The organism is Kitasatospora sp. NPDC036934, assembly GCF_055608425.1.
Genome location: NZ_JBVJQR010000004.1, coordinates 56,694 through 114,364 on the forward strand (window position 1 = coordinate 56,694; position 57,671 = coordinate 114,364).

General features: G+C 73.1%; 48 protein-coding genes, 3 tRNA genes and 1 pseudogene (2 of these 52 cut by a window edge). 40 read left to right on the forward strand and 12 right to left on the reverse strand.

Going from position 1 to position 57,671, the window contains the following annotated elements:
* Both ACZ7BZ_RS07655 and ACZ7BZ_RS07660 read left to right on the forward strand, forming a co-directional pair.
* A protein-coding gene (locus ACZ7BZ_RS07655; protein WP_470357584.1) for a valine--tRNA ligase crosses the window boundary here: on the forward strand, positions 1-373 show its end. Its footprint begins 2,267 nt before the window's first position; 373 of the gene's 2,640 nt are visible here — the last part of the coding sequence; its start codon lies beyond the left edge, outside the window; its stop codon occupies positions 371-373.
* Positions 374-686: 313 nt separating this feature from the next.
* Complete coding sequence (locus tag ACZ7BZ_RS07660) at positions 687-1,211, forward strand: hypothetical protein (protein ID WP_470357585.1); 525 nt, start codon at positions 687-689, stop codon at positions 1,209-1,211.
* A 236-nt stretch (positions 1,212-1,447) separates the two neighbouring features.
* Here ACZ7BZ_RS07660 and ACZ7BZ_RS07665 read toward each other — a convergent pair.
* Positions 1,448-1,636: pseudogene (locus tag ACZ7BZ_RS07665) on the reverse strand (glycosyltransferase family 2 protein); the annotation flags it as partial.
* 311 nt (positions 1,637-1,947) lie between these two features.
* Between ACZ7BZ_RS07665 and folC the strand changes: the two are divergent.
* The 8 genes from folC (at position 1,948) to rodA (ending at position 10,833) form a co-directional block, all read left to right on the forward strand.
* Positions 1,948-3,339, forward strand: coding sequence for a bifunctional tetrahydrofolate synthase/dihydrofolate synthase (gene folC, locus ACZ7BZ_RS07670; protein WP_470357586.1), 1,392 nt, complete (start codon positions 1,948-1,950; stop codon positions 3,337-3,339).
* Position 3,340: 1 nt separating this feature from the next.
* Positions 3,341-3,685: a DUF4233 domain-containing protein gene (locus ACZ7BZ_RS07675; RefSeq protein WP_470357587.1), complete on the forward strand. Its 345-nt coding sequence runs from the start codon at positions 3,341-3,343 to the stop codon at positions 3,683-3,685.
* An 89-nt stretch (positions 3,686-3,774) separates the two neighbouring features.
* Positions 3,775-4,188: a nucleoside-diphosphate kinase gene (ndk, locus tag ACZ7BZ_RS07680; protein ID WP_470357588.1), complete on the forward strand. Its 414-nt coding sequence runs from the start codon at positions 3,775-3,777 to the stop codon at positions 4,186-4,188.
* A 329-nt stretch (positions 4,189-4,517) separates the two neighbouring features.
* On the forward strand, positions 4,518-5,543 hold the full coding sequence (locus ACZ7BZ_RS07685; RefSeq protein ID WP_317621116.1) for a rod shape-determining protein: 1,026 nt from the start codon (positions 4,518-4,520) through the stop codon (positions 5,541-5,543).
* Positions 5,544-5,641: 98 nt separating this feature from the next.
* A complete protein-coding gene (gene mreC, locus ACZ7BZ_RS07690; RefSeq protein WP_465741977.1) occupies positions 5,642-6,571 on the forward strand; it encodes a rod shape-determining protein MreC in 930 nt (309 codons plus the stop codon).
* 3 nt (positions 6,572-6,574) lie between these two features.
* Entirely contained in the window at positions 6,575-7,216 is a 642-nt protein-coding gene (gene mreD, locus ACZ7BZ_RS07695; RefSeq protein ID WP_470357589.1) for a rod shape-determining protein MreD, read from the forward strand.
* A 63-nt stretch (positions 7,217-7,279) separates the two neighbouring features.
* A complete protein-coding gene (gene mrdA, locus ACZ7BZ_RS07700; protein ID WP_470357590.1) occupies positions 7,280-9,637 on the forward strand; it encodes a penicillin-binding protein 2 in 2,358 nt (785 codons plus the stop codon).
* Complete coding sequence (gene rodA / locus ACZ7BZ_RS07705) at positions 9,634-10,833, forward strand: rod shape-determining protein RodA (protein WP_380461838.1); 1,200 nt, start codon at positions 9,634-9,636, stop codon at positions 10,831-10,833. The genes mrdA and rodA overlap by 4 nt, the downstream gene beginning before the upstream one ends.
* Before the next feature lie 95 nt (positions 10,834-10,928).
* Here rodA and ACZ7BZ_RS07710 read toward each other — a convergent pair whose 3' ends face one another.
* Entirely contained in the window at positions 10,929-12,236 is a 1,308-nt protein-coding gene (locus ACZ7BZ_RS07710) for a M14 family zinc carboxypeptidase (protein WP_470357591.1), read from the reverse strand.
* A 449-nt stretch (positions 12,237-12,685) separates the two neighbouring features.
* On the opposite strand from ACZ7BZ_RS07710, the gene ACZ7BZ_RS07715 reads away from it, so the two are divergent.
* From ACZ7BZ_RS07715 to obgE, 6 genes are all read left to right on the forward strand, one after another.
* Positions 12,686-14,614 (forward strand): TIGR03960 family B12-binding radical SAM protein, encoded by a 1,929-nt coding sequence (locus ACZ7BZ_RS07715; protein ID WP_470357592.1) that lies wholly within the window; start codon positions 12,686-12,688, stop codon positions 14,612-14,614.
* A gap of 222 nt (positions 14,615-14,836) precedes the next feature.
* Complete coding sequence (locus ACZ7BZ_RS07720; RefSeq protein ID WP_470357593.1) at positions 14,837-15,598, forward strand: TIGR03936 family radical SAM-associated protein; 762 nt, start codon at positions 14,837-14,839, stop codon at positions 15,596-15,598.
* A gap of 435 nt (positions 15,599-16,033) precedes the next feature.
* Positions 16,034-19,552: an Rne/Rng family ribonuclease gene (locus ACZ7BZ_RS07725; protein ID WP_470357594.1), complete on the forward strand. Its 3,519-nt coding sequence runs from the start codon at positions 16,034-16,036 to the stop codon at positions 19,550-19,552.
* A 231-nt stretch (positions 19,553-19,783) separates the two neighbouring features.
* Complete coding sequence (gene rplU, locus ACZ7BZ_RS07730; protein WP_030233759.1) at positions 19,784-20,101, forward strand: 50S ribosomal protein L21; 318 nt, start codon at positions 19,784-19,786, stop codon at positions 20,099-20,101.
* A 14-nt stretch (positions 20,102-20,115) separates the two neighbouring features.
* Entirely contained in the window at positions 20,116-20,373 is a 258-nt protein-coding gene (rpmA, locus tag ACZ7BZ_RS07735) for a 50S ribosomal protein L27 (protein WP_030233756.1), read from the forward strand.
* A gap of 120 nt (positions 20,374-20,493) precedes the next feature.
* The gene (gene obgE / locus ACZ7BZ_RS07740; protein WP_380461843.1) at positions 20,494-21,969 is read left to right on the forward strand and encodes a GTPase ObgE; all 1,476 of its coding nucleotides are present in this window, start codon (positions 20,494-20,496) and stop codon (positions 21,967-21,969) included.
* A 79-nt stretch (positions 21,970-22,048) separates the two neighbouring features.
* Here the strand turns inward: obgE and ACZ7BZ_RS07745 are convergent, their stop codons facing one another.
* Positions 22,049-22,783 carry a hypothetical protein gene (locus ACZ7BZ_RS07745; protein WP_470357595.1) on the reverse strand — a complete coding sequence of 245 codons (735 nt, stop codon included), beginning with the start codon at positions 22,781-22,783 and terminating at the stop codon, positions 22,049-22,051.
* A gap of 312 nt (positions 22,784-23,095) precedes the next feature.
* On the opposite strand from ACZ7BZ_RS07745, the gene proB reads away from it, so the two are divergent.
* The 5 genes from proB to ACZ7BZ_RS07770 all read left to right on the forward strand — a co-directional run bounded on the left by proB (position 23,096) and on the right by ACZ7BZ_RS07770 (position 28,191).
* A complete protein-coding gene (gene proB / locus ACZ7BZ_RS07750; protein ID WP_380462045.1) occupies positions 23,096-24,232 on the forward strand; it encodes a glutamate 5-kinase in 1,137 nt (378 codons plus the stop codon).
* Between the two features lie 164 nt (positions 24,233-24,396).
* Entirely contained in the window at positions 24,397-24,921 is a 525-nt protein-coding gene (locus tag ACZ7BZ_RS07755) for a hypothetical protein (RefSeq protein ID WP_380462044.1), read from the forward strand.
* A gap of 74 nt (positions 24,922-24,995) precedes the next feature.
* Complete coding sequence (locus tag ACZ7BZ_RS07760) at positions 24,996-26,279, forward strand: glutamate-5-semialdehyde dehydrogenase (RefSeq protein ID WP_470357596.1); 1,284 nt, start codon at positions 24,996-24,998, stop codon at positions 26,277-26,279.
* A 171-nt stretch (positions 26,280-26,450) separates the two neighbouring features.
* Positions 26,451-27,032: an SCO2584 family spore wall biosynthesis protein gene (locus tag ACZ7BZ_RS07765; protein WP_470357597.1), complete on the forward strand. Its 582-nt coding sequence runs from the start codon at positions 26,451-26,453 to the stop codon at positions 27,030-27,032.
* Positions 27,033-27,129: 97 nt separating this feature from the next.
* On the forward strand, positions 27,130-28,191 hold the full coding sequence (locus tag ACZ7BZ_RS07770) for an SCO2583 family membrane protein (RefSeq protein ID WP_470357598.1): 1,062 nt from the start codon (positions 27,130-27,132) through the stop codon (positions 28,189-28,191).
* A 135-nt stretch (positions 28,192-28,326) separates the two neighbouring features.
* Here ACZ7BZ_RS07770 and ACZ7BZ_RS07775 read toward each other — a convergent pair whose 3' ends face one another.
* Positions 28,327-29,412 carry a M48 family metallopeptidase gene (locus ACZ7BZ_RS07775; protein WP_470357599.1) on the reverse strand — a complete coding sequence of 362 codons (1,086 nt, stop codon included), beginning with the start codon at positions 29,410-29,412 and terminating at the stop codon, positions 28,327-28,329.
* Between the two features lie 299 nt (positions 29,413-29,711).
* Between ACZ7BZ_RS07775 and ACZ7BZ_RS07780 the strand changes: the two genes are divergently transcribed.
* The 8 genes from ACZ7BZ_RS07780 to ACZ7BZ_RS07815 all read left to right on the forward strand — a co-directional run bounded on the left by ACZ7BZ_RS07780 (position 29,712) and on the right by ACZ7BZ_RS07815 (position 34,405).
* A complete protein-coding gene (locus ACZ7BZ_RS07780) occupies positions 29,712-29,858 on the forward strand; it encodes a hypothetical protein (protein WP_380462039.1) in 147 nt (48 codons plus the stop codon).
* Between the two features lie 153 nt (positions 29,859-30,011).
* Positions 30,012-30,167 (forward strand): hypothetical protein, encoded by a 156-nt coding sequence (locus tag ACZ7BZ_RS07785; RefSeq protein ID WP_380462037.1) that lies wholly within the window; start codon positions 30,012-30,014, stop codon positions 30,165-30,167.
* A 124-nt stretch (positions 30,168-30,291) separates the two neighbouring features.
* Positions 30,292-30,927 (forward strand): nicotinate-nucleotide adenylyltransferase, encoded by a 636-nt coding sequence (gene nadD, locus ACZ7BZ_RS07790; RefSeq protein WP_188306316.1) that lies wholly within the window; start codon positions 30,292-30,294, stop codon positions 30,925-30,927.
* A 13-nt stretch (positions 30,928-30,940) separates the two neighbouring features.
* The gene (locus ACZ7BZ_RS07795; RefSeq protein WP_470357600.1) at positions 30,941-32,794 is read left to right on the forward strand and encodes an LCP family protein; all 1,854 of its coding nucleotides are present in this window, start codon (positions 30,941-30,943) and stop codon (positions 32,792-32,794) included.
* Between the two features lie 137 nt (positions 32,795-32,931).
* On the forward strand, positions 32,932-33,390 hold the full coding sequence (rsfS, locus tag ACZ7BZ_RS07800) for a ribosome silencing factor (protein ID WP_188306799.1): 459 nt from the start codon (positions 32,932-32,934) through the stop codon (positions 33,388-33,390).
* Complete coding sequence (locus tag ACZ7BZ_RS07805) at positions 33,387-34,034, forward strand: histidine phosphatase family protein (protein WP_380462046.1); 648 nt, start codon at positions 33,387-33,389, stop codon at positions 34,032-34,034. Before rsfS ends, ACZ7BZ_RS07805 begins: the two co-directional genes overlap by 4 nt.
* A gap of 169 nt (positions 34,035-34,203) precedes the next feature.
* Positions 34,204-34,276: transfer RNA gene (locus tag ACZ7BZ_RS07810), tRNA-Ala, on the forward strand.
* 56 nt (positions 34,277-34,332) lie between these two features.
* Positions 34,333-34,405: transfer RNA gene (locus tag ACZ7BZ_RS07815), tRNA-Ala, on the forward strand.
* 89 nt (positions 34,406-34,494) lie between these two features.
* Here ACZ7BZ_RS07815 and ACZ7BZ_RS07820 read toward each other — a convergent pair.
* Positions 34,495-35,394, reverse strand: a complete 900-nt coding sequence (locus ACZ7BZ_RS07820) for a helix-turn-helix transcriptional regulator (protein WP_470357601.1) — start codon at positions 35,392-35,394, stop codon at positions 34,495-34,497.
* A gap of 103 nt (positions 35,395-35,497) precedes the next feature.
* On the opposite strand from ACZ7BZ_RS07820, the gene ACZ7BZ_RS07825 reads away from it, so the two are divergent.
* The 8 genes from ACZ7BZ_RS07825 (at position 35,498) to ACZ7BZ_RS07860 (ending at position 47,756) form a co-directional block, all read left to right on the forward strand.
* Positions 35,498-36,937 (forward strand): MFS transporter, encoded by a 1,440-nt coding sequence (locus ACZ7BZ_RS07825; RefSeq protein ID WP_470357602.1) that lies wholly within the window; start codon positions 35,498-35,500, stop codon positions 36,935-36,937.
* 249 nt (positions 36,938-37,186) lie between these two features.
* Positions 37,187-37,259: transfer RNA gene (locus ACZ7BZ_RS07830), tRNA-Ala, on the forward strand.
* A gap of 97 nt (positions 37,260-37,356) precedes the next feature.
* Complete coding sequence (locus ACZ7BZ_RS07835) at positions 37,357-38,652, forward strand: hypothetical protein (protein ID WP_470357603.1); 1,296 nt, start codon at positions 37,357-37,359, stop codon at positions 38,650-38,652.
* A 418-nt stretch (positions 38,653-39,070) separates the two neighbouring features.
* Complete coding sequence (gene leuS / locus ACZ7BZ_RS07840; RefSeq protein WP_470357604.1) at positions 39,071-41,959, forward strand: leucine--tRNA ligase; 2,889 nt, start codon at positions 39,071-39,073, stop codon at positions 41,957-41,959.
* Between the two features lie 339 nt (positions 41,960-42,298).
* Complete coding sequence (locus ACZ7BZ_RS07845) at positions 42,299-43,063, forward strand: hypothetical protein (protein ID WP_470357605.1); 765 nt, start codon at positions 42,299-42,301, stop codon at positions 43,061-43,063.
* A gap of 102 nt (positions 43,064-43,165) precedes the next feature.
* Positions 43,166-44,011: a DegV family protein gene (locus ACZ7BZ_RS07850; RefSeq protein WP_470357606.1), complete on the forward strand. Its 846-nt coding sequence runs from the start codon at positions 43,166-43,168 to the stop codon at positions 44,009-44,011.
* Positions 44,012-44,184: 173 nt separating this feature from the next.
* Positions 44,185-45,111: a helix-hairpin-helix domain-containing protein gene (locus ACZ7BZ_RS07855; RefSeq protein ID WP_470357607.1), complete on the forward strand. Its 927-nt coding sequence runs from the start codon at positions 44,185-44,187 to the stop codon at positions 45,109-45,111.
* Between the two features lie 47 nt (positions 45,112-45,158).
* Entirely contained in the window at positions 45,159-47,756 is a 2,598-nt protein-coding gene (locus ACZ7BZ_RS07860; RefSeq protein ID WP_470357608.1) for a ComEC/Rec2 family competence protein, read from the forward strand.
* Positions 47,757-47,997: 241 nt separating this feature from the next.
* Here the strand turns inward: ACZ7BZ_RS07860 and ACZ7BZ_RS07865 are convergent, their stop codons facing one another.
* On the reverse strand, positions 47,998-49,269 hold the full coding sequence (locus tag ACZ7BZ_RS07865) for an MFS transporter (RefSeq protein ID WP_470357609.1): 1,272 nt from the start codon (positions 49,267-49,269) through the stop codon (positions 47,998-48,000).
* A gap of 139 nt (positions 49,270-49,408) precedes the next feature.
* Between ACZ7BZ_RS07865 and ACZ7BZ_RS07870 the strand changes: the two genes are divergently transcribed.
* Positions 49,409-50,344, forward strand: coding sequence for a LysR family transcriptional regulator (locus ACZ7BZ_RS07870; protein WP_470357610.1), 936 nt, complete (start codon positions 49,409-49,411; stop codon positions 50,342-50,344).
* Between the two features lie 120 nt (positions 50,345-50,464).
* Here the strand turns inward: ACZ7BZ_RS07870 and ACZ7BZ_RS07875 are convergent, their stop codons facing one another.
* Positions 50,465-50,758 (reverse strand): hypothetical protein, encoded by a 294-nt coding sequence (locus ACZ7BZ_RS07875; RefSeq protein ID WP_470357611.1) that lies wholly within the window; start codon positions 50,756-50,758, stop codon positions 50,465-50,467.
* Positions 50,759-50,974: 216 nt separating this feature from the next.
* Between ACZ7BZ_RS07875 and holA the strand changes: the two genes are divergently transcribed.
* Positions 50,975-51,973, forward strand: a complete 999-nt coding sequence (holA, locus tag ACZ7BZ_RS07880; RefSeq protein WP_465741925.1) for a DNA polymerase III subunit delta — start codon at positions 50,975-50,977, stop codon at positions 51,971-51,973.
* A gap of 49 nt (positions 51,974-52,022) precedes the next feature.
* On the opposite strand, the gene ACZ7BZ_RS07885 is transcribed toward holA, so the two are convergent.
* From ACZ7BZ_RS07885 to ACZ7BZ_RS07895, 3 genes are all read right to left on the reverse strand, one after another.
* Positions 52,023-52,673 carry a hypothetical protein gene (locus ACZ7BZ_RS07885; RefSeq protein WP_470357612.1) on the reverse strand — a complete coding sequence of 217 codons (651 nt, stop codon included), beginning with the start codon at positions 52,671-52,673 and terminating at the stop codon, positions 52,023-52,025.
* A gap of 524 nt (positions 52,674-53,197) precedes the next feature.
* Positions 53,198-53,467, reverse strand: a complete 270-nt coding sequence (gene rpsT, locus ACZ7BZ_RS07890; protein ID WP_045938443.1) for a 30S ribosomal protein S20 — start codon at positions 53,465-53,467, stop codon at positions 53,198-53,200.
* A gap of 223 nt (positions 53,468-53,690) precedes the next feature.
* Positions 53,691-53,996 carry an antibiotic biosynthesis monooxygenase family protein gene (locus ACZ7BZ_RS07895; RefSeq protein ID WP_470357613.1) on the reverse strand — a complete coding sequence of 102 codons (306 nt, stop codon included), beginning with the start codon at positions 53,994-53,996 and terminating at the stop codon, positions 53,691-53,693.
* Between the two features lie 190 nt (positions 53,997-54,186).
* Here ACZ7BZ_RS07895 and lepA point away from each other — a divergent pair, with 190 nt between their 5' ends.
* Positions 54,187-56,055: a translation elongation factor 4 gene (lepA, locus tag ACZ7BZ_RS07900; protein WP_380455497.1), complete on the forward strand. Its 1,869-nt coding sequence runs from the start codon at positions 54,187-54,189 to the stop codon at positions 56,053-56,055.
* Positions 56,056-56,116: 61 nt separating this feature from the next.
* Here lepA and ACZ7BZ_RS07905 read toward each other — a convergent pair whose 3' ends face one another.
* Positions 56,117-57,199 carry an NAD(P)/FAD-dependent oxidoreductase gene (locus ACZ7BZ_RS07905; RefSeq protein ID WP_470357614.1) on the reverse strand — a complete coding sequence of 361 codons (1,083 nt, stop codon included), beginning with the start codon at positions 57,197-57,199 and terminating at the stop codon, positions 56,117-56,119.
* Positions 57,200-57,287: 88 nt separating this feature from the next.
* Positions 57,288-57,671: the end of an RNA polymerase sigma factor SigJ gene (gene sigJ, locus ACZ7BZ_RS07910; RefSeq protein WP_470357615.1), read on the reverse strand. It continues 531 nt past the right edge of the window; 384 of the gene's 915 nt are visible here — the last part of the coding sequence; its start codon lies off the right edge, out of view; its stop codon occupies positions 57,288-57,290.

Consider the following 57,671-nt stretch of genomic DNA (forward strand, 5'->3'; position numbering starts at 1 on the left):
GCAGCGCGTCCCGGCCCGGCTGGAGCTGGCCGGCACCGTGCTGGCCGTCCACGAGGACGCCATCCGCTCGCTGCTGCGGCTGACCCTCCCGGACGACGGCTTCGCGGCCACCGCCTCGCTGCCGGTGGCCGGTGCCACCGTCGCGCTGGACCTCTCCGGCACCATCGACGTCGCGGCGGAGCGCAAGCGCCTCGCCAAGGACCTCGCGGCGGCCGAGAAGGAGAAGGCCCAGACCACCGCCAAGCTCGGCAACGAGGCCTTCCTGGCCAAGGCGCCGGACGAGGTGGTCGCCAAGATCCGGGGCCGCCAGGAGGCCGCCGAGGCCGACATCGCCCGGATCACCGCCCAGCTCGCGGCGCTGCCGCAGGGCTGAACCCGGATCGCCCCCCGAGGGGCCGCACCCCGCGACGCGCGGAGTGCGGCCCCTCGGGGTTTTCCGGCCCGCCGGTTCCTTCGACCCCTTCGGCTAATACGGCAGCCGCTACGCCTAATAGAGCAGCAACATTGCTCCCTTCCGGCGAATATTCATCCTGGACCGGGTGAGGTCTTATTCCGAGCGAATTGATTCCGGTCTTGCCCGCGCGCGTTCGCGGAAGTTTCCAGGTCGGATGTGTACGGTGTGCACGGAGTTTCCGAAGGTGTTTCTGCTGAGCGTTCCTGCTGAGCGACAGACGGGAGGGCATGGCGTGGTGGTGACCGAGGAGTTGGCCCAGGAACTGCCTGCCGAGGCGGTCGAGGAGGCCAAGGCCAGGGCGGCGACGCTGCTGCTCGCCTTCCGGCACGGGAACCAGCTCGCGTTCGACCACGAGCTGGACCTGCTGTTCGCGGAGAACGCCGAGCGGGAGGTGACCACCCTGCTCGCCTGGATCGCCGCCGAGGCCGTCCGCAAGGCCTACGCCGCCGAGGTCGGCGACCGGGTGCTGCGGGCGATGGCCCGGCGGGCCCCGGAGGACACCGCGGCGGTCGAGGTGGACGAGGAGACCGCGAACGCGGCCCAGCTGATCGAGGCGGTCGCGGACGGCCGGGTGGCCGAGGTCCGCGGCCTGGTCGCCGCGACGGCGGACACCACCTACCTGCTCGGGGGTCTGCTGCAGGGCATGGCGATGATGCTGCCGCTGCTGCCCGAGGGCGAACTGGCCGAGATCACCGCCGAGTTGCGTCGGCGGCACGGTGGCGCCGTGCACGTCCCGGAGGCCCGGGCCGGGGTCTGACGCCTCCGCCCAGGGTCCCGGTGGACCAGCGACGGCATGGCGCGCAGGTGCCTGGGCGGCCGTCGCGAGGGCGCTGCCGCCGACGGGCCGGGCGGTCGCGTCGGCCAGTGCGGCGGTCGGCGCGGCGATCCGGGCCGAGGCGCGGCCGTCGCCGTACGGGCTCGGGGTGGCGGCGCGCAGGTCGGCGACGTTGTCCTCGGTGGCGGCGCAGAGCAGGTCGGAGACGTGGTCGACCATCACCCGGTTGTGTTCCTCGGGCAGCGCAGGCACTGCATGTCGCCCTGGGCCCAGCGGGTGCGCCGGGTGAGGAAGCGGCGCAGCGAGATCAGGCCTTCCTGGGAGACCTGGGTCTCGGTGACGTGGGTGAGCCGCCGGCCGGCCAGCCGCAGGTCGAGGCCGGACTCGTAGTCCTCCAGCAGGGCGCGCTCGGGCCAGGGGCGGGCCGGCCCGGCCCTCCTCGGCGGTGAGGGTGTTGAGGACGGTCAGCCGGTCGCGCTTGAAGGCGCGATGGAAGCTCCTTGTGATCGAAGGCTGCTGGCTCTTATTGGTTGTGAATCATTGCTTCATTGCCACCAGAACTCGCAGAATCGATAGCTAGGGGGGAGACTTCGGAACCAGGGCAAAGATGGGGCAAAGTGGTCGTTCCCACCCCGCCGCCCGCCGTGCCGCGATCACCGCCGGCGCCGCCGCCCTCGCCCTGTGAGGGCGGGCCGCCACCGCTCCGTAGACTGTGGTCGTGAGCGACAAGGCCGACCCGAACCCGTACACCCTCCGCCCCGCCGACGGCAGCACCGGCGACGCCCTGCGCGACGTCGAAGTGGAACTCTCCAAGCGCTGGCCGGAGAACAAGCTGGAGCCCTCGCTCGACCGGATCGAGGCGCTGATGGACATCCTGGGCCAGCCCCAGCGGTCCTTCCCGTCCATCCACATCACCGGCACCAACGGCAAGACCTCCACCGCCCGGATGATCGAGCAACTGCTCAGCGCCTTCGAGCTGCGCACCGGCCGCTACACCAGCCCGCACGTGGAGTCCGTCACCGAGCGGATCACCCTGGACGGCGCCCCGATCAGCCCGGAGCGGTTCGTCGAGGTCTACCGCGACATCGAGCCCTACGTGCAGATGGTCGACGCCGCGCAGCCCGTCCAGATGTCCTTCTTCGAGGTGCTGACCGGCATGGCCTACGCGGCCTTCGCCGACACCCCGGTGGACGTCGCGGTGGTCGAGGTCGGCATGGGCGGCTCCTGGGACGCCACCAACGTCATCGACTCCGTGGTGTCGGTGATCACCCCGATCGGACTGGACCACACCGACAAGCTCGGCGAGACCACCGGCGAGATCGCGGTCGAGAAGTCCGGGATCATCAAGTCCGGCGCCGTCGCCGTGGTCGCCCAGCAGCAGCTGGACGCCGCCCAGGTCATCCTGCGCCGGGCCGTCGAGGTGGACGCCACGGTCGCCCGCGAGGGCATGGAGTTCGGCGTGATCCGCCGTGAGCTCGCCGTCGGCGGCCAGCTGGTGACGCTGCGCGGGCTCGGCGGCGAGGAGTACGAGGACGTCTTCATCCCGCTGCACGGCGAACACCAGGCGCACAACGCGGCGCTGGCGCTGGCCGCGGTCGAGGCCTTCTTCGGCGTCGGCGGCGCCCGCGGCGGACAGCTGGACGTGGACAAGATCCGCCAGGCCTTCTCCGGCGTCTCCTCGCCGGGCCGGCTGGAGGTCGTCCGCCGCAGCCCCACGATCGTCCTGGACGCCGCGCACAACCCGCACGGCGCCCGGGCCACAGTCGCCGCGCTCTCCGAGTCCTTCGGCTTCACCCGCCTGGTCGGCGTGGTCGGGACCTCGGGCGACAAGGACGTGGCCGGCGTGCTGGAGGCCTTCGAGCCGATCCTGGCCGAGGTCGTCATCACCCAGAACTCCACCCACCGCGCGATGGACGTGGACGAGCTCGCGGCCCTCGCCGTCGAGGTCTTCGGCGAAGACCGGGTGCAGGTCGAGCCCCGGCTCGACGACGCCATCGCCGCGGCCGTCACCCTGGCAGAGGAGGAGGGCGACCTCGGCGGCGCCGGGGTGCTGGTCACCGGTTCGGTCATCACGGTGGGCGAGGCCCGCCTGCTGCTCGGGAGGAAGTGACATGAGGACGCTCTGCTCCTCGACGCTGATCGGCGAGGCGCTGCTGATCATGTTCGCGGCGCTGGTCGCGATGCAGCTGTCCAGCGTCTCGACGGCCACCGTGTGGATCGTCAGCGGGATCGCGATGGCGCTGTGCATCGCGCTCTGCGGCATGATCAACCGCCCCGGCGCGGTGCAGATCGGCTGGGCACTGCAGATCGGCCTGATCGCCAGCGGCTTCGTGCTGCCGACCATGTTCGGCCTCGGCGTGGTCTTCGCCGGCCTGTGGTGGTGCTCGGTGCACTACGGCCGCAAGGTCGACGAGTTCAAGGCCGCCCGCGCGGCCGCCGAGGCCCAGGCCACCTGACCCTCGGGCGGGGGTGGCCGACCGGTCGTTCACGCAAGGTAACCTCTGCCCCATACCGCATGCCGTACCAAATCCCCAGGAGACGCACCGTGTCCCAGCGCACTCTCGTCCTGCTCAAGCCCGACGCCGTCCGCCGCGGCCTGGCTGGCGAGATCATCAGCCGCATCGAGCGCAAGGCCGGCTGGCGGCTGGCCGCGGTCGAGCTGCGCACCTTCGACCGGGCGACCCTGGAGACGCACTACGCCGAGCACGTCGGCCGCCCGTTCTACGAGCCGCTGCTGGAGTTCATGACCTCCGGCCCGTCGATCGCGATGATCGTCGAGGGCGAGGAGGTCGTGAAGGGCATCCGGATGCTGGCCGGCGCCACCAACCCGCTGGAGGCCGGCTCCGGCACCATCCGCGGCGACTACGCGACCATCACCCGCGAGAACCTGATCCACGCCTCCGACTCCCCGGAGTCCGCCGAGCGTGAGATCAAGATCTTCTTCCCCGCGAACGTCTGATCCCGCAGCCGGATCGTCAGGGCGACGCCCCCGGCAGGACGTTCGTACCGCCCCGGTCGGGACCATTGGCCCGGCCGGGGCATTCTTATCGTGAAATAGGGAACTGGGGACGCCGACACGGCGTCCCAATGCTCGGAGAAGCGAACACGCTCCGGACAATGGACGGTATGCCCCGCGTCGATGTCCGTACCGAGCGGCGTGACTACGATGGACGCGACTCAAGGGCCCGGTACGGCAGCTCAGCTGGTCTCCGCCCAAGCGTGGGCGCGCATCCGTCCACCCCAAGAACTCCGAGCCCGGGAAGGCACCCACACCCCATGGCGAGCAACCTGTCGTTCATCGGCCGAGACTTGGCGATCGACCTCGGAACAGCCAACACGCTGGTGTACGTCAGGGGCAAGGGGATCGTTCTCAACGAGCCGTCCGTCGTCGCGGTCAACACCAACACCGGCGGCATCCTCGCGGTCGGCGCCGAGGCCAAGAAGATGATCGGCCGCACACCGGGCAACATCGTCGCCATCCGCCCGCTCAAGGACGGCGTGATCGCCGACTTCGAGATCACCGAGCGGATGCTGCGCTACTTCATCCTGAAGATCCACCGCCGCCGCTACCTCGCCCGCCCGCGCGTCGTGGTCTGCGTGCCCTCCGGCATCACCGGCGTCGAGCGCCGCGCCGTGATCGAGGCCTCCTCGCAGGCGGGCGCCCGCCAGGTGCACATCATCGAGGAGCCGATGGCCGCCGCGATCGGCGCCGGCCTGCCCGTCCACGAGGCCACCGGCAACATGGTCGTCGACATCGGCGGCGGCACCACCGAGGTCGCCGTCATCTCCCTCGGCGGCATCGTCACCGCCCAGTCCATCCGGGTCGCCGGCGACGAGCTGGACAACGCGATCGTCCAGCACATCAAGAAGGAGTACTCCCTCCTCCTCGGCGAACGCAGCGCCGAGCAGATCAAGATGAGCATCGGCAGCGCCTTCGGCATGGAGGGCGAGAAGGACGAGCACGCCGAGATCCGCGGCCGCGACCTGGTCAGCGGTCTGCCCAAGACCGTGGTCATCTCCGCCGCCGAGGTCCGCGCCGCCATCGACGAGCCGGTCAACTCGATCATCGACGCGGTCAAGACCACCCTCGACCAGTGCCCGCCCGAGCTGGCCGGCGACGTCATGGACCGCGGCATCGTGCTCACCGGCGGCGGCGCCCTGCTGCGCGGCCTGGACGAGCGGCTGCGCCGTGAGACCGGCATGCCGATCCACATCGCCGAGAACCCGCTCGACTCCGTCGCACTCGGCTCCGGCAAGTGCGTCGAGGAGTTCGAGGCGCTCCAGCAGGTACTGGACGCCTCACCGCGCCGTTAGCACCACGACGACACATTCCGACACTCAACTGAACGGGCCGCCGCCCGGGCCCCACAGCCCCGGGCGGCCGCCAGGTACGAAGGGGCAGTACCAGCACCGTGAGGGACACACGAGAGAGTCGGCTGCTGCTCATCCTGCTGGTGGCCGTCGCCTTCGCGCTGATCACCGTGGACATCAAGGGCGGTGAGGACTCCCCGCTCGGACCGGCCCGGCACGCGGCCGCCAGCGCCCTGGGCCCGGTCGAACGCGGCGCCGCCACTGTGGTGGACCCGGTCGCCAACACCGTCCGCGCCTTCCGCGACGCAGCCACCGACAACGGCCGCACCGACCAACTCGCCCGCGAGAACACCGAACTGCGGCAGAAGCTCGCCTCCTCCGACATGGCCACCGGACGCACCAAGCAGTTGGACGACCTGCTGCGGACCGCCGGCGCCGGCGGCTACACCGTCAAGGCCGCCCAGGTCATCGCGATCGGCCCGGCCCAGGGCTTCTCCTGGACCATCACCATCGACGCCGGCAGCGACGACGGCCTCACCCGCGACATGACGGTGATCAACGGCCAGGGCCTGGTCGGCCGGATCACCACCGTCGCCCCGACCACCGCCACCGTGCTGCTCGCCTCCGACCCCGGCTTCTCGGCCGGCACCCGGCTGGAGGGCAGCGGCGAGATCGGCTTCGCCTCCGGCGGCGGCGACAGCCCGATGAAGGTCTCCCTGCTCAACGGCAAGGCCCAGGTCAAGGCCGGCGACCGGCTGGTCACCTTCGGCTCGCAGAGCGGCCGCCCCTTCGTGCCCGGCGTCCCGGTCGGCAAGGTCACCGAGGTCCAGGCCAACGCCGGCCAGCTGACCAAGACCGTCCTGGTCGAGCCGTTCGTCCAGTTCACCCGGCTGGACCTGGTCGGCGTGGTCGTCGTGCCGCCGCGCACCGACCCGCGCGACGCCGTGCTGCCGCCCGCCCCCACCCCGGGGCAGAGCCAGGCCCCGGCCGCGTCCGCCGCCCCGCCCGCCAAGCCCACTGGGGGGAACTGAGCCATGCGCCTCGCCCGCATCCCCGTCTCCGCCGTCCTGATCCTGTTCGGCCTGATCCTCCAGGTCAGCGTGTTCGGACGGCTCCAGCTGCCGGGAGCCACCCCGGACATACTGCTGCTCGTCGTGGTAGGCCTGGCCATGGTCTACGGGCCGACCGGCGGCTGCCTGGTCGGCTTCTCGGCCGGTCTGCTGGCCGACCTCGCGCCGCCCTCCGACCACGCCATCGGCCGCTACGCGCTGGTGCTCTGCCTGATGGGCTACGCCGCCGGGCTGCTGCGCCCCGAGCACGGCCGCCAGCGCTCCGTCTCCAGCGCGCTGCTGGTCGTCGGCGCCGCGGCGATCGCCTCCACCCTGCTGTACGCGATGGTCGGCGCCCTGGTCGGCGACACCGCGGCCCGGCACGTCGGCCTCGTCGGACTGGTGATCAGCGCGCTGCTGTACGACCTGCTGCTGGCCCCCTTCGTGGTGCCGCTGGTGATGCTGCTCGGCCGCCGCTTCGGCCGCGACCCGGTGACGGCCGCCAGCGACGACGACGAGGGCGGCCCCGGCCTGGGCTCGCTGGCCCGCTACCGCACCACGCGTGAGGTCTCGAGCGGGCCGTCCTACAAGAAGCGGCGCATGCCCGGCTTCGCCCGGCGTCCGTAACCGTCCGGTCCAGGCCCGCCCCCGGACCTCCTGACCCTCCCGCACCCCTGGAGCGCACGAGACGTGAGCAACATCCCCGAGACCGGCCGTACCCGGCGGGTGACGATCCGTCTGGTGGTGCTGCAGATCCTGGTGCTGTCGCTGCTCGCCACCCTCGGCGGACGGCTGTGGTACCTGCAGATCCGCAACGCCAAGGAGTACACCGCCAAGGCGACCGGCAACCACATCCGCGAGGTGGTCGATCCGGCCGTCCGCGGCGAGATCCTGGACGCCTCCGGGCGGATCCTGGCCGGCAACGAGACCCGGCTGGTGGTCTCCGTCAGCCGTACCTCGCTGCTCCAGCAGAAGGACGGCGGCAAGGGCGTCCTCGGCCGGCTGGCCGACGTGCTGGGCATGCCCGCCAAGGACGTGCAGGAGAAGGTCCGGCTCTGCGACGCCAAGACCCCGCAGCCCTGCTGGAACGGCTCTCCCTACCAGCCGATCCCGGTCACCAAGGAGGCGACCACCCAGCAGGCGATGCAGATAATGGAGCGCCGCGAGGACTTCCCCGGGGTCACCGCGCAGCCCACCGCCGTACGCCGCTACACCGGCGCCGAGGGCGCCAACATGGCCCAGGTGCTCGGCTACCTCTCGCCGGTCACCGACGACGAGGTCAGCAAGACCGCCGACAAGACCGGCCTGGACCGCTACCTGCCGGCCGACCAGATCGGCCGGGCCGGCCTGGAGTCGGTGTACGACCGCGACCTGCGCGGCACCGCCGGCATCACCAAGCTGGAGGTCGACAACCTCGGCCGGGTGATCGGCACCGCCGGCACCGTCGCCCCGCAGACCGGCAACAACCTGGTGACCAGCATCGACGCCCGGGTCCAGAAGGTCGTCGAGGACAACCTGGCGCAGGCCATGGCCGACGCCCGGAACACCTTCGACAAGGTCACCAACCGCAACTACGAGGCCGACTCCGGCGCCGCCGTCGTGATGGACGTGCACACCGGGCGGATCGTCGCCATGGCCAGCGCCCCGACCTACGACCCCAACCTGTGGGTGGGCGGCATCAGCGGCAAGGACTACCAGTCGCTGACCAGCAAGGACTCCAACTTCCCGCTGCTGAACCGGGCCATACAGGGTCAGTCCGCCCCCGGCTCGACCTTCAAGGTCGTCTCCACCACCGCCGCCGTGCAGGCCGGCTACTCGCTGGACGGCAACTACCCCTGCCCCAAGAGCCTGACCATCGGCGGCCGCGAGTTCAAGAACTTCGAGAGCGAGAACTTCGGCGCCATCTCCCTGGAGAAGGCGCTGGAGGTCTCCTGCGACACCGTCTTCTACGGCCTGGCGTACGACCAGTGGACCAAGGACGGCGGCATCAAGCCGAAGAAGGACCCGGGCGACTGGTTCTTCAAGACCGCCCACGAGTTCGGCCTCGGCGCCAAGACCGGCATCGACCTGCCGGCCGAGGTCCCCGGCCGGGTGCCGGACCGGCAGTGGAAGCAGTCCTTCTACGACAACAACAAGGACGCCTGGTGCGCGCAGGCGCAGAAGGGCGGCAACAGCTTTTCGGACCAGATCGCCCGGGAGAACTGCGTCGACGGCTACCAGATGCGCGCCGGTGACGCCGTCAACTTCGCGATCGGCCAGGGCGACACCCTCGTCACCCCGGTCCAGATGGCCCGGATCTACTCGGCCCTGGCCAACGGCGGCACCTTCTACCGGCCGACCATCGCCAAGGCCGTGATAAGCCCGAGCGGAGACCTCGTCCGCGAGATCGCCCCGCACGAGGACGCCAAGTTCCCCGGTGACCAGAAGCTGCTCAGCTACATCGACCAGGCCACCGCGGGCGTCATCACCAGCGGTACCGCCGCCTGGAAGTTCTCCGGGGCCGGCTGGCCGCAGAACAAGATCGAGCTGCACGCCAAGACCGGAACCGCCGAGGTCGAGGGCAAGCAGACCACCTCCTGGCTGACCACGTACAGCAAGGACTACGCCGTCGTCATGACGATTAGCCAGGGCGGCACCGGCTCCGGCGGTTCGGGCGACGCCGTCCGCCGGATCTACCAGGCGCTGTACGGCGTGGACGACAAGGGCAACATCGACAACAGCAAGGCGCTGCTGCCCGCGCCGCAGGGCGAGCTGCCGAAGTTCAACCCGGACGGCACCGCGATCATCAAGCCGGCCTCGTACGGCACCGGCGCGGTGCAGGGGCCGGCCGCCCCGGCGCAGGGCGTTCCGGTCGCGGCTCCGGCTCCGGTGCTGCTGGACACCGCCTCGGCCCAGCCGGGGGCGGCCGCGCCGGCGGACTACGGCCCGGCCCACTACGACCCGGGAGCGACCTTCCTCGACCCGGCGCCGCCCGCCGACAGTCCGGCGTCGTACACCGCGACCGACACCGCCCTCGAACCGAACCGCCAGGGAAGGGGACGGGCATGACCTCCTACGGCTCGTACCGGCAGCTGAGGCTGACCCCGCAGCGCAGCGGGGTCTCCAAGGCCCTGGCCAAGGACTCCCCGCTCTGGCGGCTGGACTGGATACTGCTGCTGGCCGGACTGGCCCTCTCGCTCGGCGGCTCGCTGCTGGTGTGGTCGGCCACCCGCGGGCGCGACAACCTCACCCACGGGGACCCGCAGTACTTCCTCTACCGGCACCTGACGAACTTCGTGATCGGCCTGGTGCTGTGCGCCGTGGTGATAGCGATAGGAGCCCGGCGGGTCCGCACCCTGGTGCCCTTCGTCTACATCGGCGTGCTCCTGCTGCTGCTGGCGACGCTCAGTCCGATCGGCTCGACCGTCAACGGCGCCCACTCGTGGATCCAGCTCGGCGGCGGATTCTCCGTCCAGCCGGCCGAGTTCGCGAAGGTCGCCATCCTGCTGGCGATGGCCGTCGTGCTGTCGGACCAGGTGGACGCCGGGGAGCGGGAGTTCCCCTCGCACCGGGCGGTGTTCCGGGGCCTGATCTGGGCCGCCCTGCCGATGGGACTCGTCCTGCTGATGCCGGACGCCGGGTCGGTCATGGTGATGTCGGCGATCGTGCTGGGCATCCTGCTCGGCTCCGGTGCCGCCAACCGCTGGGTGCTCGGCATCCTCGCGCTCGGCGTCGGCGGGAGCATCGCGATCTGGAAGCTCGGGCTGCTGAGCCAGTACCAGATCGACCGCTTCGCCGCCTTCGCCAACCCCCAGCTCGACCCCAACGGCGTCGGCTACAACACCGCCCAGGCCCGGATCGCCATCGGCTCGGGCGGGCTGACCGGCAAGGGGCTGTTCCACGGGACGCAGACCATCGGGCAGTTCGTGCCGGAGCAGCAGACCGACTTCGTGTTCACCGTCGCCGGAGAGGAACTGGGCTTCGTCGGGGCGCTGGCGATCATCGCGCTGGTCGGCGTGATCCTCTGGCGGGCCTGCCGGATCGCCCGCCAGGCGACTGACCTGTACGGGACGATCGTGGCGGCCGGGATCATCGCCTGGTTCTCCTTCCAGGCCTTCGAGAACATCGGGATGTGCCTGGGGATCATGCCGGTCGCGGGCATCCCGCTGCCGTTCGTCTCGTACGGCGGCTCCTCGATGTTCGCGGTCTGGATCGGGATCGGGCTGCTCCAGGCGGTGCGCAGCCAGCGGCCGATAGCGGCCTGAGCGTTCGAGTGGCAGGACGGTGCAGGGCGGGGCCGGTCCGGGAGCTATCCCGGACCGGCCCTTCTGTCATGCGGCAATGAATAGTTGACGGGTCGTCAGCTTTGCTGAAGCAGGCAGTCGGCGGCGGTGAGGACCGCCCGGGTCTGGTGGGCCAGCTGCTCCTGGACCGGCACCCAGCGGGCACCGAAGCGGTGGCGCAGCCGCTCCAGACTGTCCGTGACCACGGCACGGGCGCGCTCGCGGGCGGCCTCCGCCACCGGGCCGCGGACGTCGGCGAGCAGCCGCAGCAGGATCGAGGCGACCCGTAGCGGCAGCCGGGCCGCGACCAGCCCGGTTGTGGTCGCCCGGGAGACGCTCACCGGACCGGCGCACCACAGCTCCAGCCACTCGGCGGCCACCCGCGGCGCCACCGCCAGGTTGAACTCGACGGTGCGCACCAGCGGGCCGTACGCCTCCCGGGCCTGCGCCGGGACGCGCGCGAGCAGTGCGGTGAGCTGCTCGGTGCGGAGGGTGAGGTCGCGGGCGGCCTCGCCGACGGCCCGCGGCCCCGCCGGGTGGGTGCGGCTGTCGCCGACCGCGTCCACGGCCCACATCGGGACCTCCAGGACGGCGGTCACCGCGCCGTGCCGGGCCGCGTACGACCAGGTGGACAGCTCCGGCTCGTCCGGCAGCGCCCGGGAGGCACCGGCTCCGCCGGGCGCCGGCATCAGGTAGGTGCCGGGGGCGGGGCTGGGCCAGCCGATGGCGTCGTAGGAGTCCACGTCGAGCGGGATGCCGGCCCGGTCGGCGGAGCGGGCGAAGCGCTCGGCGAGACCGCGCACCGGGCCGGTCAGCTGGACGAAGGCGCCGCCGAAGTCCACCCCGTGCAGCGAGCACTGCAGGAAGGGGCGCAGCTCGTCGATCAGCCCGGTCAGTGCCAGGCTCTCCGGCATCGGCCGGCGGCCGGAGCCCGGGGCGGGCAGCAGCTCGGGCTGCTCCTCGAAGGCGGGGCGGAAGAAGTGCTCGTAGTGGCGGTGCATGGTGAGCGGGCCGTCCAGCCAGCCGGCGTTGAGCGCGGCGCCGTCCGGGTCCAGGCACAGCAGCAGGTGCCAGGACAGGCCCGGCCGGGCGGGGCGCTCCAGTAGCACCTCGGCCAGCCGGACGGCGGCGGCGGTGCCGATCGGCTCGTTCGGGTGCGGGCCGCCGACCACCAGGACGGCGCGCGGCCCGCGGTCCACCGAGAGCAGCAGCAGCGGGCGGCCGGCCCGGGAGCGGCCCACCTCGCGCAGCCGGCAGCGGTCGGGGTGGCGCAGGGCGAGCCGCCGGGCCGCGCACTCGGCCTGGGCCGGGGTGGGGTAGCGGGCCGGCCGGGCGTCGGGGGTTCGCAGGGTCAGGGGCCGGACCCGCCGACCGGTGTCGGTCATGGTTCTCCTTGCGACCGGTCGTACGGCCGCCGGGGCGCGGGCATGCCGCGCCGCCGGACGCGGCCTGCGGGCCGGGGACGGGCTCTGCGGGGCCGGGGGAGGGGGCCGCGCGGGGACGGGGGAGGGCGTGCTGGGGTGGGCTGGCCGCCGGGGGGAGTCGGCGTTGGCCGAGCGTACGACCCAACTCCCGTCTCGGGAAGGGGTGCAGGGCCTTGAGCAGGGCCCTGTCAGTACCGCACGGGCTCTCCGGGCGTGTCAACGGCGGACGACGCCGGGCGGCGGGCGCGCACCGCGCGTGCCGGGGCGGTCACCGGCGGGCACGGATCGCGCCGGGGCGCACGGGCGGGGGTCTGCTCGGACGGGCCGTTCCCCGGATTGGGCTACCCTTGAGGGTCACCCCTCCCGTGCCGGATCGCGGCACCGAATCACGTCGTAAGGGTTCCTAGTACATGACTGTCGAATCGGTCTTCCCACGCCTGGAGGCCCTCCTCCCGCACGTCCAGAAGCCGATCCAGTACGTCGGCGGCGAGCTCAACTCGACCGTCAAGGACTGGGACGCCTGCGACGTCCGTTGGGCGCTGATGTACCCCGACGCCTACGAGGTCGGGCTCCCCAACCAGGGCGTCATGATCCTCTACGAGGTGCTGAACGAGCGCGAGGGCGTGCTCGCCGAGCGCACCTACAGCGTCTGGCCGGACCTCGAGGCGCTGATGCGCGAGCAGGGCGTCCCGCAGTTCACGGTGGACGCCCACCGCCCGGTCAAGGCCTTCGACGTGTTCGGGCTGTCGTTCTCCACCGAGCTCGGCTACACCAACATGCTGACCGCGCTCGACCTGGCCGGCATCCCGCTGGAGGCCAAGGACCGCACCGACGAGGACCCGATCGTCCTGGCCGGCGGTCACGCGGCCTTCAACCCGGAGCCGATCGCGGACTTCCTGGACTGCGCGGTGATCGGCGACGGCGAGCAGGCCGTCCTCGACATCACCGAGATCATCCGTGCCTGGAAGGCCGAGGGCCGCCCGGGCGGGCGCGACGAACTGCTGCTGCGCCTGGCGCGCACCGGCGGGGTGTACGTGCCGAAGTTCTACGACGTGGAGTACCTGGCCGACGGCCGGATCGGCCGGGTCGTGCCGAACGCCCCGGGCGTGCCGTGGCGGGTGTCCAAGCACACCGTGATGGACCTCGACGAGTGGCCGTACCCCAAGCAGCCGCTCGTCCCGCTCGCGGAGACCGTCCACGAGCGGATGTCCGTGGAGATCTTCCGCGGCTGCACCCGCGGCTGCCGCTTCTGCCAGGCCGGCATGATCACGCGCCCCGTGCGGGAGCGAAGCATCACCGGCATCGGCGAGATGGTCGAGCGCGGGCTCAAGGCGACCGGCTTCGAGGAGGTCGGCCTGCTGTCGCTGTCCAGCGCCGACCACACCGAGATCGGCGACATCGCCAAGGGCCTGGCCGACCGCTACACCGAGGACAAGATCGGCCTGTCGCTGCCGTCCACCCGCGTCGACGCCTTCAACATCGACCTCGCCAACGAGCTGTCCCGCAACGGACGCCGCTCGGGCCTCACCTTCGCCCCCGAGGGCGGCAGCGAGCGCATGCGCAAGGTGATCAACAAGATGGTGTCGGAGGAGGACCTGATCCGCACCGTCGCCACCGCCTACGGCAACGGCTGGCGTCAGGTGAAGCTGTACTTCATGTGCGGCCTGCCCACCGAGACCGACGAGGACGTGCTCCAGATCGGTGAGATGGCGAAGAACGTCATCCAGAAGGGCCGCGAGGTCACCGGCCAGAACGACATCCGCTGCACCGTCTCCATCGGCGGTTTCGTGCCCAAGCCGCACACCCCGTTCCAGTGGGCCCCGCAGCTGTCCGCCGAGGCCACCGACGCCCGCCTCGCCAAGCTGCGCGACTCCATCCGCGGCGACCGCAAGTACGGCAAGAACATCGGCTACCGCTACCACGACGGCAAGCCCGGCATCGTCGAGGGCCTGCTCTCCCGCGGCGACCGCCGGATCGGCGCCGTCATCCGCGCCGTCTACGAGGACGGCGGCCGCTTCGACGGCTGGCGCGAGTACTTCTCGTACGACCGCTGGATGGCCTCCGCCGAGAAGGGCCTGGCCGGCACCGGCGTCGACGTCGACTGGTACACCACCCGCGAGCGCTCCTACGAGGAGGTCCTGCCCTGGGACCACCTGGACAGCGGCCTCGACAAGGACTGGCTGTGGGAGGACTGGCAGGACGCCCTGGAGGAGGTCGAGGTCGACGACTGCCGCTGGACGCCGTGCTTCGACTGCGGCGTGTGCCCCCAGATGCAGACGGTCATCCAGATCGGGCCCACCGGCAAGAAGCTGCTGCCGTTGACGGTCGTCAACAAGTAGGCGGCGGTACGTCCTTCGACCCCCGTCCGGAGCGTTCCGGGCGGGGGTCGGTCGTGGGCGGCTGACCAGGGGCGGAGCGAGGGGGGTGGCGGGGCGCGTACCCTTTGAGGTGACAGCGTCCGGACAGTGGCGGGTTTGCGCCGCGCCGGACGGGGAGAACTGACTAAGGACTGAGCGACCCTGGCACGCCGTACGCCCGATGGTCCGCCGCCCGCGCCGACGGTGCAGCGGATTCGTCTCCGCTACACCAAGCGCGGCCGGCTCCGCTTCACCAGCCACCGTGACTTCCAGCGCGCCTTCGAGCGCGCCCTGCGCCGGTCCGCCGTTCCGATGGCCTACTCGGCCGGCTTCACCCCGCACCCGAAGGTCTCCTACGCGAACGCCGCCCCGACCGGGGTCGCGAGCGAGGCGGAGTACCTGGAGATCGGGCTGGCCGCCGTGCGTGACCCGGAGGAGCTGCGGGCGCAGCTGGACGGCTCGCTGCCGCCCGGCCTGGACGTGATCGACGCGGTCGAGGTCCGGACGCCGAACTTCGTGGAGCGCCTGGAGGCCTCCGAGTGGCTGATGCGCCTGGACGGCGTGGAGCCGGACGAGGCGGTGCAGGCGGTCCGGAAGTTCCTCGCCGAGGAGAAGGTCGAGGTCGAGCGCCGGACCAAGAACGGCGTGCGGGTCTTCGACGCGCGCGGTGCGGTGGCGGCGCTCGAAGCCGTCGAGCCGCAGGTCGACGGCGGTGCGGACACGGCGGCCGGAACCGACCGCGATGTTCGGACCGGCCGTCCCTGTGCGATACTGCGCCTGGTAGTACGACACGCGACACCCGCCGTACGACCCGACGACGTATTGTCCGGTCTCCGTGCGACGGCCGACCTGGCGCCGCCGGTCCCCGCAGAGGTGACCAGGCTGGCGCAGGGGCCGCTCGACGAGGAGTCCGGCACGGTGACCGACCCGCTGGCGCTCGACCGCGCTGCGGCCCCGGCAGGCTGAGAAACGGCCGCCGGGCCGCGCGCTACCGCGTCCGCCTAGTGGGCGGAGGCCGGGTCCAGTACCTCACTGGACCCGAAGGTCCTCCAGGGTTCCCGCGGCTCCCCAGGGGAGCGAGCGTCGTCGCAGCACAGGCCGGCCACTCGGGGCCCGTCGACCAGGACGGTCGAAGGGCCCGGGACCCCGTCCGGGAGCCACCCGGGGTTGGGGGACGGCTCAGCTTGGGAAAACCACAGAAGACTGGTCAGACCAGAAGACTTTCGACACCCCGCGCCACGCGGGGCGCCGAGCGAGACTACGAGCCCCTGTGCGGCCTCGCGTCCGCGCGGCGGCACCGTCAAAGGGTCCGGCCCGAGCATCGTCGCGATGCCGGCCGCCCACTGGTGCCGCGCCGTGCCCGGATGCGGAGCCCGGGGGCCTGACGGGAGATCCACCCGCATGCTCGATAACACCGATCCGCAGCAGAACGCGGCCACGGAACAGAACGAAACCGCCGCGACCGGTGGTGAGGGCGCGTCCGCCGCGCCGCCGCGCCGTCGTCGCCGGGCGGTGTCCCGCCCGGCGGGCACCCCGCAGGGGGCGGCCACCGAGGCGGCCGAGACGGTCGTCCCGGTTGAGACGACGGTCATCCCGGCCGAGACGCCTGCCGCCGAGGCGGCCCCGGTTGCCGAGAAGCCGGTCCGGGCCCGCCGGACCCGCAAGCGGGCCGAGGCTCCGGCCGGTGCTCCGGAGGAGACCGCGATCGTGGTCACCGCTCCGGAGGCCGAGGAGGCCAAGGCGGCGGAGAGCGAGGTCGCGCAGACCAAGGCCGAGGAGAAGGCGGAGAAGCCCGTTCGGGCCCGCCGCACCCGCAAGCGGGCGGAGGCGCCCGTCGAGACCGCCGCCGCCGAGGAGCCCGCGGCCGAGACCGCCACCCCGGTCGCGGCCCCCGTCGCCGAGCCGGTGGCCGAGGAGGCCCCGGCCGCTCCGGCCCGCCGCCCCCGCCGCCGTCGCGTGGTCGAGGCCGCGCCGGTGGTCGAGGCCCCGGTCGAGGAGCCGGTGGCCGAGGAGCCCGCCGTCGAGGAGGAGCCCGCCGCGGAGGAGGCCGTCGAGGCTCCCGCCGCTGCGCCCGCGCCCGCGCCGGTCGCCGAGGCCGAACCGCACCACCGGGTGCGCCGCCGTGCGGTCCGCCCGGCCACCGCGGTGTTCCAGGCGCCGGTCTTCCAGGAGCCCGCCCCCTACGTCGCGCCCGCCGCGCCGCAGCAGCCGGCCGCCGTCGCCGCCGCCGCGGCTCCGGCCCCGGTGCCGGTCGAGGCTCCGGCCGCTGCCGAGCGCTCGGAAGAGGACGAGTACGAGTACAGCGGCGTCGGCCGCCGTCGCCGGGTCCGCACCCGGGTCGAGCCGGGCCGCCGCAAGGCGGCCGCCGAGGCCCCGGCCAAGGCGCCCGCCAAGGCTGCCCCCGCGAAGGCCGCCGCCAAGGCCCCCGTGGTGGAGGCCCCGGTCGTCGAGGCGCCCGCCGTGGAGGCCCCCGCCGCCGGTCCGGAGACCGAGGACGAGTGGGAGGACGGTCGTCCGTCGCGCCGTCGCCGTCGGGGCGGCCGCCGCCGTCGCCGTGGTGAGGCCGAGGAGTTCGAGGCCGCCGAGACCGAGCAGCCCGTCGCCGAGGAGCCGGCCCACGTCGCCGAGGAGGAGGACGAGGACGACGACGATCTGGCCTCCGGCCTGTCCTCGTCCCGCCGTCGCCGCCGCCGTCGCCGCCGCAGCGGTGAGGCCGGCGCCGTCGAGACCGCCGAGACCACCGAGGACGGCGTCCGCACGGTGGTGAAGGTGCGCGAGCCGCGCCGCCGCTCCACCGAGCCGTCCTTCGACCCGGACGAGGTGCAGTCCATCAAGGGCTCGACCCGTCTGGAGGCGAAGAAGCAGCGCCGCCGTGAGGGCCGCGAGCTGGGCCGCCGCCGGGTGCCGATCATCACCGAGGCCGAGTTCCTGGCCCGCCGGGAGTCGGTCGAGCGCGTCATGGTGGTGCGCCAGAACGGCCAGCGCACCCAGATCGGCGTGCTCGAGGACGGCGTGCTGGTCGAGCACTACGTCAACAAGGAGCAGGCCACCTCGTACGTCGGCAACGTCTACCTGGGCAAGGTCCAGAACGTCCTGCCGTCGATGGAGGCCGCCTTCGTCGACATCGGCAAGGGCCGCAACGCGGTGCTGTACGCCGGTGAGGTCAACTTCGGCGCGCTGGGCCACGGCGGCCCGCGCCGGATCGAGTCGGTGCTGAAGTCCGGCCAGTCCGTGCTGGTGCAGGTCTCCAAGGACCCGATCGGCCACAAGGGCGCCCGCCTGACCAGCCAGATCTCGCTGCCCGGCCGCTACCTGGTGTACGTGCCCGAGGGCTCGATGACCGGCATCTCGCGCAAGCTGCCCGAGAACGAGCGCGCCCGGCTGAAGCAGATCCTGAAGAAGATCGTCCCGGACGACGCGGGCGTCATCGTGCGCACCGCCGCCGAGGGCGCCTCCGAGGAGGAGCTGACCCGCGACGTCCAGCGCCTCCAGCAGCAGTGGGAGGACATCCAGAAGAAGGCCGCGACCGGCAACGCCCCGGCGCTGCTGTACGGCGAGCCGGACATGACCGTCCGGGTCGTCCGCGACATCTTCAACGAGGACTTCACCAAGGTCATCGTCTCCGGCGACGAGGCGTGGACGACCATCCACGAGTACGTCTCCAACGTGGCCCCGGACCTCGCCGAGCGGCTCCAGCGGTGGACCTCCGAGGTGGACGTGTTCGCCACCTACCGGATCGACGAGCAGCTGATGAAGGCGCTGGACCGCAAGGTCTGGCTGCCCAGCGGCGGTTCGCTGGTGATCGACCGCACCGAGGCGATGGTCGTCATCGACGTCAACACCGGGAAGTTCGTCGGCCAGGGCGGCAACCTGGAGGAGACGGTCACCCGGAACAACATCGAGGCGGCCGAGGAGATCGTGCGCCAGCTGCGGCTGCGCGACCTCGGCGGCATCATCGTGATCGACTTCATCGACATGGTCCTGGAGTCCAACCGCGACCTGGTGCTGCGCCGCCTGCTGGAGTGCCTGGGCCGGGACCGGACCAAGCACCAGGTGGCCGAGGTCACCTCGCTGGGCCTGGTCCAGATGACCCGCAAGCGGGTCGGCCAGGGACTGCTGGAGTCCTTCTCCGAGGCCTGCGTGCACTGCAACGGCCGCGGTGTGATCGTCCACATGGAGCAGCCGAGCGCCCACGTCCACACCTCGGCGGCTGCTGCCGTCGAGGCCGGCAGCGGCAAGCGCCGTCGCCGGGGCAAGGGCGGCGCGGGCCACGAGGAGCCGCAGGCCGTCGAGGCCGGGTCGACGGTGGCCGAGGCCTTCGCCGAGGCCGACGTGGAGCCGGCCGAGCCGGTGCGCGAGGAGATCGAGGGCCAGCTGGCCCTGGAGGTCCCGGGCGTCGAGGTGACGGAGGAGGCCCCGGCGGCCGAGACCGCCGTGGTCGAGGCGCCGGTGGTCGAGGCCCCCGCCTCCGCTCCGGCCGGCCGTCCGCGCCGCCGCGCGGTGCGCAAGGCGACGGCTCCGGCGGGTGCGCCGCAGGCCGCCGAGATCGTGGTGCTGCAGGCGAAGGCCGACGCGGCCCTGGAGGCGGCGCTGGCGGCCGCCGCCCCGGCCGCCGCCCCGGCCGTCGAGACCGCGGAGGCCGCCGCGGAAGCGGCGCCCGAGGCCGTCGCCGAGCCCGCCGTCGTGGAGGCCGTGGAGGCCCCCGCAGCGGAGGAGGAGTCCGCCGAGGAGGCCCCGGCTCCCAAGAAGCGGGCCGCCCGCAAGACCGCCGCGAAGAAGACCGCCGCCAAGAAGACGACGGCCGCCAAGAAGACGACCGCGGCGGCCAAGAAGACCACCGCCCGCAAGACCGCGACCAAGCGGACGAGCGCGGCGGCCAAGAAGGCCGCGGCCGCCGAGGGTGATACGGCGGCCGAGTAGTGCCCGAGCCCGGGGCGGGAGTCCTTCCCGCCCCGGGCCGTACGGGCCGGTTTGCCCCCGGGGCGGCCGGTCCGTATTCTTGACCTTCGGCGTGTCTACGCCGCGCTCCCGAGCACATCACCTTCCCGAGAGCACCGCGCCCAGCGCGGGGCGAACGGGGAGAGGCTCCTGTGTCCGTACCCAGGCGGCTGGCGTCGGGAGTTCCGACCGAGTTGGGAAAGTAGGTACCGCATGTACGCGATCGTTCGCGCAGGCGGCCGCCAGCACAAGGTCGCCGTCGGCGACGTGCTGGAGATCGACCGTATCGAGGCCAAGCCGGGTGACTCGGTGGAGCTCTCGACCATCCTGGTCGTCGACGGTGACGCCGTCACCTCCGACCCGTGGGTCCTGGCCGGCGTGAAGGCTCACGCCGAGGTGGTCGACCAGACCAAGGGCGACAAGATCGTCATCCTGCGCTACAAGAACAAGACCGGCTACCGCCGTCGTCAGGGTCACCGTCAGAAGCACACCGCGGTGCGCATCACCAGCATCGACTCGGTCAGCAAGTAAGGGGATAGCGGAAAATGGCACACAAGAAGGGCGCAAGCTCTACTCGTAACGGCCGTGACTCGAACGCCCAGCGCCTCGGCGTGAAGCGCTTCGGTGGCCAGGTCGTCTCCGCCGGCGAGATCATCGTCCGCCAGCGTGGCACCCACTTCCACCCGGGTGCCGGTGTCGGCCGTGGTGGCGACGACACCCTGTTCGCGCTGACCGCCGGTGCGGTGCAGTTCGGCAACCGTCGCGGCCGCAAGGTCGTCAACATCGTGGCCGTCGAGGCCTGAGTCCCCGCGGACTCTCGAGTCTCTCCAGACTCACACTGAAGGGTGGGCCGGAATGTTCCGGTCCACCCTTCGGCTTTACGCAGACAGCAAGCAGACAAATCCGCACTGGAGGCACACCTCATGACCACCTTCGTGGACCGCGTCGAACTCCACGTCGCCGCGGGTAACGGGGGCCACGGCTGCGCCTCCGTGCACCGGGAGAAGTTCAAGCCGCTCGGCGGGCCGGACGGCGGCAACGGCGGGGAGGGCGGCAGCGTCATCCTCACCGTGGACGCGCAGGTCACCACCCTGCTCGAGTACCACCACTCGCCCAAGCGCAAGGCCACCAACGGCAAGCCCGGCGCGGGCGGCCACCGGACCGGCGCCGACGGCGACGACCTCGTCCTGCTGGTGCCGGACGGCACCGTGGTGCTGGACCGCAAGGGCAACGTGCTCGCCGACCTGGTCGGCCACGGCACCAGCTTCGTCGCCGCCCAGGGCGGCCGCGGCGGTCTCGGCAACGCCGCGCTCGCCTCGGCCCGCCGCAAGGCCCCCGGCTTCGCACTGCTCGGCGAGCCGGGCGACGCCCGTGACATCGTGATGGAGCTCAAGTCCGTCGCCGACGTGGCCCTGGTCGGCTACCCGAGCGCCGGCAAGTCCTCGCTGATCTCGGTGCTCTCCGCCGCCAAGCCGAAGATCGCGGACTACCCGTTCACCACCCTGATCCCCAACCTCGGCGTGGTCACCGCCGGCGACACCGTCTACACCATCGCCGACGTGCCCGGCCTGATCCCCGGCGCCAGCCAGGGCCGCGGCCTGGGCCTGGAGTTCCTGCGGCACGTCGAGCGCTGCTCGGTGCTGGTGCACGTGCTGGACTGCGCCACCCTGGAGCCCGGTCGCGACCCGCTGAGCGACCTGGAGACCATCGAGGCCGAGCTGGCCGAGTACGGCGGTCTGGAGGACCGGCCGCGCCTGGTCGCGCTCAACAAGGTCGACGTCCCGGACGGCCAGGACATCGCCGACCTGACCCGCGCCTCGCTGGAGGAGCGCGGCTTCCAGGTGTTCGAGGTCTCCGCCGCCTCCCGCAAGGGCCTGCGCGAGCTGAGCTTCGCGGTGGCGAAGATCGTCGCCGAGGCGCGCGCCGCCAAGCCGGTGGAGGAGTCCACCCGGATCGTGCTGCGGCCCACCGCCGTGGACGACGAGGGCTTCACCATCGAGGAGGAGGACGGCGCCTACCGCATCCGCGGCGTCAAGCCGGAGCGCTGGGTCCGCCAGACCGACTTCAGCAACGACGAGGCCGTCGGCTACCTCGCCGACCGGCTGGCGCGCCTCGGCATCGAGGACCGGCTGTGGAAGATCGGGGCGCACGAGGGCGACACCGTCATCATCGGCCCGGAGGAGAACGCCGTCGTCTTCGACTGGGAGCCGACCATGGCCGCCGGCGCCGAGATGCTCGGCCGCCGCGGTGAGGACCACCGGATGGAGACCCAGCGCCCGGCCGTCGACCGCCGGCGCGAGAAGCAGAAGGGCCGGGACGCGGCCGAGGCCGAGTTCCTCGCCTTCGAGGCGCTCTCCGGCGGCCGGCAGGCCGCCATCGAGGACGACGAGGACCAGTAGGTCCGGTCGGTCTCCGGAAAGGCCTCCGCCACCTCGACCGGTGGCGGGGGCCTTTCCCGTGCTCAGGGGTGACGAGGCGTCACTTCGACCAGGAGGCCTGGAGCTTGAGCAGGTCGTTCAGGTCGGTGTAGCCGACCGCGACCGGGCTGGTGCCGGTGATCGAGATGATGTCGCAGCCCTTGGTCTCGGCGCCCTTGGCGACGCCCTGGAACTTCGCCCCGGTGCACTTGGGCAGCGGGTTGGAGGCGGTCAGGACGGGCAGGCCCTTGTTGCCGGCGGCGTCGAAGAGGACGAACTTCGAGTCCGGGGCGGTGAAGGACAGGCTGGCGTCGCCGAGGTTCTTGACGGTGTAGCTGACGTAGACCGGGGTGCGGCCGTCCAGGCCGGTGGTCGGGACCTTGGCGGCGGTGAGGTCCTGCAGCGAGCCGACCTCGATGCCGGTGACGGTGATCTGCAGCTTGGTGGAGACGTTGGAGGTCTTGTCGGCGAAGTCGACGGTGGCCGGCTGGCCGACCTTCACCGCGGTGGCGGCCTGCGGGACCTTGCCGCCGCCCGCGCCAGCGGCGCCGCCGCCCGCCGCACCGGCCGTACCGGCGCCACCGGTCGCGGCGCCGCCGGTGGCCGCGCCCGACGGGGCGGCGGTCGAACCGCCGGCCGCACCGCCGCTGGCCGCCCCGGTCGGGGACGGAGCCGCTCCGGTGGCAGCGCCCTTGCCGGTCGGGGAGTCCGAGTTGTCCGGGCCGCACGCGGCGAGCGAGAGGGCGGTGGCCGCCGCCAGGGCGGCGACGGTCAGCTTCGTGGTGTGCGAACGCATGGTGTGCTTTTCTCCTGGCGCGCGACCGCGAACCCGTTGCCGGTCTGCCCAGCGCGGTGCCGCCCCCGTGTCACAGGAAGGTCGAAGACGAGTGGGCACAGCGGGCAGGAAGCCGTCCCCCGATCTGGCTTTCGGTCAGGGACCATACCAGCCACCCGGATGGGCGGCCGGGCTGTGGCGGGCCGGTGACCAGGGCGGGTCCAGCCGGTGAAACACCCTGGGGGTGACCTGCGCGGATCGCGTAGATTTCGGGCATGACGGCCGGGCCGGGCCCCGCCGCACCAGCACCACACCGGAAGGGCGTACAGCGAGATGAGCGAGGACTCACTGCGGGAGGAGGTGCTGACCGCACGGCGGATCGTGGTCAAGGTCGGCTCCTCCTCACTCACCACGGCGGCCGGCGGCCTGGACGCCGACCGGGTCGACGCCCTGGTGGACGCGCTCGCCAAGGTGCGCAGCCGTCCGGACGCGCCCGAGGTCGTCCTCGTCTCCTCCGGTGCCATCGCCGCCGGGCTCGCCCCGCTCGGCCTGGACAAGCGGCCCAAGGATCTGGCCCGTCAGCAGGCCGCCGCCAGCGTCGGCCAGGGACTGCTGGTCGCCCGGTACACCGCCTCCTTCGCCCGGTACGGCATCCGGGTCGGACAAGTGCTGCTCACCGCCGAGGACGCCAGCCGGCGCGCCCACTACCGCAACGCCTACCGGACGCTGGACCAGCTGCTGGCGATGGGCGCGATGCCGGTCGTCAACGAGAACGACACCGTCGCCACCGCCGAAATCAAGTTCGGGGACAACGACCGGCTGGCCGCGCTGGTCGCCCACCTGGTCCGGGCCGACCTGCTGGTGCTGCTCTCCGACGTGGACGGCCTCTACGACGGCGACCCGTCCCGGCCCGGCACCAGCCGGATCGCCGAGGTGGGCGGCCCGCACGACCTCGACGGCATCCAGATCGGCAGCGCCGGCAAGGCGGGCGTCGGCACCGGCGGCATGGTCACCAAGGTCGAGGCGGCCCGGATCGCCACCGGCGCGGGCATCCCGGTGGTGCTCACCGCGGCCAGCCACGCCGCCGACGCGCTGGCCGGACGGCCCACCGGCACGCTCTTCCGGCGCACCGGCAGCCGCACCTCCGACCGGATGCTCTGGCTGGCCCATGCGAGCAGCCCGCGCGGCGCCCTGCACCTGGACGCGGGCGCGGTCGAGGCGGTCGTCTCCGGCGGTGCCTCGCTGCTGCCGGCCGGGGTGACCAAGGTCGACGGGGAGTTCGCCGCGGGTGATCCGGTGGACCTTCTTGCCGAAAACGGCCACATCGTGGCCCGCGGACTGGTCAACTTTGATGCGAGGGAGTTGCCCCGCCTGCTCGGCCGGTCCACCCGCGACCTGGCCCAGGAGTTCGGCGCCGGGTACGAGCGCGAGGTCGTCCACCGCGACGACCTGGTCGTTCTGCACGGCTGACCGGCCGTCCGGCCGGCACCGGCCGAGCGGCGCAGTGCGGTCGGCGGGCCGCTCCGAAACCGGGAGCGGCCCGGCCAACGGGCGAGGAGGGGCGCAGCCGTACCGGTCGGCCGAGGGCCGGCGGGCCGGGGGACGACACGAGATCGCCGAACAGGAGGCCGCCGGTGGAACGCAGGCGCGAGGCAGCGCTGACCGGAGGGACGGCGGGCCGGCGGCTGACCAGTATCGACGGCGGACGCGGGGACGCCCCCGCCGAGCCGGCCGGTCCGTCGCCGCAGAGGCCCGGCGGGGTGCGCAGGGTGCGGCCGCAGCGCGCCCAGGCCGCGGACCCGCCCAGCGTGCCGGAGCAGGCACGGCTGTGGCACGTGGTGCTGAGCGTGGCCGGGCAGACCACCCCGCTGTCCTCGCTGCGCGCCTCACTGGAGCAGCTGGCACACGACCACTCGTTCTTCCTGACCGCCCGCTACGCGGCCGACCACGCCGAGATCCGGTACTGGGAACAGGCCCGGGACCTGCACGACGCGGCGGCGATCGCGCTGCGGCTGTGGGGCGAGCACAAGGTGACCGCCAAGCTGCCGCCGTGGGAGATCGTCGGGCTGGAGGTGGTGGACCGGGCGACGTACCACAAGCGGGTCGCCGAGGGCTTCGGTACGCCGCCGCCGCACCTGGGCGGGGTGCACCCGTACTGACCGGCGGTCCGGCCGGTGTCTCACCGGGCGAAATGACGGCCGGCGGGCGCGGGCCAGTCGCTACCCTTGGCGGCATGACCAGCGATCTCGCCACCGCCGACAGCCCCGTCCTCGCCGTAGCGCGCCGAGCCCGGGAGGCCGCCGCCGCGCTCGCCCCGCTGCCGCGCCGGGCCAAGGACGCCGCGCTGCTGGCGATCGCGGACGCGCTGGTCGCCCGCAGTGCCGAGATCGTCGCGGCCAACGCCGAGGACGTGGAGCGGGCCCGCGCGGCGGGGACGGCCGAGTCGGTGATCGACCGGCTGAGCCTGACCGACGAGCGGATCGCCGCGATCGCCTCCGACGTGCGGGACGTGGCCGGCCTGGCCGACCCGGTCGGCGAGGTGGTGCGCGGCTACACGCTGCCGAACGGCCTCGACGTGCGCCAGGTCCGGGTGCCGCTGGGCGTGGTCGGCATCATCTACGAGGCCCGACCGAACGTCACCGTCGACGCCGCCGCGCTCTGCCTGAAGTCCGGCAACGCGGTGCTGCTGCGCGGCTCCGCCTCCGCCTACCGCTCCAACACCGCGCTGGTCGCCGTCCTGCGGGACGCCGTGGTCGCGGCCGGGCTGCCGGCCGACGTGATCCAGCTGGTGCCGGGGGAGAGCCGGGAGTCGGTGCAGGAGCTGATGCGCGCCCGTGGCCTGGTCGACGTGCTGATCCCGCGCGGAGGGGCCTCGCTGATCCGCACCGTGGTCGAGGGCTCGACCGTTCCGGTGATCGAGACCGGCACCGGCAACTGCCACGTGTACGTGGACGCGCGGACCGACCTGGCGATGGCCGTCGGGATCCTGCTGAACTCCAAGGCGCAGCGGGTCAGCGTCTGCAACTCCGCCGAGACGCTGCTGGTGCACCAGGACGTCGCGGACGAGTTCCTGCCGCTCGCCCTGGCCGCCCTGGCGGAGGCCGGGGTGACGGTGCACGGCGACGAGGCGGTGCTGAAGGCGGCCGAGGGCACCGGTGCCACCGTGGTGCCGGCCACCGACGAGGACTGGGGCGCCGAGTACCTCTCGTACGACCTGGCCGCGGCCGTGGTGCCCTCGCTGGACGCCGCCGTCGCGCACATCCGCCGGTGGTCCTCCGGCCACACCGAGGCGATCGTCACCACCTCGCAGGCCGCCGCCCGCCGCTTCACCCAGCTGGTGGACTCGACCACGGTGGCCGTCAACGCCTCCACCCGGTTCACCGACGGCGGTGAGTTCGGCTTCGGCGCGGAGATCGGCATCTCCACCCAGAAGCTGCACGCCCGCGGCCCGATGGGCCTGCCGGAGCTGACCAGCACCAAGTACATCGTCACTGGTGACGGGCATGTCCGCGGTTAGGCCTGTCTCCTGGATCCGGTCGGACCCGGCCAGGATCCCGGAGACAGGCCTTGGGCGACGCCGACCGTGGGCGGGGGCGCGGAGGCCCGCTGAGGGGCGGCCGTCACACGTGTGACGGACCAACTGCCGGGAGCCACAGACAAATCGCCCGGCCGGTAATACGCTGAATCCGTGGCTGAGGATGTGGGGGGCTTGCCGTACCCCGACGGCGCCGACCACGGTGGTGCGGACGACGAGTTCGCCACCGTGGTCTTCGATGAGGCCTTCGTCCGGTCCGCCGCCGTGCACGAGCCGACGGCCAAGGAGCGGCAGCTCGCCGCCGCCGAGGCCCGGTTCGAGCCGGACGCCGCGGGACCGGGCTGGAGCTATGACGTTCCGGTCGGGGACGGGCTGCCGCTGGAGCTGCGCCCGCACCCGAGCGGACTCGACGACGACCATCTCTACCCCGACCCCTGGTCGGGCCCGGGCCGGGTGGGCGGGCATCCGGGACGGCGCTGGGGACGGCGCTACGACCCGGTGCGGACCCGCGGCCGGTACGTGGCCCAGCAGCGCTGGCACCGGCCGGTGGCCTGGGTGCTCGCCGTGATCATGGGCGTGAGCCTGGTGGCGGTGGCGGTCGCGGCGATCTACCAGGGCGTGGGCGGCACCTCGGGCGCTCCCCGGCGCCCGGAGTCCGGCAACAGCAGCCCGGGGGCGGACCCGCGGTCCGCGCCCGCCGAGCCGCTACCGGTGGTCACCGCACCGGCCGGCTGACCGGGGGCGTGCGCCCGGGGCGGCCGGCCACGGAGCGTTCCCGGCAATCTGCGCCGGGGCCCTCGTGGCGGGCCCCGGGTGCGCCTACCCTGGTCTTATGGGTGACCCGCGCGAGCCTCCTGAGGGTACGCCCGAGGGCGGTTCCGGCAATGAGGACGAGTTCCGGTCCGTCGTCTTCGACGAGTCGTTCGTCCGCGCTGCCCGGATCCAGGAGCTCTCCGCCCGGGAACGGCTCGCGGGCTCCTTCGGCAAGGCCACCCGGGCCCGGGTGCGGCTGGGCCCGCTGGGCTCCGTGCCGCGCCAGGCGCTGGCCCTGCTGCTGCTGATCCTGTTGGCGTTCGGGGCCGCGGTGTACTTCGGGGTGAACTCGCCCAAGGGCATCCCGCTGCGGCCGGAGGGCAGTCAACTCACCGTCAGCCTGGTCGCGTTGAGCCCGGCTTCGACCGTACGGCCGGTCGCCGACCCGGCGCGTCCGTTCGCCGAGCTGCCGTCCGGGTACGGGGACGGGACGGCCGGGCTGAACACCCCAGCCGGGGCCGCCACCGAGCACTTCAGCAAGGTCGAGGTGACCAAGGCGCTCGACACCGTGCAGCACTACCTGGTCGCCTCCTCGCTGTCCCCGGCGGCGCTGGTCCAGGGCGTCACCACGGATGTGCGGGCCTACGTCACGCCCGGTGAGCAGGCCCAGTTCGACGCCTCCGCCGCCCAGCCGGTGGACGACCGGCACCACGCTGTGACCGGCTGGATCGTCCGCTTCGACCCGGCGCAGGTCGCGCTCGCCTCCGACACCGTGAAGACGGCCGGCGCGATGCGCGTCGACGAAGCGGACAGCAGCACCCTGCAGATCACCACCGACCACACCTTCGTCTACGCGCTGAAGCCCGCCGGGGCCCCGGCCGGAGCGCCGGTCACCCTGGAGACCGTGCGGCGCGAGCTGACCTTCCAGTTCGACCGGGTCGACCTGGGGCAGGCGCAGCTGCGGCTGGTGGACGCGGTGCTGCAGGCCGGACCGGAGCCGTGCACCGCCTCGATGGCGGGCTTCCTGCAGCCGGTGCTGGCCACCGGGCAGGGCACCGCGGTGGCGCCGCCGACGCCGGTCGACCCGGGCAACCACGCGCGGCCGGCCTGGCAGGTGTGCGGGGTGCTGGCCGGGGGCTGAGCGGGGGGCCGGTGGTCAGTGGTCGGTCGTCGGTGGCGGATGGACGGTGGTCGGTGGTCGGTGGCCGGGAGCGGCGGACGGCCGGTGGCCCGGGTGGGTCACCGGCCGTCCGCGGCGCAGGGTTCGGGCGCCGGTTCAGCCCTCGGTGCGGTCCGAGGAGTCGGCCGTCTGGGCGCCCGGGGCGGAGCCGCCGCGGCTGCCGTTGCCGCCGGTGAAGGTGTCGCGCAGCTTGCCGCCGACCGTCGCGGCGCCGCCGGCCACGTCTCGCAGCAGGCCCATCAGCGGGTCCTTGCTCTCCTTCACCGAGGTCGAGTAGTGCTCGGCCGCGGCCTTCCACTGCTCGCCGACCGAGGCGTCCCGGTCGTCCGTGCGGCGCGGGTAGGCGCCGGCCAGGATCGAGCGGTACTCGTCGCTCTCCGCCCACTTCTTCAGCTGGGCGACCCGGACCACCGCGAACGGGTGGGTCTGCGGCAGCAGCTGGAGCAGCTTGAGCACGCCGTCGCGCAGGTCCCCGGCCTTCTCGTACTCCTCGGCCTGCTCCAGGAAGGCGTCGACGTTCATCTCGGCCAGGTTGTGCCCGCCGGCCAGCTTCATCAGGGCCCGCATGGACGCCTGGAGGTCCTGCCCGGCGAGCAGGCCGGCCCGGTCGCTGGACAGCTCCGCCTTGCGGAACCACTCCTTGAGCGCGGTGATGACCGCCGTGATCGCCAGGTTGCCGAGCGGCACCCAGGCGATCCGGGTGGCGATGTTGGTGAGGATCATCAGCATCGTCCGGTAGACGGCGTGGCCGGACATCGCGTGACCGACCTCGTGGCCGATGACGGAGCGCAGCTCCTCCTCGTCCATCAGCTCGACCAGGCCGCTGGTGATCACGATGATCGGGGTGTCGATGCCGATGGTGAAGGCGTTGACCGACGGGTCCTGGGTGACGTAGAGGTCCGGGACCTGCTCCAGGTCGAGCACGTAGGCGGCGTCCCGCACCATGTCGTGCAGTTCGGGGAACTGGCGCTCGGAGGTCTTCACGGCGGTGGCCAGGAACATCAGCCGGATCGCGCGCTCGGAGACCAGTCCGGCGAGCTTCTTCAGGATGTCGTCGAAGCCGGACAGCTTGCGCAGGGCCACCAGCGCGGAGCGGTCCGCCGGGTGTTCCCAGGCCCGCGTGGAGATCTCGGGGAAGCGCCGGCGGCGGCGGCTCGGGGTCTTCGCGGTCGTGTCGGTCATGGTCTGCGTACCTCCTGGTCGACGGCGGCCCGGCGCAGCGCCCGGCCCCCCGCTGGTCTTCGCCTGCAACGACTCGTCTGCTCGACTGCTCGTCTGCAACGACTGCCTGTGCAACGTCCGCGGTTGCGTACTCGTCCCCGGGGCGCGGTCACGGCGGCGGTCACGGGCGCGGTCACGGGCGGGGCGGCGGGTCACGGGGGCCGGTGGGTGGCGCCGGTGTGAGGCGGGTTTACCCTGAATGCCCTGGAGAACCGGGACCGGATCCGGCCGCGGTACGAGCAGTTCGAGGAGCCCCTCAGATGTCCACCGAAGCGCTGGTCAGCCTGGCCGCCCCCATCTCCGACGAGGCCGGCCCGGGCCTGTTCCTGCGGATCATCGTGATCGCGTCCTTCGTCGGGATCGGCCTGCTGGTCTGGGTCATGGCCCGCGCCTTCCGGGGCCAGTAGACCCTGCTCCCGGCCGCACCCCCTCACGCCCGGTCAGCGGCGGTGGGCCGCCGAGCGGTTGCCGTGTAACCCCCCGTACGATGACGGGTGGGCCCTCACCGGCCCGGAACCACCCCCAGGTCCGTTCACCGAGCCGAGAAGGTCCCGCCGACCATGAGCACTGCTGCCGCACTCCCCGTTCTGAACCTCCTCGCCGAGGGCGAGGGGGGCAACCACGACAGCCTGAACCCGCTGCTGACGGGTGGCTCCGCGCTGTTCATCCTGGTGCTCCTGCTCTTCATCACGACCCGCTTCAACCGGGACCGCTGAGCCGGGTCCTGGGACCGCTCGGGGAGCGTCCGGCCAGAGGGCCGGCCGCTCCCTCACGCATCTGCGGACAACCCCCACACGGGCGTTCCCGCACCGCAACGGGCGTCGCGTAAGGTGTGGCGGCATGGGAGAGCAGGCCGGGAATCCCGGCGGACCGGAACCGGTGAAGAAGCGCCTCGGCGTGATGGGCGGCACCTTCGACCCGATCCACCACGGCCACCTGGTCGCCGCCAGTGAGGTGGCGAGCGCGTTCCACCTGGACGAGGTGATCTTCGTCCCGACGGGGGAGCCCTGGCAGAAGAGCGACCGGCACGTCACGCCGGCCGAGGACCGCTACCTGATGACGGTCATCGCGACCGCCGAGAACCCGCAGTTCTCGGTGAGCCGGATCGACATCGACCGCGAGGGTCCGACGTACACCGTCGACACCCTGCGCGACCTGCACGCCCTCCACCCGGACGCGGACCTCTTCTTCATCACCGGCGCCGACGCGCTGGCCCAGATCCTGTCCTGGCACGACTCGGACGAACTCTTCTCGCTGGCCCACTTCATCGGATGCACCCGGCCGGGGCACACTCTGTCGGACGCCGGACTTCCGGTGGGCGGGGTCTCCCTGGTGGAGGTCCCGGCGCTGGCCATCTCCTCCACGGACTGCCGCAACCGGGTCGCCAAGGGCGAGCCGGTCTGGTACCTCGTCCCGGACGGCGTGGTCCGCTACATCGACAAGCGGGCGCTGTACGCGACGCCGCACGGGACCTGAGCCAGGAGCGGGCGTGACCGATCGCAGCGGTAACGGCAGCGGCAACGGCGGGCAGCAGCCGGAGGAGTGGTCCACCGGGCAGTACCAGCAGCCGTACCAGCAGCCGTATCAGGGGCAGGGCCACGGCCACGGCCCCGGCCCCGGGTACCAGCAGGGGCAGCAGGGGTACGGGCAGCAGTACGAGCAGTCGGCGTACGACCGGTACGGGCAGCCGGTGTACGGGCAGGGCACCTACGGCGGCGGGCAGCAGGCCCAGGGGTACCAGCAACAGGGGTACGGGCAGACCGGGCAGGTCCCGCAGCAGCAGGGGTACGAGCAGCCGTACGAGCCGCAGACGTACGACCAGTACGGGCAGCCGGTGTACGCGCAGGACCCGTACGGCTACCAGCAGCAGGGGTACCAGGGGTACCAGCAGCCGTACCAGGCCGCACCGGTCGCCCCGGTGGTCGTCGAGCCGCAGCCGCAGCCCGAGCCGTCGGCCGCGCCCGCGGCACCCGCCGTCGTGCCGCCGCCGCGCCGGCGCACGCCCAAGCCGGCCGAGGCGGCGGCCCCGGCCGAGCCGGCGGCGCCCTCGGAGCAGGTCGCCGGGGCCCGGCCGGGCAAGGCCCGGGCGCCCAAGGACAGTTACAGCACGGGCGAGTTCACCTTCGTCGACGAGGAGGCGGAGGAGTCCGAGGACGTCATCGACTGGCTGAAGTTCGCCGAGTCCCGTAGCGAGGTGCGCGCCGAGCGGCGCCGCAAGCTGAAGAACCGGCTGATCGGCCTGGGCGTGGTGCTGGCGCTCGCGGCCGGCGGTGTCGGCGGCTACCTGTGGTTCACCGGGGACAAGCCGACCGCGGCCGCCGCGGCCGGCGGGCGGCAGGTCAACGTCGTCCACCTGCGCGACCTGCAGGGCAAGGTGTCCAGCGCGCTGCTGGTCGACGACGCCTCCGGGCACAAGGGCACGGTGCTGCTGCTGCCCGACGTGCTGCGGCTGCCCGGCCCCGGCGACCCGCCGGTGACCACGGTCGGCCAGGCCATGGACGCGATCGGCGCCTCGGCCACCCGCGACGGCCTGTCCACCGTGCTCGGCGCCCCGGTGGCCGGCACCTGGCGGCTGGACACCCCGTACCTGGAACTGCTGGTCTCCCAGCTCGGCGGCGTCCGGGTGGACACCAACGCCGAGACCCACGAGGGCGGCAAGCCGGACGGCAAGCTGCTCTCCGGGGCGGGCAAGAACACCCTGCTCAGCGGTAAGGCCGCGGTCGCCTACGCCACCCTGCAGGGGCCCGGCGAGAACCGGGACGCCCAGCTGGCCCGGTTCGGGCAGGTGATGGACGCGGTGGTGCGCACCATGCCGACCGAGTTCAAGGACGCCAAGGACGACGTGCACCGGATGAACGCGGTGCTCGACCCCTCGCTGCCCGAGGACGCCCTGGCCGGGGTGCTCGCCCAGCTCGCCCAGCAGGCGAAGGACGGCCACTTCGGCACCACCGCGCTGACCGTCAAGCCGGACGGCACCCTGGACGAGGCGACCGCCGGCAAGCAGGTCAAGGACGTGCTCGGCGGCACCGTGAAGTCCGCGGCGGCCGGCGACGCCCCCGCCCGGGTCGCGCTGCAGGACGCCTCCGGCAACGATGCGGCAGGCGCCGCCGCGCAGGTCCAGATCGTCAACTCGGGCCTGACGTTCATCCCGGGCGGCGCCAAGACCGCGCCGCAGGCCACCAGTGAGATCCGCTACACCGACGACGCCCGGCAGGCCGCCGCGAAGTCCCTGGCGAGCAGCCTGGGGCTGCCGGACACGGCCGTGAAGAAGGTCGGCGACGCCCAGAACGCGGACCTGGTGGTCGTCCTCGGCAAGGACTACCAGCCGCCGAAGAACCAGTAGGCGGCGGCGCCCCCGCCCGTGCCCGCCCCCGCGGCCCCGGAAATGCGTTCCGAGGCCGCGGGAGCGGCGTGAGATCCTGGAAGGCGACCCCGGCCACCGTGCCGGGGACTCCCAAGCCGCCGAGCCGGAAGATCACCGTGACCGTCACCGACCACAGCCAGCAGCTCATCACCGTCGCCGCACAGGCGGCGGCCGACAAGCTCGCGCACAACATCATCGCCTTCGACGTCAGCGAGGTGCTGTCGATCACCGACGCCTTCCTGATCGCCTCCGCGAACAACGACCGCCAGGTCCGCTCGATCGCCGAGGAGATCGAGGACCAGCTGCGCGAGCAGCTGGACATCAAGCCTGTGCGCCGTGAGGGCGAGCGCGACGGCCGCTGGATCCTGCTCGACTACCTGGACATCGTCGTGCACGTCCAGCACTCCGAGGAGCGCTCCTTCTACTCGCTGGACCGCCTCTGGAAGGACTGCCCCGAGCTGCCGCTGCCCGCCGACGCCATGGAGTCGCGCAACCGCCCCGACGCCGTCACCGACGACGCCGGCAACGCCGTCGCCCCGGCCGACGACTTCGGCAAGCCCGAGGACCTGCACTGAGCCGCGACGCGCGGGGCCCGCGCATCGTCTTCTGGCGGCACGGCCAGACCTCCTGGAACCTCGAATCGCGCTTCCAGGGCACCACGGACATCGAGCTGACCGGCCAGGGCGTCCTGCAGGCGCAGCGGGCGGCCCGGCTGCTCTCCGGCCTCCACCCCGACCTGCTGATCTCCTCGGACCTCAAGCGCGCCCGGCGCACCGCCGAGGAGCTGGCCAAGGTCACCGGGCTGGACGTCCAGCACCACGAGGGCCTGCGGGAGACGTACGCGGGCTCCTGGCAGGGGCTGACCAACGCCGAGATCCGTGAGCGCCACCCGGAGGAGTACGCGGCCTGGGCGGCCGGCGAGCCGGTGCGCCGCGGCGGCGGCGAGCTGTCCGTCGAGGTCGCCGAGCGCTCGGTGCCGGTGGTGCTGGAGGCCGTCGCCAAGCTGCCGGAGAACGGCACGCTGGTCGTGGTCAGCCACGGCGGCACCATCCGGACCATGCTCGGGCAGCTGCTGGGTCTGGAGCCGCCCCTGTGGGAGTGCTTCGGCGGGCTGTCCAACTGCTGCTGGTCGGTGCTCGGCCAGGGGGCGCGCGGCTGGCGGCTGCTGGAGCACAACGCGGGCACGCTCCCGCAGCCGGTCATCGGCGACGACACCTGATCCCCACCGGTCGGCACTGGGCGGCAGGGCTTCGGCGGGGGATCCACGGAGGCTTCACGGGGGCCCGGAGGGGGCGGATTTCGCAGTTCCGGGCCTGACCAGCTAGAGTCTTCCTCGTTCGCAGGGAAGGAACGCGGCCCGGAAGGGCAGCGGGAGATCCGGTGAGTGCGGGGCTATAGCTCAGTTGGTAGAGCGCTTGCATGGCATGCAAGAGGTCTGGGGTTCAATTCCCCATAGCTCCACTCCGCATCAGCGGTCGTGGAAATCGGAGTTCCGGAGCCAGGGTCGCCAGTGTCGCGGGGCTGTAGCTCAGTTGGTAGAGCGCTTGCATGGCATGCAAGAGGTCCGGGGTTCAATTCCCCGTAGCTCCACAGCAGTTCGAGAGGCCGCCACCCGGGGACGGGAGGCGGCCTCTCGGCCGTTCCGGGGCGGCCGTGGCGCGCGTGGCGCGGCGCGTGACTCACGGCGTGCAGGTGTGCCGCCAGCCGCCCGGCGGCAGGGAGGCGAGCCGCTCGACCAGCTCCCGGTCGGCCGGGTCCTCCGGGACGTACACCACGATGTAGCACTCCGGCACGCCCGGCATCGTCAGATAGGTGGCGTTCAACCGCAGCACGCCCAGCTCGGGATGGCGGAAGATCCGCTGCAGGGTCTTCGGCGGCGCCACCTCCTGGCGGGCCCACAGCTCCCGGAACAGCTCGCTGCGGGCCGACAGCTGCCGTACGTGCTCCTCCCAGACCGGCTCGCCGACGTGCCTGCCGTACGCCGAGCGCAGCACCGCCACCATCCGCGGCAGGGTCTCCTCCGGGTTCTCGCACGGGTTGCAGCACTCCGGCGCCGTCAGCATGCACCAGAGGCTGTTGAAGAACACCCCGTGCGACGGGCGGAGCCGCTCGGTGCCGAACAGCGAGCGGTACGGCCGGTTGAAACTCAGCACGTCGAAGCGGGTGTTGGAGACCGCCGCCGGCAGCGGGGCGAGCGAGTCCAGGATCACCTGGATCGCCGGGCTCAGCTCCGGCGGGGCCGGCTGGGCGAGCGCCGACGGCGCCATCCCGGCCAGCCGGAACAGGTGTTGGCGCTCGGTGCCGTCCAGCCGCAGCGCCCGGGCCACCGCCAGCAGCACCTGCTCGCTCGCGTTGATCGGCCGCCCCTGTTCCAGCCACGTGTACCAGGTGACCCCGACCCCGGCGAGCTGCGCGACCTCCTCGCGGCGCAGACCCGGGGTGCGGCGCCGCAGCCCCGGCGGCAGGCCGACGTCCTCGGGGGTGACCCGTGCCCGGCAGGCCTTCAGGAAGCGGGCCAGCTCGGTCCGGCGGCGTTCGCGGCCGCCCGTCGCGACGGGGGGTTCGTCCAGCACGGTCATGGCGTCCATCGTGCCGCAGCGCGGACGGGCGATACAGGTGCTGCCGGTACCAGGATCGGCAGGCTCTAACCACCAGTACCGGGCCCGCCCCAGGCTGGTGGCCATGACGGATCTTCAGACCCGGCCCAGCGCGGCCGGACGCACCACCGGGGACCCGGCCGTACGGCCCGGACTGCTCCTCGCGCTCGTCCTGTGCGGGCAGTTCATGGCCGTGCTCGACTCCTCCATCGTCAACGTCGCGGTGCCCACCATCCGCACCGACCTGGGCGCCTCCGGCGCCGCCCTGCAACTCGTGATCGCCGGCTACGCCATCGCCTACGCGGTGCTGCTCATCACCGGCGCCCGGCTCGGCGCCCGGTACGGCTTCAGCCGGCTGTTCCAGTTGGGCCTGGCCGCCTTCACCGCCACCTCGCTGGCCTGCGGCCTGGCCCCGACCACCGGCTGGCTGATCGCCTTCCGGCTGCTCCAGGGCGCCGGCGCGGCACTGATGGTGCCGCAGGTGATGAGCCTGCTCCAGCGCACCTTCACCGGCACCGCCCGCACCCGGGCGATCGGCCTCTACTCGGCGGTGCTGGCCGTCGGCGTCGCGCTCGGGCAGGTGCTCGGCGGGGTGCTGGTCAGCGCCGACCTGTTCGGCACCGGGTGGCGGCCGGTGTTCCTGGTCAATGTCCCGATCGGGCTGGTGCTGCTGGCGGCCGGCGCCCGGCTGCTGCCGCGGCTGCCCGGCGACCCCTCCCGCGGCTTCGACCTCCCCGGCCTGGTGGTGCTGGGCGCGGCGCTCGGCCTGCTGGTGGTGCCGCTGGTGCTCGGCAACGAACTCGGCTGGCCGCTCTGGGGCTGGGCGATGCTCGCCGGCGGAGTGCTGATGTTCGGCCTGTTCGTGGTGGTCGAGCGCGGGGTCGCCCGGCGCGGCGGGCACCCGCTGATCCCCGGGCGGGTGCTGCGCGCCCCCGGGCTGCGGCCGGCGGCGGCCGGACTGTTCACGATCATGGCGGCCTACGCGGGCTTCATGTTCGCCTTCGCCCTGCACCAGCAGGCGGCCCTGGGGCACAGCGCGCTGCGGGCCGGGCTCTGCTCGGCACCCGTCGCGGTCGGCTTCGGCCTGGCCAGTCTGCGCTGGCACCGGCTGCCGGGCCGGCTGCACCCGGTGCTGCCGGTGCTCGCCGCGGTGCTGCTCGGCGGCGGGTACCTGCTGCTGGGGGTGCTGCTCGGCGGCGGCGCCGGGATCGGGGCGGTGGTGCTGGCGGAGACGGCAGCGCTCGGCCTGGCCGCCGGCTGCGCGTACGCGCCGCTGTTCGCCCGGGCGCTCGCGGGGGTGGCGCCCGAGGACGCGGCCGACGCCAGCGGGATGACGGTGACCGTCCTCCAGCTCGGGCAGGTGGTCGGGGTGGCGGTGCTCGGCTCGGTGTTCCTCGGGCAGGTGGACCTGCCGGCACCCGCCGCCGACTCGGGGCACGCGCTGCTGGTCACGCTGGCGGCCAACGCGGTGCTGGTGCTCGTCGGCGCGGGCTTCGCGGAGCGCAGCCGGCGGGTGGCGCGCTGACCGCTTTCGCGGGGCGGGGTGCTCGTCGCGGTGACCGATCGGCGGGGCCGGCCGCTTCGCGTCGCCGGAGGGGTGTGGCCGCTTCGCGTCGCCGGAGGGCTGGGGCCGCTTCGCGAGCGGTCGCCGCGCTACCCGCGGCTGCCTCGGGAAACGGATTTCAGGAGCACGCCCCGGACCGTGTAAAGTAGTCGATGTCGCCGAGGGAAACCGGACGGAAACGACGGGAAACCCGGTGACATCGCAGGTCGAGGGGCTGTAGCTCAGTTGGTAGAGCGCTTGCATGGCATGCAAGAGGTCCGGGGTTCAATTCCCCGTAGCTCCACAGTGGTCGAGAGCCGCCACCCGGTAACGGGGGCGGCTCTTCGCCGTTGTGTGCACGCCACCGGCGGGCGGGGTGGAAAGACCGCTACCGTCGTGCCATGGCCGATCTGCAGCGAAGGCGGAACGAGGAGCTGGCCCGGATACTGCACCAGCTCGGCTGGAGTCCGGAACGGCTCGCCCGTGAAGTGAGCCTCGCCCTGCCGCCCGGACTGGCGATCAGCTCCACCGCACCGTACAAGTGGCGCGACCGCGGCATGGTGCCGCGCAGCCCGCACGACCAGACGGTCTGCGAAGTGCTCAGCCGCACCCTCGGCATGGCCGTCACCTACGAGCAGCTCTGGGGCCGGATGGGCGGCCACCGCGGCGCCAAGATCCTCTCGCCCCGGCTGCTCACCGACCCGTGGACCGCCGACAACGCCCAGACCGCCCTGCGCGAGGCCGCCACCGACGCCGGACCGGTCCGCCTCACCGACCTGTTCCGCAGCGCCGACCTCGACCACGCCGCCGAACGGCTCTCCTCGCCGCCGCCACCCGTCGGCGGCGGCGAGGGCGCGCTGCGCGTGGACCCCGCCCTGGCCGGCGAACTCGGCCTGTCCTACCGCAGCAAACAGCGCCTCGAACGCTCCTGCGGCGGCGGCCTCGTGCTGGGCCCCACCAGAGCCGAACTCGCCATGCTGGCCAAGCTGTTGGAACTCGGCGCGTACGACGAACGGCTCGGTCGCGAGCTGTACGGCACCGCCAGCAGGCTCGCCCGGCTGGCCGGCTGGGCCGCGTACGACCTCGGCCACGACGCGGCCGCCCAACGGGCCTTCGTCGCCGCGCTGCGCGCCGCCCACGTCAGCGGCGACCCCCGGCTCGGGGTCGCCGGGCTCGGCGCGCTGGTCGTGATCGCCACCCAGGGTGGCGGCGGCCGTGGCCTGGACGCCGTCGCCGCGCTGCGCACCGCGCTGGAGACCCACGGCACCGCGCTCAGCCCCACCTCCCGGGCCCGCCAGCTCGGCCGGATCGCCCGCGCCTACGGCCGTCGCGGCGAGGCCGAACAGGCCGAGGAGTTCGCCGCCCGGGCCTTCGCCGAACTCGACGGTGTGCCCGGCGCCGAGGAAGCCCGGGCCGGCATCGCCGGGATGGTGGGGGAGGGGCGGCTGGCGCTCGGCCGGCACCGGATGGCCAAGCCGCTGCTCGCCGAGGCCGTCGCCGGGCTCGGACCGGGGCGGGCCCGTGCCAAGGCGCTGCTGATGGTCCGTCTCGCCGAGGCCCACCGGCAGCTCGGCGACCAGCGGGAGGCCGCCCGGACGGCCGGGCTGGCGCGCTCGCTGGCGGCGGGGATGCAGTCGGAGCGGCTGGCCAGGGCGCTGAGGGACTTCGAGGCGGCGGGGCGGACCGCCGCGGGGTGAGGCTCCCGGGGCGTTCCGGGGCGTTCCGGGGCGTTTCTGAGGTGTTAGTGGGCGTTACTCGGGCGCTACCGGGCGTTCCGAGGCGTTCTGGAGTGCTTCCGGAATGTCTTCCGGGGTGCGTTCTGGCGTCCCAGGGGTTCCCGGGGCGTTCCGGGCACTCCGGGGTGCCGTCGGTGGGACGGCCCGGAGTGCCCTGACCTGCTTGCGGTACCCTGAGCCCATGCGAACCGTGCGCCTGCTCCTTAGCCGGCCGCGCTGACCAGGACCGGCCGCGCCCTCGGGCGGTGCCGGAGTCGGCGTGGCGTCCCCTCCTGCGAGGGGATTTTTTGTTTTCCGCCCCCGCCCGCTTCGTGGGACGGGTCCACGGTCGGCCGCGTCGCGCGGTTCGCCAACTGACACCGATGGAGCTTGAAGGACGATGAGCGAGACGACCCCTGCGTCCGGCGCGGCCGAGACCGCGACCGAGCCGTTCCGGTACAGCGCCGCGCTGGCGGCGGAGATCGAGTCCCGCTGGCAGGACATCTGGGAGAAGGAGGGCACCTTCCACGCCCCCAACCCCACCGGTGAGCTCGCCGACCCGTCCGCCGGGGACGTCGCCGCGAGGCCGCACAGCTTCATCATGGACATGTTCCCGTACCCCTCGGGCGCGGGCCTGCACGTCGGCCACCCGCTGGGCTACATCGCCACCGACGTCTTCGCCCGCTACCAGCGGATGACCGGCCACAACGTGCTGCACACGCTGGGCTACGACGCCTTCGGCCTGCCCGCCGAGCAGTACGCCGTGCAGACCGGCACCCACCCGCGGGTCTCCACCGAGGCCAACATCGCCAACATGCGCCACCAGCTGCGCCGGCTGGGCCTGGGCCACGACCCCCGCCGCTCGATCTCCACGATCGACCCGGACTACTACCGCTGGACGCAGTGGATCTTCCTGCAGATCTTCAACTCCTGGTACGACCAGGAGGCGGGCAAGGCCCGTCCGATCGCCGAACTGGTCGCCGCGTTCGAGTCCGGCGCGCGAGAGGTGCCGGGCGGCCGCGCCTGGGCCGAGCTGTCCGCCGGCGAGCGTGACGAGGTGCTGGGCGAGTACCGCCTGGCGTACGCCAAGGAGGTGCCGGTCAACTGGTGCCCCGGCCTGGGCACCGTGCTGGCCAACGAGGAGGTCACCGCGGACGGCCGCTCCGAGCGCGGCAACTTCCCGGTGTTCAAGTCCAACCTGCGGCAGTGGATGATGCGCATCACCGCGTACTCCGACCGCCTGATCGCCGACCTGGACCTGCTGGACTGGCCCGAGGCCATCAAGCTGCAGCAGCGCAACTGGATCGGCCGCTCCGAGGGTGCCCGGGTCGACTTCGCGGCCCCCGGCGACCGGAAGATCACCGTCTTCACCACCCGGCCCGACACCCTGTTCGGCGCCACCTACATGGTGCTGGCGCCCGAGCACGGCCTGGTCGACTCGATCGTCCCCGCCGCCTGGCCCGAGGGCGTCCCCGCCGAGTGGACCGGCGGCGCCGCCACCCCCGCCGAGGCCGTCGCCGCCTACCGTGCCACGGCCGCCGCCAAGTCGGACGTCGAGCGCCAGGTCGAGGCCAAGGTCAAGACCGGCGTCTTCACCGGCGCCTACGCCGTCAACCCGGTCAGCGGCGAGTCCGTCCCGGTGTTCATCGCCGACTACGTGCTGATGGGCTACGGCACCGGTGCCATCATGGCCGTCCCGGCCCACGACCACCGCGACTTCGCCTTCGCCCGCGCCTTCGCGCTGCCGATGCGCTGCGTCGTCGAGCCCACCGACGGGCGGGGATCCGACCCGGCCGAGTGGGACGACGCCTTCGACACCTACGACTCGGTCATCGTCAACTCGGCGCGCCCCGAAGGCGGTCCGTCCCTGGACGGGCTGAGCGTCGTGGACGCCAAGGCCCGGGTCACCGAGTGGCTGGCCGAGCGCGGCATCGGCGAGGGCACCGTCAACTACCGCCTGCGCGACTGGCTGTTCAGCCGTCAGCGGTACTGGGGCGAGCCCTTCCCGATCGTCTACGACGAGGACGGCGTGATGCACGCGCTGCCCGAGTCGATGCTGCCGGTCGAGGTCCCCGAGGTCGACGACTACTCGCCGCGCACCTACGACGCCTACGACTCCGCCTCGTCGCCGGAGACCCCGCTGTCCCGCAACGAGGACTGGGTCAACGTCGAACTGGACCTGGGCGACGGCGTCAAGACGTACCGCCGCGAGACCAACACCATGCCCAACTGGGCCGGCTCCTGCTGGTACGACCTGCGCTACGTCGACCCGACGAACGCCGACGCCGTGGTCGACCCGGCCAACGAGCGCTACTGGCTGGGCCCCACCGAGGCCAAGCCGGCCGGCGGCGCCGACCTGTACGTCGGCGGCGCCGAGCACGCCGTGCTGCACCTGCTGTACGCCCGCTTCTGGCACAAGGTGCTGCACGACCTGGGCCACGTCTCCTCCGTCGAGCCGTTCCACAAGCTGTTCAACCAGGGCATGATCACCGCGGACGTCTACCGCGACGAGCGCGGCTTCCCGGTGCCCGCCGCCGAGATCGAGGAGCGCGACGGCAAGTACTTCTGGCAGGGCGAGCCGGTCAAGCGCGAGGCCGGCAAGATGGGCAAGTCCCTGAAGAACGCCGTCGCCCCGGACGAGATCGCCGACGAGTACGGCGCCGACACCCTGCGCCTGTACGAGATGTCGATGGGCCCGCTGGACGTCTCCCGCCCCTGGGACACCCGGGCCGTCGTCGGCTCGTACCGCTTCCTGCAGCGGCTGTGGCGCAACGTCGTCTCCGAGACCACCGGTGAGCTGGTCGTCACCGACGAGGCGCCGGACGACGCGACGCTGCGCGCCCTGCACAAGGCGATCGACGGCATCCGCGGCGACATGGCCGGGCTGCGCTTCAACACGGCCGTCGCCAAGGCGATCGAGCTGAACAACTTCCTGGTCAAGCGCGGCTCCACGCCGCGCGCCGTGGCCGAGCAGCTGGTACTGATGGTCGCGCCGCTGGCCCCGCACATCGCCGAGGAACTGTGGCGCCGCCTGGGCCACGGCGACTCGCTGGCGCACGCCGACTACCCGGTGGCGGACCCGGCGTACGTGGTCGACGAGACGGTGACCTGCGTCGTCCAGATCAAGGGCAAGGTCAAGGCCCGGCTGGAGGTCGCGCCCGGCATCAGCGACGCCGAGCTGGAGGCGCTGGCGCTGGCGGACCCGGCGGTCGTCGCGGCGATCGGGGACGCGGCGGTGCGCAAGGTGATCGCCCGGGCGCCGAAGCTGGTGAACATCGTGACCGGCTGAGGCCGGTTCGGGGCCGGTGGCTGATCGGGCGGGTGTCCTTCGGGGCGCCCGCCCGGTGCTTTGTGGGGCGCGGCGGTGCTTCGGGCCGTCGTGGCGGTGCTTTGTGCGGTCGTGGCGGTGTTCTGTGGCGTCGTGTCCGTGCCTTTGGCGGTCGTGGCGGATGGGCGGGGGCTCGGGCGGGCGGGCCCTCGGGGAGATCCCCGATCTGTCCCTGATCTCCGCCCGTCGGACCCCCTCGCACTGCCCTCCGGCCCGGTGCCACGGCTACGGTGGAACCCACGGCAATGCGGCCCGCGTTGGGCCGTCGGGGGCCGGAACGGTGGCGGAAGGTGGCGCGCGATGGACGTGTTCGGCGTGATGGTCGGCTTGGTCCTGCTCTTCGGGATCGCGACGCTCGTCCTGGCCGTGGTCGGCACGGTGAAGGCGGCCAAGGCCGTCGCCGCGAAGGTCGAGAAGCACGAGGCCAACGCGCGGCGCGCCGTCGAGACCGCCACCCTCAAGGCGAAGACCTACACCAAGGTCGGCCCGCCCGCGCAGATCGCCACCGTCCGCCTCAAGCTGCGCACCGCGCTCGACGGCACTCGGCAGGTGCTGGAGGGCGGACTGGCGGACGACAGCCAGCTCGGCGAGTCCCTCGCGCTGCTGACCCGGCTGGACGCGCACGCGGCCGAGCTGGACGGCGAACTGCGGCTGCTGGAGCGTGAGCCGGGCACCGCCCGGATCGCGGCCAAGCTGCCGGAGCTGCGGGAACGGGCGGAGCGGATCACCCACGCGGCGGAGACCATGAGGTGGGCGGCGCAGGACCGTATGCACCGGTTCGCGGACGACGAGCTGAGCCGGCTGAGCCAGGAGTGCGAGAGCGAGGCGGGGGCGCTGCGGCACTGGGACTCGGGGGGTGCCGGTTCTGCTGGTTCTGCCGGTTCCGCTGGGGCTTCCGGAGTGGGTGCGTCGGGGAGTGGTGAGGCCGCTCGGGCGGGGCTGACGGACGGGAAGGGGCGGCCGAGCGCCGAGGACCTGCTCGGGCTGGCCGACCCGCTGGCGAAGCTGGCGCAGCGGCTGCGGAAGCCGTCGACGGGCACCTCGACGGGGCCGTCGGCGGGCTGACCCCGGTGCGCGTCCGGGCCTGCCGGGCGGTGCGCGCCCGGCCTGCGGGGGAGCGCGTGCGGGCGCTGTCCTCCCGGACGAACGGGGAGTAATCTCCGCCTCATGCCCTCCGACCTCGCACTTGTCACCGATTCCACGGCCTATCTGCCGCAGGACTCCCTCGACCGGTACGGGATCACGGTGGTTCCGCTGAGCGTCGCGGTCGGTGACTCGGTCCTCTGCGAGGGCGTCGAGATCTCCCCGAAGGACGTCGCCGAGGCGCTGCGCTCGAAACAGCGGGTGACCACCTCCCGGCCCAACCCGGAGACCTTCGCCGCCACCTACCGGGCGGCCGCCGAGGCCGGGGCGAAGGGGATCGTCTCGGTGCACATCTCCGGCGAGCTCTCCGGCACGGTCGAGGCCGCCCGGCTGGCGGCCGCCGAGGCGCCCGTACCGGTGCGGGTGGTGGACAGCCGCCTGGTCGGCATGGCCCTCGGCTACGGGGTGCTGGCGGCGGCCGAGGCCATCGCGGACGGCCGGGGACTGGCGGAGGCGGCCGAGGCCGCGACCCGGCGGGCGGCCGGGACCAGCGGCTTCTTCTACGTGGACACCCTGGAGCACCTGCGTCGGGGCGGGCGGATCGGGGCGGCGCGGGCACTGCTCGGGTCGGCGCTGGCGGTCAAGCCGCTGCTGCACCTGGACGGGGGGCGGATCGAGCCGCTGGAGAAGGTGCGGACGGCGTCGCGGGCGATCGCCCGGCTGGAGGAGATCGCGGTCGAGCGCTCGGGGGAGGGCGAGGTGGACATCACCGTGCACCACCTGGCGGCCGAGGAACGGGCCGAGCCGCTCGCGGAGCGGCTGCGGATGCGGGTGCCGGGGCTGCGAGAGCTGTACGTGGGCGAGGTGGGGGCGGTGATCGGCGCGCACGTCGGGCCCGGCTTGCTGGCGGTGGTGGTCGCGCCGCGCTGAGGCGGGGGGGCGGGGCGTGAGGTGGGGCGGTGGCTTGGGGCGTCGTGCGCCGGTCAATTTCGGGGAGGGGCGGCCACTCGTGTGAGTGACCGTTTTTATCCACAACCCCCGGGTTATCCACAGGGTTTCGGTAATTCCCGCACGCCCGCCGGAGGGCTCCTAGCGTCCTCGCCATGACGACCTTGGGCCTGGGCGCGGCGAAGCGCCAAGCGATCAACGAGACGGTGCGGCTGCGGATGGCGGCGCTGCTGCCGACGGACGGCGAGCCGGTGGGTACGGACGGCGAGCCGGTGGGTGCCGATCGGGCCGCTGCCGTGCCGCCGTCACCCGCTCCGGCGCCTCCCGCAGCGCCGGGGGAGCCGGCAGCGCCGCCTCCGGGAGCGGCGGTCCTTCCCGATCCGCCGGGGGCCGGGGCGCGCCTGCGGTTCGCCTCGGTGCTGGCGCTCGACCGACGGGCGGTGGCCGGGCTGACGATCCTGCTGCTCTTCGCGGTGGGTTACGCCGTGCAGCACTTCTGGCTGGCCAGGCCGGAGGCGGTGGCCGTACCGGCGTTGGCCGGGGCCTCGGTGCCGCCGGAGCCGGGCCCGGCTGCGAGCGACGGCCCGCCCGGCAGCGGGGCCGGTCCGCCGGCGGTTGCCGCGGGCCCGGGGGCCGAGGCCGCCGTGGTCATCGACATCGGCGGCCGGGTCCACGTGCCGGGCCTGCACACCCTGCCCGGCGGATCGCGGGTGGCCGACGCCCTGAGGGCGGCCGGCGGCCCGCTGCCGGACACGGACACCCGGGGCCTCAACCTGGCCCGCGTCCTGACGGACGGTGAGCAGATCCTGGTCGGCGAGCAGGTGTCGGCCCCGGTGCCCGTTCCGGTCCCCGCCGGCCCGGGCGTACTGTCCGGCGCCGGTACGCCCCGATCACCCGTCAGCCTCAACCGCGCCACCCTCGAACAGCTCGACTCCCTCCCCGGCGTCGGCCCGACCCTCGCCCAGCGCATCCTCGCCTACCGCACCTCGCACGGCTCGTTCCGCTCGATCGACCAGCTCCGGCAGGTCAGCGGGATCGGCACCCGAACATTCGCGGAACTCCGTCCGCTGCTCACCCTCTGACGCCCGTTCCCTCCTCCGCCGCGCCGCCCCCGAAGGGAGGTACCGCCTTGTCCGCCACCACCGCTTCGCTCCCGCGTCCCCGTTCCTCAGGTCCCGACTTCCGGCTGCTGCTGCCCGCCGTCTCGGCCTGGCTGGTCACGGCGGTGCTCCTGCCCCTCGGGCCGGGAGCCGAGCCGGCGCTCTTCGCGCTGGCCGGCGGCGCCGTGCTCGCGGCCGTCCTGCTGCTGGCCCGGCCGGGCCAGCAGCGCCGGCGCGGTGCCGCGGTGGCGCTGGCAGCCGTGCTGCTCTCCGGCGCGGCGGCCGCGATCGCGACCCCGCTGCACACCGCCGACCTGCACCGGGGGCCCCTGCCGGAACTCGCCCGCGCGGCCGAACAGGCGCCCCCGCGCTCCCCGGGCGAGCCCGCCCCGGCGGTGGAGGTGGAGCTGACCGTCGAGGGCGACCCGAAGGTCCACACCTCCCGGGGCGGTACCACCGGCGGACAGACCCTGCTCACCGTCGAGGCCGTGGCCGACCGTGCCACCGTCCTCCCGGGCGGGCGACCCACCCGGACACACACCCCGGTGACCGTCATGGTCCGTGGTCCGGAGACCGAGCCCTGGCTGCGGCTGCTGCCGTCCGAGCGGCTGGCCGTCGAGGCCGAAGTGCGTCCGGCGGGGGAGGGCCACGACACCGAGTCCGCAGCACTGCTGGTCGCCCACGGCCCGCCCCGGCAGCTCGCGCCGCCGAGCCTGCCGCAGCGGATCGCCGGGCGGCTGCGCGAGGGACTGCGCACGGCCAGCGACGGGCTCCCGCCGGACGCGCGCGGACTGCTCCCGGGGCTGGTCGTCGGCGACACCTCGCGGCTGCCCGACGACCTGGTGGACGCCTTCCGGGCCACCGACCTGGTGCACCTGGTGGCGGTCAGCGGGGCCAACCTGGCGATCGTCCTCGGCGTACTGCTGGGCGCACCCGGCCAGGCCGGCACCGCGGAACGGCGTGGACTGGCCGCGCTGCTGGGGCTGTCGCTGCGCACCAGCGCGCTGCTCGGCACGGGGCTGGTGCTGGCCTTCGTGACCGTCTGCCGACCCGAGCCCAGCGTGCTGCGGGCAGCCGGGACGGGACTGATCGGCATGCTGGCCCTGGCCACCGGCCGCCCCCGCCAGGCCGTACCCGCGCTCGCCGGGGCCGTACTGGTCCTCGTCCTACTGGATCCGTTCCTGGCCCGCTCCTACGGCTTCCTGCTCTCGGTGCTCGCCACCGCCGGGCTGCTGGTGCTCGGTCCGCCCTGGGCCGAGTCCCTGCGGGCCCGGCGCTGGCCGCACCACCTGGCGGGTGCGCTGGCGGCCACGGCGGCGGCGCAGGCGCTGTGCGCGCCGGTGACGGTGGTGCTGTCCGGGCACATCAGCCTGGTCGCGGTCCCGTGCAACCTGCTGGCCGAACTGGCGGTGGCTCCGGCGACACTGCTCGGCTTCGGAGTGCTCGCCCTGCAGCCGCTCTTCCCGTCCCTGGCCCGGCTGCTGGCCGAGCCGGCCGGGGTGCCGGCCAGTTGGCTGGCCTTCGTCGGACGGCGGGGGGCCGAGCTGCCCGGCGGTCAACTGCCATGGCCCGGCGGCTGGTTCGGGGTGGTCACGGTCGCCCTGGTGACCCTGGCCGCCTGCTGGGCGGCGCCGCTGCTACTGCCCCGACGGACGGAACCCGGCCGGCCGGTGCGTGTCCGGCGGCGCTGGGCCCGGGCCGTGGTGACGGGCGCGCTGCTGGTGGTGCTGCTGGCCGTACTGCTGCGCCCGCCGCAGCTCGCCCGGATCGCCACGGGCTGGCCGCCGCCGGGGTGGCGGCTGGCGATGTGTGACGTCGGGCAGGGAGACATGTTGGCCCTTGCCACCGGTGTTCCGGACAGTGCGGTGGTGGTCGACACCGGGCCGGATCCGGACGCCGCCGATCGGTGCCTGCGCGAGCTCGGTGTCACCAGAGTGCCGCTCCTGCTGCTGACCCACTTCCATGCGGACCATGTCGAGGGCGTGCCAGGGGTGTTGCGGGGGCGCCGGGTCGGCGCGGTCGAGGGCACGGTGCTGGACGACCCACCGGGCGAGGCGGCCCGGGTGACGGCGTGGGCGGCCGGGGCCGCCGTTCCGCTGCTGCGGGCGGGCCGTGGTGAGCGGCGCTCGGTCGGTGCGGGGCTGGCTTGGGACGTGGTGTGGCCCGTTCCCGGGGCGGTCGTTGACGCGCCAGGTGCGAACAACGCGAGTGTGGCACTGGTGGTGTCGCTGGCCGGCGGTCTGCGGATGGCGTTGCTCGGTGACCTCGAACCGCCGGCCCAGTCCGCCCTGTTGGGGCGTTTGGGCCGGGTCGACGTCCTGAAGGTGGCGCACCACGGCTCGGCGCATCAGGACTGGGACCTGACCGGTGCCCTGAGGCCCCGGCTCGCCCTGATCTCCTGCGGCGAGGGCAACGCGTACGGGCATCCTTCACCCCGTACGGTCGACCGCCTGCGCGCGCTGGGTGCCACCGTCCTGCGTACCGACCGCGCGGGGGACATTGCCGTGACGGGTGACTCCCCGTCCACCCTCGCCGTTGCCGTCCACCCCCAGCCCGCCCACGCGACCCGCTCGGGGCACTCCACCTCCGGGAGCTCCACCCGCAAGTCCCGCGCCCCGCCCCCGTGACCCCGCTCTCCTCTTCCCTCCACCAGGTGGGGTGGGCAGGGGGCGGGGGAGGTGGAGGGAGGGTGGGAGGGGGCGGGGGCCCCGGGGAAAGTGAATTGCGGCGCGTTCCGGGCCGACCCGGAACGTGCCGCAAGAGGGTCCTCCTTCCGCACCGGGTGGAGCAGCGTTCCCGACTGCGAGTCGCGGTTGAAGGCCGCGGAGGGCGCATGGACGACTTGGTGGGTCCGGGCGGGAGGGACGGTCAGGAGGTGGCGTGCGAGGGTTGCGGGCTCGGTGAGTGGGTGTGGCGGGGGAGGAGGAGCGGGGTGGCCAGGATGAGCAGGCCGGCGACTGCGAGGGCGGTGCGTGGGTCGGTGGTGGCGGCGAGGAGGCCACCGAGGGCGGTGCAGGTGGCGATGGCGGCCTGTTGGCCGATGGACCAGGCGGAGAGGGTGCGAGCGAGGCGGTGCTTGGGGGTGCGTTCGAGCCGGTAGGTGGCGAGCACCGGGTTGTAGAGGCTCATGTTGACGATGATCGCCAGCTCGACGGCCATCACGGTGAGCAGGCCGACCATGCCGGGGCGGACGAGGACCAGGCCGATCAGCCAGACGGCGCGCAGGGTGCCGACGGTTCGGAAGACCCGGTGCCGGCCGTAGCTGGCCACGACGCGCCGGGCCAGTCGGGACCCGATGAGTCCGCCGAGGCAGGGCGCGGCGAAGGCGAGGCCGTACTGCCACGGCGGGAAGTGGAGTTGGCGCAGCATGAGGACGGCCAGCACCGGTTCGGTGGCCATGATCAGCCCGCCGACGAGCAGGTTGTTGAGGTAGAGCGCCCGCAGGGCGGGGTCGCCGAGGATGTGCCGCCAGCCGTCGAGCAGCGCGCCCGCCCGTGCCGGGCTTTCGCCGCCCGCCCGTGCCGGGCTGACGGCGGGCGGTCGGGGAGGTTCCTCCCGGTCGCGGATGGCGGTGATGCCCAGGGCGGAGAGCAGATAGCTGAGCGCGTCGGCGATCACGGTGGTGACGGGCCCGAAGAGGCCGATGGCCGCGCCGCCCAGTGGGGGGCCGATCGCGATGGAGCTCCAGTTGGTGGATTCGAAGCGGGCGTTGGCCACCAGCAGGTCCTCGGGCCGGACGAGGGCCTTGAGGTGGGCGCCGCTGGCGGCGTTGAACGCGATCTTGGCGGCGGCGACCACGGCCGAGACGACGAGGAGTTGGACGAAGCCGAGCCGTCCGAGGGCGTAGGCGAGGGGGATCGTCGCCATGGCGGCGAAGCGGGCGAGGTCCATGGCGATCATCACCGGGCGCTTGCGCCGGAACTCCACCCAGGGCGCGAGCGGTACCGCGATCAGCGCGCCCATCGCGGGCCCCACCGCGGAGAGCGCGGAGACCTCGGCCGGTCCGGCGTGCAGCACCAGGACGGCCAGCAGCGGGAGCGCCCCGAAGCCCAGCCCGGAGCCGTACGCGCTCACCGCGTACGCCGCCCACAGCCAACCGAACCCCTGCCCGAGCGGTCTTCTGCCCACTACACCCCGCATGTCCGGCGCGCTCCCTCGGTATCTCATCCGCACAATCCGACGTTGACTGGTGAGAGCTAACCGAGCTGCGCGAGCGCAGGTCAAACAACCGCTTTCCGGTCTCCGTACAACCATTCGTTGTTCACTAAGGTGGGCCGACGTGGACCTCGAAGCCGTACGCACCTTCGCCGCCGCCGCGGACGCCGGCCAGTTCCAGAAGGCCGCCGCCGACCTGTCGATCACTCAGCAGGCCGTCTCCAAGCGCATCGCCACGCTGGAGCGGGATCTCGGGGTGCGGCTGTTCACCCGCACCCCGCGCGGTGCCGAACTCACCATCGACGGGCAGGCGTTCCTGCCGCACGCCCGGGATCTGCTGCGGGCCGCCGAGCGCGCGGTGGCCTCGGTGCGCACCGGCCGCCGGCCGCTGCGGGTCGACATCATCGCCTCGCGCGGCGCGGGCTCGGGGCTTATGCGGGACTTCCACCGCGCGCACCCCGAGGTCGATCTGGACGTGGTGATGCTGTTCGACGTCGAGGCGGCCGTCACCGCGATCCGCTCGGGGGCGATCGACGCGTCCTTCCGCGCGGTGGCCGCGCCCGGCCGCCCGTTCCCGGAGGACGTCGAGTCCGTCCGGGTGCTCGACGAGCCGCTGCAGCTCCTCACCGGGCCAGCCCACGCGCTGGCAGGCGCCCGTTCGGTGACCGTCGCCCAGCTCGCTGGGCACCGGATCTGGATGCCCGGCATCGCTCCGGGCACCGAGTGGGCCGCCTACTACGACGACCTCGTCGCCGAGTTCGGCCTCACCATCGAGGCGACCGGCCCGAACTTCGGCTCCGACGCGCTCCTGGACACCGTCGCCGACACCCCGGCCCTGGCGACCTTCATGAGCGAGCGCACCCGCCTGGTCTGGCCGGCTGGGCACGGTCTGCGCCGCATCCCGGTGACGGACCCGACGCTCGTCTACCCGCACTCGCTGCTGTGGCACCAGGACAACCCCCACCCGGCCCTGTCCACCCTCCGCGCCTACCTGGCCGCGGCGACGCCCGCTCATGACGCCGCCGGGACGTGGCGGCCGGACTGGGTGCTCCCGCGCTGAACATCCCGACCCCGGCCCCCACCCCGGCCCCCCACCCCGGCCCCCCGAATCCGGACATCCGGACATCCGGACATCCGGACATCCAGGCCCCCGGGCTCCACGGGCGGGCGGCGAGCCCGGTCAGGCCTCTTCGCGCCAGCCCTCGTACGAAGTGGCCAGGGTGTCGAGGGCGTGCAGGAGGGCCGGGGTCCATCCGTCGGACGGCGGGTCGAGGACGACCAGCCACTGGGCGTCCTCGGCGTCGTCCTCGCCGGCCAGGGCGTCGCGGACGATCTCCAGGTCGCCGAGGTCGGGGTGGGCGGCGGAGAGTTCCTCGGCGGCCTCGTCGGCGGTGTCGCGGTCGGGCAGGACGAGCAGCTGGCGGACGAACGGGTCGCCGACGTCCGGGAGGTCGGTGGTGTGGTTCTCGGTCACCGGGTCATTCTCCAGGGCGGGCCCGGTGGTCTGGCGGTAGGGGCCGGGCAGTCGGGTCGCCCTGTCGCCCTGTCGCCCTGTCGCCCTGTCCCCGTCGCGCCCCGGATCGTCGCGCCCCAGATCGGTCCCGCCCCGGTCGAGCCCGGTCGCGCCCCGTGCCGGTCGGCCTCGGTCGTCGGGCGGGAGTGTCCGCGGCGCGTGGGATGCTGGTAGGCGATGGCCAGGAAGAGTGCACCCGACGACCTGCTCGCCCCGCTGACCCTCGCGGTCGGCCAGGAGGAGCTGCTGCTGGACCGCGCGGTCGCCCAGGTGGTGGCCGCGGCCAAGGCGGCGGACCCGGACACCGACGTGCGGGACCTGCCGCCCGGCGCGCTGCAGCCCGGCAGCCTGGCCGAGCTGACCACGCCCTCGCTGTTCGCCGAGCGCAAGGTGATCGTGGTCCGGGCCGCGCAGGACCTCTCCGCCGACTCCGTGAAGGAGGTCAAGGCGTACATCGAGGCCCCGGCCGAAGAAGTGATCATGGTGCTGGTGCACGCTGGCGGGGCCAAGGGCAAGGGCCTGCTGGACGCCGGCCGCAAAGCGGGCGGGCGTGAGGTGGCCTGCGCCAAGCTGGCCAAGGCGAGCGAGCGACTGGCCTTCGTCAAGGGCGAGTTCCGTACCCTGGGCCGCTCCGCGACCCCGGAGGCCTGCCAGGCGCTGCTGGACTCGCTCGGCAGCGATCTGCGCGAACTCGCCGCCGCCTGCAGTCAGTTGACTTCGGATGTCGAGGGCGCGATCGACGACACGGTGGTGGCCCGCTACTACAGCGGCCGGGCCGAGGCGACCGGATTCGAGGTGGCCGACCTGGCCGTCACCGGCCGGGCGGCGGAGGCGCTGGAGCGGCTGCGCTGGGCGCTGGCCGTCGGCCAGCCGCCGACCGGCATCACCTACGCGCTGGCCTCCGGTGTGCGCAGCATCGGGCGGCTGGCGACGACCGGGCGGAACATGCGCCCGGCCGACCTGGCCCGAGAGCTGGGCATGCCGCCGTGGAAGGTGGACCGGGTCCGCCAGCAGATGCGCGGCTGGACGGGCGACGCGGTGGCCACCGCGCTGACGGCCATCGCCCGGGCCGACGCCGACGTCAAGGGCGGTTCGGCCGACCCGGCCTACGCCCTGGAGCGCGCGGTGGTCGCCGTCGCCAAGGCCGCCCGGGCCGGCTCCCGGCCGTCCTACTGACCGTCCCCGCCCCCGGACCCCCAGACCCCAGACCCCCGGCCCCAGGCCGCTACTTCCGCATGGCACGTACGGCGTTGTCCGCGTCGGTCTGCAGGTCGTTGCGGAGTTCGGTCATGGACGGCGGGGTGCTCTTCCCCTGGGTGTAACTGGCGTTGTACGTGAGGTAGAAGGTCATCCCGCCGTCGCGGATGTCCATCTCGGCGTAGAGGCTGTGGTACGTCGACGAGCCGTCGTCCTTGTACAGGAAGTAGGCCTCGTCGCCGATCCCGCTGATGTCGGTGACCTGGTAGCCCCGGGCCCGGTAGAGCTCCTTGTTGGCCTTGAGCTCGGGCCCGGGGTTGACGGCCTTGTGCAGGTCGGCGCGGATGTAGACGGAGGCGAACTCGCTGTCGCTGTTGCCGCCGGTCCGCTTGAGCGACATCGAGCAGTTCATGCTGTCCAGCGCCGGGTTCCGGTCGGTGTGGTGGGACGGCGAGTTGGCATCGTTGGTGACGGAGTACGTCTCCAGCAGCCGGGAGGGCTTCGCGGTGGCGCAGAAGTCGTCGGAGAGGTGGTAGTTGCCGAGGCTGCGCGGCGAGGAGTCGCTGCTGACCAGGTCCGGGACGGCCAGCACGGCGGTGGTCCAGCCGGCCGAGGCGAGGAGCGCGCCGACGAAGGCCCAGACGGCGTTTCGGCGCAGGTTCCCGCCCTTCCGCGGCACCGCGCCGCCACCCGGCGCGCTCGGTGCACCCGGAAGCCCCGGTGTACCCGGAAGCCCCGGTGCACCCGGCAGCCCGGTCGGCGGCCCGAACCCGCCCACGACCGGCCCCGCCGCCCCCGGTACGGGAGTCCCGGCCCCCGGCGGTCCCGGAACCCCCGGCGCACCCGGCTGCTGCGGAAACCCGTACCCGGGCGCCGGCCCCGGTCCGTGCGGTGCCGAGGACGGCGGCGGTGGTGGTGGCGTCGTCATGGAAGTCCCCCCTGTGGACCGGCACCGAGGGTGCTCCCCGCACCCACGGTCGCGCGTGATCGACCATAGCGGCCGGCGCGTGGAACGCGACAGGCGCCGTGGTCCGCCTCCCGGAGGAGGCCGATCACGGCGCCTGTCGTACAGCTGAAGCTGTTGTGCACCGCACCCGCGTGGCGAACGCAGGCCGCGTACGGTGCGAGTCTCGCACACCTCGGAGTTCCGGGTAGAGGGCCGGGTCGCTCCGGGGTGGTGGGGGCATGCAGCCCCCGGGGGCGTCAGGCCTGGACGGCGGTGTTGACGCGCTTGGTGATGGCCGACTTCTTGTTGGCGGCCTGGTTGGCGTGGATGACGCCCTTGCTCACGGCCTTGTCCAGCGCCTTGGAGGCGGCGCGGGCCAGCACGGCGGCCTTCTCGGTCTCACCGGCGGCAGCGGCCTCGCGGGCCTTGCGCAGGGCGGTCTTCAGCGAGGACTTGACGGCCTTGTTGCGCAGGCGCGCCTTCTCGTTGGTCTTGTTGCGCTTGATCTGGGACTTGATGTTCGCCACGAAAGAGCCTCAGTCTTGTCTGAACGGGTTCTGGGTTCCCCCCGGCCGGAGGCTGGGGAGGTCTGCACCCGGGTGGCCGCCGGACCAGCTGAGAGGGCATGCCGGGGCCAGGTGCAGCAGCCCACGCTACCAGGGGCCCGCCACCCGCCCCAAACCGGCCGCCGGACGGACCGCCGGACGGACCGCCGGACGGACCGCCGGACCGCCCGCGGTCCGGGCCCGGCTAGGCGCTCAGCACCGGCTCCCCGTAGTGCTCGACCTCCGGGAACGGCCGGTAGAACCGGTGCAGCAGTTCGCGCCACCGCAGGTACTCGGCCGAGCCGCGGAAGCCCTCGGTGTGGTCGGCGAGGGTCTCCCACTCCACCTGGAGCAGGAAGCGCGAGCCGTGCCCCTCGTCCAGGCAGCGGCGCAGTTCCAGGGAGCGGAAGCCGCGCTGGACGGCGATCAGCGGGCGGGCCTCGGCGAAGGCGGCGAGGAACTCGTCCTCCCGGCCTGGCAGGACGTCGAGCAGGGCGCTTTCGAGGATCATGACGGGCCATCCTGCCGCCCCGCACCGGGGTCGCGGAAGGCTGTGAGGTGCCCGAACGGCGTCCCGGGTCCCGGTCGTGGGAGGATGGGAGGAACTATTTCGATCGGACGAGACTGTCCGGTCCCCGGGATAGCCGGTCAGCGATGATCCGGACACCCCCGGCCCCGGACCAACGGAGAATCGGACCAAGGTGCCCGCGACCCCCAGCAATGTGCCAGAGCCCAGCCGTACCGACCCGGCGCTGATCCGCAACTTCTGCATCATCGCCCACATCGACCACGGCAAGTCGACGCTCGCAGACCGGATGCTGCAGATCACCGGCGTGGTCGACCCGCGGCAGATGCGCGCCCAGTACCTCGACCGCATGGACATCGAGCGTGAGCGCGGCATCACCATCAAGTCGCAGGCGGTCCGCCTGCCGTGGGCCCCCAAGACCGGGCCGGACGCCGGGACGACGCACATCCTCAACATGATCGACACCCCCGGCCACGTGGACTTCACGTACGAGGTGTCCCGCTCCCTCGCGGCTTGCGAGGGCACCATCCTGGTGGTCGACGCGGCCCAGGGCATCGAGGCGCAGACCCTCGCCAACCTGTACCTGGCGCTGGAGAACGACCTCACGATCGTCCCGGTCCTCAACAAGATCGACCTGCCGGCCGCCCAGCCGGAGAAGTACGCCGCCGAGATCGCCCACATCATCGGCTGCGACCCCTCCGACGTGCTCCAGGTCAGCGCCAAGACCGGTCTCGGCGTCGAGGACCTGCTGGACCACATCGTCAACACCGTCCCGGCCCCGGTCGGCGTCAAGGACGCCCCGGCCCGCGCGATGATCTTCGACTCGGTGTACGACTCCTACCGTGGCGTGGTCACCTACGTCCGTGTGGTGGACGGTCAGCTCACCAAGCGCGAGCGCATCGCGATGATGTCCACCGGCGCCACCCACGAGCTGCTGGAGATCGGCGTCATCTCGCCGGAGCCGAAGGTCGCCGACGGCCTCGGCGTCGGCGAGGTGGGCTACATCATCACCGGTGTGAAGGACGTCCGGCAGTCCAAGGTCGGTGACACGATCACCTCGATGCACAAGGGCGCCACCGAGCCGCTCGGCGGCTACAAGGACCCGCGCCCGATGGTGTTCTCCGGCCTGTACCCGCTGGACGGCTCGGACTACCCGCTGCTGCGTGACGCCCTGGACAAGCTGCGCCTCAACGACGCCGCCCTGGTGTACGAGCCGGAGACGTCGGTCGCGCTCGGCTTCGGCTACCGCTGCGGCTTCCTCGGCCTGCTGCACCTGGAGATCATCCGGGAGCGCCTGGAGCGCGAGTTCAACCTCGATCTGATCTCCACCGCCCCGAACGTGGTCTACCGGGTGGTGATGGAGGACGGCACCGAGCACACCGTCACCAACCCGAGCGAGTTCCCGTCCGGCAAGATCTCCGAGGTCTACGAGCCGGTCGTGCGCGGCACCATCCTGGCGCCGAACGAGTTCGTCGGCGCGATCATGGAGCTCTGCCAGTCGCGTCGCGGCAACCTCCAGGGCATGGACTACCTGTCCGAGGACCGGGTCGAGCTGCGCTACACCCTGCCGCTCGCCGAGATCGTCTTCGACTTCTTCGACCAGCTGAAGTCCAAGACCCGCGGCTACGCCTCGCTCGACTACGAGCCCATCGGCGAGCAGAGCGCCCAGCTGGTCAAGGTCGACATCCTGCTGCACGGCGACCCGGTGGACGCGTTCTCCGCGATCGTGCACAAGGACAAGGCCTACAGCTACGGCGTGATGATGGCCGGCAAGCTGCAGAAGCTGATCCCGCGCCAGCAGTTCGAGGTGCCGATCCAGGCCGCCATCGGCTCCCGGGTGATCGCCCGTGAGACGGTCCGCGCCATCCGCAAGGACGTCCTCGCCAAGTGCTACGGCGGTGACATCTCCCGCAAGCGGAAGCTGCTGGAGAAGCAGAAGGAAGGCAAGAAGCGGATGAAGATGGTCGGCAGTGTGGAGGTCCCGCAGGAGGCCTTCATCGCCGCGCTGTCCACCGACGCCGAGGGGCCGAAGGACAAGAAGTAGCCGCGAGCGGCATGCGGCGAGGGGCCCGGGCATCCGTCCGGGCCCCTCCGCGTGTGCGGGCCTACTTCAGCGTGGCCAGCACGCCGGTGACGATCCCGGCCTTGGCCAACCGCCCCGCCGTGCCGGTGAGCACGGTGGGCTTCATGGAGTCGTCGGGGCGGACCAGCTGGAGCAGCCCGTCCCGCCGGCCGAGGCTGAGGCACTGCGCCACGTACCGGAACGAGAACGGCTCCGAGGTGCGCCCGTCGAGCAGTCGGCCCACGTACCTGCCCTGCGGCAGCGCGGTGGCGCAGCCCATCCGCAGGGTGCCGACGCCGGGGACGGTGACGGCGGCGGCGTCGCCGACCACGTGGATGTCGGGGTGCGAGAGCGAGCGCAGGTGGTCGTCCACCAGGGCCCGGCCGCGGTCGTCGACGGCCAGTCCGGCCCGGGCGCCCAGCGGGTGGGGTTCCATCGAGGCGGCCCACACGGTGAGCTCGGCGTCGATCGGTCCGGTGCCGGTGCGCAGCCCGTCGGGGGTGACCTCGGTGACGGTGGCGTTCTCGTGGACGGCGACGCCGAGCCGGTCGAGGACTCGCCGGACGTGGGCCCGGCCGCGCGGCGAGAGCCAGCCGCCGACCTGTCCGGCCGAGACGATCCGCACCCGCCAGCGGGGGTGGGCCTCGGCGAGTTCGGCCGCCAGTTCGATGCCGGTGGCGCCGCCGCCGACGACGGCGAGGGTGCCGGGGCGCTCGGCCCCGTCGATCAGGCGCCGCACCTCGTGGGCGCGCTCCACGGGGTGGGCGTGCTCGGAGGCGCCGGGGACGCCGTGCCAGGCGGTGCGGCTGCCGAGGGCGTAGACCAGGGTGTCGTAGCCGAGGGTGGTGCCGTCGTCCAGCAGGACCTGGCGCCCGGCCGGGTCGAGTTCGACGGCCCGGGCCCGGTGGTGCTCGACCCGGCGGCCGCGGGCGAGGTCGCCGAGGGCGGGCCAGTCGCGGCCGCGGCCGGCTGCCGTCTCGTGCTGGCGGACGCGGTGCTGGAGCCGCTCCTCGGGGGCGACCAGGGTGACGGCGCGGTGCCGTCCGGCGCCCTTGGCCGCGGTGAGGCCGGCGTACCCGGCGCCCAGGACGACGATCCGCCGGTCGGTGCTGGTGGTGCTGCTCATCTCGTCCGCCTCCTTGCGAGGGCGCTCCGGTGGAGCGCTGTTCGGGAAGGGGACGACGTGGCCGGCCGGGGTGTGACGGTGTCCTGCGTCACACCTGGACGGGGGCGATCCGGGCGAGCTTCTCGGGGTTGACCACGACGTACGCCTCGGCGATCCGCCCGCCGGCCAGGGCGAAGGCCACCACGCCGCCGACGGTGCCGGTCGCCTTCTCGTACCAGACCAGGCCGGGCTCGCCGTTGACCGTCGCGGGGCCGAGGGCGAACTCGGGGGTGAACCACTTCTCGACCAGGCCGGCCACCAGGCGGGCCACCTTGACGGCGCCGTGCACCGGGCGGGCGGCGGCGCGGACGATGCCGCCGCCGTCGGCGTGCCAGACCACGTCCGGGTCGAGGATCTCCATCAGGCCGAGGATGTCGCCCCTGGTGCTGGCGGAGGCGAACGCCTCGACGGCCCGGCGGTGTGCGGCCGGGTC

Coding starts and splice junctions, on each gene's coding strand:
- ACZ7BZ_RS07845 (WP_470357605.1), top strand. CDS start 42,299: ATGGACGTGTTCGGCGTGATGGTCGGCTTGGTCCTGCTCTTCGGGATC.
- ACZ7BZ_RS07905 (WP_470357614.1), bottom strand. CDS start 57,199: ATGAGCAGCACCACCAGCACCGACCGGCGGATCGTCGTCCTGGGCGCC.
- leuS (WP_470357604.1), top strand. CDS start 39,071: ATGAGCGAGACGACCCCTGCGTCCGGCGCGGCCGAGACCGCGACCGAG.
- ACZ7BZ_RS07745 (WP_470357595.1), bottom strand. CDS start 22,783: ATGCGTTCGCACACCACGAAGCTGACCGTCGCCGCCCTGGCGGCGGCC.
- ACZ7BZ_RS07835 (WP_470357603.1), top strand. CDS start 37,357: ATGGCCGATCTGCAGCGAAGGCGGAACGAGGAGCTGGCCCGGATACTG.
- ACZ7BZ_RS07850 (WP_470357606.1), top strand. CDS start 43,166: ATGCCCTCCGACCTCGCACTTGTCACCGATTCCACGGCCTATCTGCCG.
- nadD (WP_188306316.1), top strand. CDS start 30,292: ATGGGAGAGCAGGCCGGGAATCCCGGCGGACCGGAACCGGTGAAGAAG.
- ACZ7BZ_RS07865 (WP_470357609.1), bottom strand. CDS start 49,269: ATGCGGGGTGTAGTGGGCAGAAGACCGCTCGGGCAGGGGTTCGGTTGG.
- ACZ7BZ_RS07760 (WP_470357596.1), top strand. CDS start 24,996: ATGACCAGCGATCTCGCCACCGCCGACAGCCCCGTCCTCGCCGTAGCG.
- proB (WP_380462045.1), top strand. CDS start 23,096: ATGAGCGAGGACTCACTGCGGGAGGAGGTGCTGACCGCACGGCGGATC.
- rpmA (WP_030233756.1), top strand. CDS start 20,116: ATGGCACACAAGAAGGGCGCAAGCTCTACTCGTAACGGCCGTGACTCG.
- ACZ7BZ_RS07675 (WP_470357587.1), top strand. CDS start 3,341: ATGAGGACGCTCTGCTCCTCGACGCTGATCGGCGAGGCGCTGCTGATC.
- rplU (WP_030233759.1), top strand. CDS start 19,784: ATGTACGCGATCGTTCGCGCAGGCGGCCGCCAGCACAAGGTCGCCGTC.
- ACZ7BZ_RS07725 (WP_470357594.1), top strand. CDS start 16,034: ATGCTCGATAACACCGATCCGCAGCAGAACGCGGCCACGGAACAGAAC.
- rodA (WP_380461838.1), top strand. CDS start 9,634: ATGACCTCCTACGGCTCGTACCGGCAGCTGAGGCTGACCCCGCAGCGC.
- ACZ7BZ_RS07770 (WP_470357598.1), top strand. CDS start 27,130: ATGGGTGACCCGCGCGAGCCTCCTGAGGGTACGCCCGAGGGCGGTTCC.
- ACZ7BZ_RS07775 (WP_470357599.1), bottom strand. CDS start 29,412: ATGACCGACACGACCGCGAAGACCCCGAGCCGCCGCCGCCGGCGCTTC.
- ACZ7BZ_RS07825 (WP_470357602.1), top strand. CDS start 35,498: ATGACGGATCTTCAGACCCGGCCCAGCGCGGCCGGACGCACCACCGGG.
- obgE (WP_380461843.1), top strand. CDS start 20,494: ATGACCACCTTCGTGGACCGCGTCGAACTCCACGTCGCCGCGGGTAAC.
- mreD (WP_470357589.1), top strand. CDS start 6,575: ATGCGCCTCGCCCGCATCCCCGTCTCCGCCGTCCTGATCCTGTTCGGC.
- ACZ7BZ_RS07715 (WP_470357592.1), top strand. CDS start 12,686: ATGACTGTCGAATCGGTCTTCCCACGCCTGGAGGCCCTCCTCCCGCAC.
- ACZ7BZ_RS07785 (WP_380462037.1), top strand. CDS start 30,012: ATGAGCACTGCTGCCGCACTCCCCGTTCTGAACCTCCTCGCCGAGGGC.
- holA (WP_465741925.1), top strand. CDS start 50,975: ATGGCCAGGAAGAGTGCACCCGACGACCTGCTCGCCCCGCTGACCCTC.
- ACZ7BZ_RS07780 (WP_380462039.1), top strand. CDS start 29,712: ATGTCCACCGAAGCGCTGGTCAGCCTGGCCGCCCCCATCTCCGACGAG.
- ACZ7BZ_RS07820 (WP_470357601.1), bottom strand. CDS start 35,394: ATGACCGTGCTGGACGAACCCCCCGTCGCGACGGGCGGCCGCGAACGC.
- ACZ7BZ_RS07855 (WP_470357607.1), top strand. CDS start 44,185: ATGACGACCTTGGGCCTGGGCGCGGCGAAGCGCCAAGCGATCAACGAG.
- ACZ7BZ_RS07895 (WP_470357613.1), bottom strand. CDS start 53,996: ATGATCCTCGAAAGCGCCCTGCTCGACGTCCTGCCAGGCCGGGAGGAC.
- ACZ7BZ_RS07710 (WP_470357591.1), bottom strand. CDS start 12,236: ATGACCGACACCGGTCGGCGGGTCCGGCCCCTGACCCTGCGAACCCCC.